The sequence below is a fragment of the Bifidobacterium sp. ESL0745 genome, from assembly GCF_029433335.1.
In the GTDB taxonomy this organism is placed as follows: domain Bacteria; phylum Actinomycetota; class Actinomycetes; order Actinomycetales; family Bifidobacteriaceae; genus Bifidobacterium.
Genome location: NZ_JAQTHX010000001.1, coordinates 403699 through 461369 on the forward strand (window position 1 = coordinate 403699; position 57671 = coordinate 461369).

The window sequence follows — 57671 nt, forward strand, 5'->3', positions numbered from 1 at the left end:
CAAGGTCATCTATTCCGAACGTCAGGCTGTGTTGCGTGGTGTTGACATCCACAACGACATCCTGCGCTTCATCGATGAGACGATCGAAAGCTATATCAAGGGTGCCAACAACGGCAGCGACAAGCCCGACGAGTGGGATTGGGACGGCCTGTTCAGCGCGCTGAAGACGGTCTATCCGATTTCGGTCGAAGAGGATGACGCCAAGAAGAAGGCGGAAGGTTTCAAGGGCGAAAAGGCAGTTGATGCCGTCAAGGACTTCATCGTCGCCGATGCCAAGGAGCAGTACGACGGCTACGAGGACAAGATTGGCGCGGACGGGCTGCGTGAACTCGAACGTCGCGTCGTGCTCGCTGTGCTCGACAAGAAGTGGCGTGAACACCTCTACGAGATGGACTACCTCAAAGACGGCATCGGCCTGCGTGGCATGGGTCAGCGTGATCCTCTGGTCGAGTACCAGCGTGAAGGCTTCCAGATGTACAACCAGATGATCGATGCCATCAAGGAGGAAAGCATCCAGCTGCTCTTCCACGTCGACATTCAGCAGGTTGCCAAGACCGAGGATGTCGAGACTGACACCGAGCGTGCCGAAGAAGCCGAATCCTCCGCTGAGAATGAGGCAGTTGATAAGGCTGCTGAGGCCATCGGCGTGGATTCCGTGGACGATGGTGAAGCTGCTGAATCAAAGGCCACGGTCGCTTCAGCCCCCGCCGACCCGGATACCACCGATGAGGATGCTGAAGAAGCCGACATCGCCGAAACCGAGGAAAGCGAAGAAGGCAATTCTGAGCCGAGCATCGTCGGCCCGGAGCCGATGAGCCACGCTGAAGGCAAGGTTCCGGCCAACAAGCGTCCAAAGGCCGAAGAACTCAAGAGCCCATGGGCCGATGGCAGGACGTTCCCAGGTACCAAGAAGAACGATCCGTGCCCCTGCGGTTCGGGTCGCAAGTACAAGATGTGCCACGGGCAGAATGAGAAGAAGTGAGGCTCGTGATGGATATTCGCTAGTCTGAGGCTCGCGAATACAGCAAAACGGTGACCGGCATGCAATGTGCCGGCCACCGTTTGTTTTCTGTTCCCATTCGTAGTGTTGGACGTATGAAAGGAACCCGTCAAACGAAAAGACAGATATAGCCGTGTCCTTTAGCACGATGATTTCATCAATGTCCGATCATGCATCGATTGCCAATAGAACTGTAAAACTCTGCCGATGAAATCATATCGACCGATAAATAATATTCTTTTTCGATATTCTCAGACCCGCGACCCGTCGTCGTAATAATCGGTCTGTGTCGGTGCATGCCCGCGATGCATGCCTAGGAGCCCGACCCCGCCGATAAGGGCGCAAAGCCCGAAAACGAGGCCCATGATGGCTGCAAATCTGGGGAAGAACACTGCTGCGATCAATCCTGCGATGCCGATGATCAGCAACGCCCAGAAGACGACTTTCACCGGATCGAGATGGCCGAGATCGGGATTTGGCGGCGTGAAATCGTCAAAACCGTCCATGACGTTGTCAGCGTCAAGCCAGCTGGAACCTTCGAAATCGCGGGGCCCGTGCTGCTTGGACGAAGAAGACGAAAATCCGCCGGCAAAAGAATCGGGCGTGATGTCATCGACGGAAAGCAGGGCCTTTTTCTCCTCGCGTTTTGCGTGTTTCTCGAAGCGTTTGGCGTTGCGGGAATTGCTGATATCGTCGAGATCTTCGGCGTGTTCGGCCTCAAACTGCTTCCACATGTCGTCGACGTCGTCGTCTTTCAACGTGTCGTTGGCGTTTTTTGAGCTTTTTCCGTCCGTATCCATAGCGTTCTTGCCGGATTCCGTGTCGCTGGTACCCAAGGATTTATGCTCGGTGTTCTGCTGATGGTCGCCGGTTCGATCGGCTTTTTCGCTTGCGCCGGAGTCGTGGCCATCGGCGGGCACGGCACCAGAATCGGCGTCGTCTCGCTTGTCGTCACTATTGTTGCTATCCTTGAGGCTAGTCATATCGACCACTCTAACCCAGCGGTCGGCCAATTGCATGGTACAGGCACATGTCGTGAGATGTGCGGAATTTGAGGGAGGAAAGAGCTCGTGCTCTATTGGTTCTTTGTACGTGGCCTCGGACCGCTAGCCCGTTGGCGCATGCATCCGAAGGGTGTCGGAGTCGAGAACATCCCCAAAACTGGCGGTGGCATCATCGCGGCGAATCATCTGGCTGTCATCGATGACGCGCTTATTCCTCTGACCAGTCCGCGCATGGTTCATTTCATGGGCAAGGCCGAGTATTTCGAAGGCAAGGGCATCAAGGGAAAGTTCATCAAGTGGTGGTTCACCTCTGTCGGCGTCTTTCCTGTGGACCGTTCCGGCGGCTCGAAATCGCTCGGTGCGCTTGCCCACGCACGTGAGATCATCGAAGATGGTCATCTTTTTGGCATCCATGTGGAAGGTACCCGTAGCCCCGATGGCAGGCTCTATCGCGGCCATACCGGCGTGGCCAAGTTGGCCTTGGAAACCGGTTGTTGCATCGTTCCCACGGCCGTTGTGGGCAGCAGGCAGGTGCAAATGCCCGGCCAGGTCATTCCCGGCTCCGGGCATACCAAAGTGATTTACGGCAAGCCAATCGCCGTCAAAAAGGTCGACCCCGACACCATCACCCACGAGGAGCTGCGTGAGCTGACGGACCACGTCGTCTCCGAAATCGCGAAATTGAGCGGGCAGGAATATGTCGACGAATACGCGCAAACCGTCAAGGCGAGAATGCAGCAGGCGGAACAGGCGAAGCAGATTACCAAAAAATAACGATTATTCGAATTGAAGGTATTGGCAGCTTCCGATTGACAGCTTCTGCATGCTTAGCGCGCCGGTGAACAATATGCCAGTACGTTAAACGCAGCAAAGGACTCACTCAGAGGCGTATCTTCCGATACATTTTATACGACGGTGAGCGTGACCACGGTGGCATTGCCGTCATCGCCACGAACGCGAACCTGTTGGCCAGGGTCTGGCGATTGCAGACGCACAGTGTGGGTCAGGTCGCCCAGAGGCGCCGAGATCTTGACCTTGAGGCCCAAGGCCTCCAGCGTTTTCTGCGCATCGCTGCTGTTCTTGCCACGCACATCGGGTATGGTCACCGTTTCCGGGCCCTTGGAGACCACAACGTCGACCTGATCGCCCCAGTGCAGCTGCGTGCCGGCCTTGATCGAGGTGGAAATGATGGATCCGGAGGGCACCGAATCGCTGAAATCCTCGCTGTAGTTCGGTTTGAGCTTGGCGTCGTCGAACGCGGTCTGCGCATCGTTCTTTGAGCGTCCAGTCACGTCGGGCATGCTTACCGGCATCGGCCCTTTGGAAAGCACGAGTGTCACCTTGCTATTGTGTGCGACGGTCGCGCCGGGTTTGGGTGAGACCGATTTGGCCGCCCCTACAGGAAGGTCCAATGAATACTCGTCTTTGCCTTCCTCATGGGCGATGTTGGTGAAACCTGCCTGGGAAAGCGCTTCCAGTGGTTTCTTGCCGTCGCTGCTTGATGGGTCGAGGATATCCTTGGGAATGGTGACGTGGCGCACGCCTTTCGAGACGACCACGTTGAGCTTGGCGTCGGTGCGCTTGCTCACCCGGCCTCCGACGCTATCGGGGTTGGTGGAGATGACATTACCCTTGGCCACGTCGTCACTGAACTGTTCCGAGGTGGCGTAGGGGATGCCTGCGACCTTGAGCGTGCTTTCATACGGCTTCCATTTGACGTCGGTGATGCGGCAGACGCTTTTTTGTGTGCAATTCAAGTCTTCGGGCTTGGGCACGTTGTAGTAGCTGCCGGGACCGAGGAAATACCACCATGCCACGCCGCTGGCTCCGGCAACGGCCAGCAGGATCAGAATGATGGTGGTGATGATCACCGGTTTGTGCAGTTTTGAAGGCTTTTTCGGCGTCGGTTGAACGGTGGCATCAGGTGTGGATGTCGAAAGGTCATCCGGGCCGGATCGGGGGGCGTCCATCAGACCGATGGCCATGGTCGTGTTGTTCACGGCGGCTGTCCCGTCGTTGGCCAAGATGCGGCCGTCAAGGGCCTGCGTCGCGGCATTGGAGGGGGATTGTCCCTGAGAATAGACACCTTCCGGCATGTGCGCGGTTGTCTTCGTGGTTGAAGTGGCGGAAGTGGCGGATGCGGCAGGCGGCGCCGGGACTTCGGCCCGGTACGGTGCGTGCTCGCCGGCTTCATCGTTCGTTACAGGAACAAAACCGGGGTTATCCCAAATGTTGGTGGGGTTTTGCCCTGAAACTGCCGACGGTGAGGTGTTGGTGCCGTTTTCCTCGTCGGAAGCCGACGGAACTTCAGAAGCTGGAGAAGGCGGGGTCGCTGCTGCAGGCGGTTGGGCGTCGGCAAGTGGTTTTGCGGCGGCAATGCCTGCAAGCGGAGGATTGGTCTCGTTACCCGTATCCGTGGTGTCGTTGGCTTGCGGAACGAAACGGTACTGCCAGCCTTCAACGCTGATATGTGAACTCAGCGTTTTCAGCTCCTGCAACGCGGCCGCGGCATCGGCCGGTCGGCCCTCGACGGCACGGGCCGTCAAATGGCTTATAAAGGCCGAGACCGAGGGGTCGATGCCGGTGCAGACGGTTTCAAGCGCCGGCACATCCTCGTGGACATGTTTGAAGACCATGGTCACCGGATTGTCCGAAGTAAACGGCACGCGTCCCGCCAGCATTTCCCAGGCCATGATGCCTACAGAATAGAGGTCGCCTTGAGGGGTGGCGATGTTGTTCTCGATCATTTCCGGAGCCAGATACGCCGCCGTGCCCAAAAGCATGCCGGTGGTCGAAAGCGTGGCCTCGCTCATCGCCTTGGCCAGGCCGAAATCGGTGATCTGCACCCGTCCGCGGTCGTTCAGCAGGATGTTCTCGGGCTTGATGTCGCGGTGCACCACTCCGGCTCGGTGGGCGCTTGCCAATCCGTCAAGGGTCTGGGAGATGATACGTACCGTTTCATGCACACTGAAGGTGCCGCGTTCGTTCATTTCGTGGCGCAGATTGACCCCGTGTACGTATTCCATCACCAGGTAGTCGCGTCCGCCGGCCGTCCCGGAATCGTAGACCTGGACGATATGCGGGTTGCTGATGGCCGCCGCGCTGCGGGCCTCGCGGTGGAATCGGGCGACGAACTGGTCGCGGTGCGGCCCCTGCGCCAGCTGCGTGTGCATCACTTTGATGGCCACGACGCGTTCAAGCCGCTCGTCCTTCGCCTTATAGACCGTAGCCATGCCGCCGTCGGCGATCGGACCCAGGACGCGGTAACGTCCGTCGATCAGCCTGCTTTGCGGCTCGTTCTCGGCTTGGCTCATGACTTGACTGCGTTCCTTGGCTATTGATGGGTACGAATGTCTCAATATTACATGTGGCAAGGTACCAGTAGCGTTCCTGTTGTTGGCAAATGGAACCGGATTATCTCAAGTCCGTCGGAATAAATCGTGCACACGCATCCGTGAGTGTCTTTCGGCTTTCCTGGTTCATCTCTGCCTGGTTGATGGCGGATTCCGCTTGGATCCAAAGGTCGTGAATGCGGCGGCGCGAGGTTTCAATGGCTCCGGTTGACTCGAAGAGGGTGAGTGCCAGATGCACATCATCATCATTTCTGGCTTGTTTTTGGTATATGTCAATGAGTGCGCTTCTGTCGGCAACGCTTGCGGCCTGCAACGTATCGGCAAGCAGGACGGTGTGTTTTCCCTCGCGAACGTCGCCGCCGACCGGTTTGCCGCTGTTTGTGCCGGTCACGTCAAGCAGGTCGTCGGCCAGCTGGAAGGCGATGCCCAGCGGCAGACCGATGTTTTTCGCACTTTGCCGGGCCTGGTCAGGCGGCATTCCCACTGCGCAGAATCCAAGATCAAGAGGGGTGATGGTGGTGTAGCTTGCGGTCTTCCATTCGAAGACGTTGAGCGAGGCGGTGATGAGCTCATCCGGTTTGTTGAGGCTGATGGTTTCTGCTGCCAGGTCAAGGCTCTGGCCGATTTCAACGGCTCGTTGCATGTCGAGGAAGGTGTGCAGATTGGCGCTCGCATACTCCAGTGCAGGGCTTTGCAATGCGTTCGCCGCGATGTCGATCGAAGCTGTGGCGAGCATGTTGCCAAGCATCAAAGCCAGTCCGGTCCCGAAGTTGCTGGCCGTGCCCTCTTGTGCCAAGGCGACATGGGCGCTGGGTCGGCCACGGCGTTTCGGTGAGTCATCGATGATGTCGTCGTGGATCAGGGCACTGGTCTGGTAGATTTCGATGGCGCAGGCCAAGTCGAGCATGGCATCCGGGATATCTTCTGCAGCTGTCTGGATTCCAGCGGAATCGTGGTTATTATACGATTTTGAAGCTTTGCAGGAAGTGTAAGCAGCCAAAGCGAGCAGGGCACGCAACCGTTTGCCGCCACGGTTGGCCGTCAGTCCTTCGTCAATGACCTTGTTCAGTGTCGGGCGCAGATTTTCCGCCACGTCGGCGAGGTTATCGCTCATCCATGTCTTCGTCAGTTCGGCGATGCGTTGGTCGATGACGCGGTTATCCACATTTGCTTGCATACCGCCCAAGATTATCCACAGTTGCCTACTTGCCCGTCCACATTGCGGCCGAGATGCTCAGAATGGCGTATTGGCAGGGATAAGAGGCATCCGACCACAGTGGCCGGAAATCACACGGAAAACAGACGAAGTATGCCATAGTGAATCGAACAATGATATTCCATCCCGTCTTTCGCACAATCCGAAGGAACTTGGGAACACCTGAAAGGAGCAACGATGAGCAAGCGAACATCGGTACGACCTAGCGGAAAAGCAAGAAAGAACCTGCTGGGTGGACAGAAGAGATGCTCAGAGAGCGAGCTGAAGGCATTGGCGCTCAGATTACAGAAGTGCAAAATGGAGGAAGGCATTGCCAAAGCCAACCGTGATTGGCTTGACGCACCATTTGGTGAGTGGTGTGACAATCTGTGCAATCATGTGCACATCATGTCGAAAGACCATGCCATGCAAATCTGCGTGGCAATGGCCGATATGCTTTCGGCTCGAGACGCCTTGATCATGTCGCTGGTGGCAGCGTACCAAGCGAATGTCGGGACCAAGGCGATGCTTGATCTGGCCGCCGAGCCCCACGACCCGGCCAACGTCATACATCTTTATCGGCTTTTGGACAGGGCCTTCAACGACGGCGATTGTTCGCCTGATTTCACACGTTGCGCCTGCGGAATCGACATGCTTGTCGGTATGGCGAAGCTTGTGTCGGGGCGTTTCGAAGTACAGCCTCTCACCGCTGCGGCCTATGGGTCATGGTGGATGGGCAGCGACGATGCGATTGATTACGCCCAACGGGCTTTGTCTTTGGATGAGCAGTGTACGCTCGCACGCATTATCTGCTCTGCGATAAATCAGGACTTGCAACCTGCCTGGCGGATAGAAAGGCCATAAAAGGCGCTTCCAGGCCGTCAACAATGACCGCAACAAGACAACGGATCGGTAAAATGGTCATTCCGGTATTTTTTGACAAATCCATTTGCTGTCAATGGGAATAATCGTCCTTGTTTGATGGTTGACTTTTATAGTCGCAAAATTCATAATGTGCTGGTTTCGTGCCCTCTGGTAGGCACGAGGATAATCATTATTCATTTGAGGAGGATACGTTTGGCCAAGAAGGAACAGGCAACAACCGTAGAGGCTGAGCAGAGCGAGGACGCTAAGATCACTCGTAAGTCGAAGGCCACCCGTTCGTCTTCTTCATCCGTATCGCGAAAGACGACGGCCAAGGCCAAGAAGACCACTGCTGCCAAAAAGACGGCAAAACCCTCAAAAAAGACAACGAAAAAGGAAGACCCGATCGAGCAGAAGCCCAAGGACGCCGATATTGAGGAGGATTCCGAAGACATTTCTGAGGATGACGAACTTCAGGACGATGATCTCGAAGACGTTGGTGATGTCGACGAAAATGAGGATTTCGACGATTTAGAGGATGATTCCTCTACATTGCCCGACGATGATGAAGACGAAAACGAGGATTCCGAACCTGAGGATGAAGATGAAGACGAAGACGACGATGACGGCGCCACTTCCCATCGTAAGGCCGCCGAGCTGCCGAAGGCCAAAGGTGCCTTCGTTGTCAGCAACAATGACGACGATGATGACAATCTGACGCCTTCCGGCAATCCGAAGCGTCGTGTGGTTGCCGCAGGCGCGACAGCCGATCCCGTCAAGGATTACCTGAAGCAGATTGGCCGAGTGAGCCTTCTGAATGCCGAGCAGGAAGTCGACCTCTCCGAGCGTATCGAGGCCGGGCTTTATGCCCAGCACTTGCTCGATACCCAGAGCGAAGGCATGGACTTCAAACGCAAGCGCGAGCTCAAGTGGGCCGCGAACGATGGCAAGAAGGCCAAGGACCATCTGCTGGAGGCCAACCTTCGTCTGGTCGTCTCGCTGGCCAAGCGCTACACAGGCCGTGGCATGCTCTTCCTCGATTTGATTCAGGAAGGCAACTTGGGCCTGATTCGCGCGGTCGAGAAGTTCGACTGGAAGAAGGGCTTTAAGTTCTCCACGTATGCCACTTGGTGGATTCGTCAGGCGATCACCCGTGCCATGGCCGACCAGGCCCGTACCATTCGCGTGCCTGTCCACATGGTGGAGGTCATCAACAAGCTTTCCCGCGTGCAGCGCCAGATGTTGCAGGATCTGGGCCGCGAACCCACGCCCGACGAGCTGGCCCGCGAGCTTGACATGCCCGTCGAGAAGGTGCAGGAGGTGCAGAAGTATGGTCGTGAGCCGATTTCGCTGCACACCCCGCTTGGTGAGGACGGCGATTCCGAGTTCGGTGACCTCATCGAAGATACTGACGCGATTGCGCCTTCCGAGGCTGTAGCTTTCTCCCTTTTGCAGGAGCAGTTCAAGCAGGTTTTGGAGACGCTTTCACCACGTGAGGCCGGCGTCATCAAAATGCGTTACGGTCTTGAGGACGGCCAGCCCAAGACCTTGGATGACATTGGCCGTGTCTATGGGGTCACCCGTGAACGCATCCGCCAGATTGAGTCCAAGACCATGTCGAAGCTGCGCCACCCGTCGCGTTCGCAGACGTTGCGAGATTTTCTCGACCAGTGATTTTTCAATGGATGCCGCCGTTTTAAACGGCGGTTTTCCATATCTGGCCTGTGCAAGGGACATTGGATGGTTTGGTATTCTGATGCCGTGTTTCGTATGCCGGGTTTGTATGATTTGGCGAATGAACCAACGGATAGGACTGATGTTGCTCCGCTCTCTTTTCCGGGGTAACGATGCGGTGTTGGCGAGGCTGTTGGGTATTGTGATAAACCGTGGCTTTTAGCCAATGGTCTTTTTAAGGTAGGTAGAAAAGCGAATGGTTGAGGAATACAGTGCCAAGAACCTGTCTGTGCTGGAAGGGCTCGATGCCGTGCGCAAGCGCCCCGGCATGTATATCGGCACCACCGATAGCCAAGGGCTTATGCACTGCCTGTGGGAGATCATCGACAACTCCGTCGACGAGGCGCTCGCCGGCGCCTGCGACAAGATCGTGGTCACCCTGCACACCGACGGTTCCATCGAAGTGGCCGACAACGGGCGTGGCATCCCGGTGGACGTCGAAAAGAAGACCAAACTCACCGGCGTTGAGGTTGTCCTGACCAAGCTGCATGCCGGCGCGAAATTCGGCAATTCCTCATACGGCGCTTCCGGCGGTCTGCACGGTGTCGGTTCTTCGGTGGTCAACGCGCTGAGCTCCCGCCTCGATGTCGAGGTCGACCGCAACGGCAAGACCTACCATATGGCGTTCCACCAAGGGCATCCCGGCATTTATGACGATTCGGACGCCCAACACCGTTCGCCTGACAACAAATTCAAAAAGACACGAAAAGGCAAACCAACCGAGCTTGAGATCATCGGCAAGGTGAGTCCCAAGACCACTGGTACCCGCATCCGCTATTGGGCCGACCCTGAAATCTTCAACGACACCGCACGTTTCAACTATGATCAACTCATCGATCGCGTGCGTCAGACCAGCTTCCTGGTGCCGGGGCTGAAAATTGTGGTTATCGACGAGAACATTCCCGAAACCGGCGATGCCGCCGTCGATGACATGTTCGAAGTCGATGCACCGCGGCCTGAGGAATCTTCCGCCGGTAACGGTTCAGGCGTGGAGGCCGCTGAGACTTCTGAGACCCCTACGTTGGCTTCTGCCTTCGATGATGACGATGATTCTGAGGTTCCATTTGATGATTCCGCGGTTTCGTTCGATGATTCCGAAAATGATGGAGCCGATGATAACGAGAGATTATCGGAAGATAATGATGACGAAGCCGGCGCGGCTGACGATGACCCTGAAACCGCAGAAAATGATGATGATCATTCATCAAACGAAATTCAAGGCACCTTTGGCGGCGAAAACGGTAGGGGAACCAATGCTTCCCTGAACGTCGAAACCGACGGCCAACCCGAGCGTCCACACAAGCGCGTCGAGGAATTCCTTCATACCGGCGGCGTCAAGGACTTCGTCGATTTTCTCTCCCATGGCGAGCCCGTCTCGAGCGTTTGGAGCATTGCCGGCGACGCCACCTATACCGAGGAAACGCAGGCTGTGGACGCCAACGGAGACCTGCACGCCGAGAAGATCAAGCGCGACTGCTCGGTCAACATCGCCCTGCGCTGGGTCAACGGCTATGACACCACCATTCGCAGCTTCGTCAATGTAGTGGAGACCCCCGGCGGCGGCATGCACGTCGACGGTTTCCTGCAAAGTATCACCAAACAGGTTCGCAAGGCCGTCGAAGCCAACGCCCGCAAGCTCAAGGTCAACCTTAAGGACTCCAAGAACAAGGTCGAACGTGACGATATCCTCGCCGGCCTCGTCGCTGTGGTCACCGTGCGCATCGCCGAACCGCAGTTCCAAGGCCAGACCAAGGATGTGCTCGGCACGGCCCCGGTGCGTCCGATCGTCGCCAGAATGACCGATAAGCAATTTGGTGAGATGATCAACGGCACGCGGCGCGGCTTCAAGGAACAGTCCGGACGGGTGCTCGAAAAGATCGTCGGAGAAATGCACGCCCGTATCCAGGCTCGCAAGACCAAAGAGGTCACTCGCCGCAAGAACGCGCTCGAATCCGCCTCCATGCCCGCCAAACTCTCCGACTGCCAGCCGGGCAACGACGACGTGGCCGAACTGTTCATCGTCGAGGGCGATTCCGCACTCGGCACCGCCAAGGCCGCTCGCAACTCTGGCTTCCAGGCGCTCCTGCCGATCCGTGGCAAGATTTTGAATGTGCAAAAAGCAAGCATGACCCAGATCCTCGCCAACAAGGAATGCTCGGCGATTATCCAGGTCATCGGCGCAGGAAGCGGCGCGAACTTCGATGTCACCCAGACCCGCTACGACAAGGTCATCATGATGACCGATGCCGACGTCGACGGCGCCCACATCCGCATCCTCCTGCTGACCCTGTTCTACCGGTTCATGCGCCCGCTCATCTCGCACGGCCACGTCTACGCCGCCGTGCCGCCGCTGCACCGCATCGCGCTGGCTGGCAAGCACAAGGGCGAGTTCATCTACACCTATTCCGATGACGAACTGGCCGGCAAGCTCGCCGACCTCGACAAGAAAGGCATCGCCTACAACCCGGACGTCCAGCGCTACAAGGGCTTGGGCGAGATGGACGCCGACCAGCTGGCCGATACCACCATGGACCCGCGCACGCGAATGCTTCGCCGCATCTCGATGGAGGAGGCCGAGGACGCCAGCGGCATCTTCACCCTGCTCATGGGCGACGAGGTGCCCCCGCGCCGACAGTTCATCGTCGACAACGCCGACGATTTCGACCGTACCAAGATTGATACCTGATCATATTCGTTGGTTGCGTGGACGGCTTTTTGGCGATTCTATGACTAACCAGCTACAGATTGAGATCACCGGTTTATATAGTGCGCGGTTCGCGTGATTATTGATTTTCTTGGTTCTGCAGACGTTCCATACCATAGGGTAACCGTGTTTCGCTTCTTGGTTTTCGTCCCTACCGTTATGAGAGAATGACAACGTTGTCTTCGATTTGGGCGGTGGGGTTGTCGTTGTCTGGATCGTTGTCATGATCCAAAGGAGCTATCGTGACCAATCTGTTATTGGCCGTCATTTATCTGGCGTTTATTTCGCTGGGTCTGCCCGATTCGTTGCTTGGCGCCGCATGGCCGAGCATGCGTCCGCAGATGGGCGTGCCGCTTTCCTGGGTCGGCGGCATCTCGATGATCATTTCGGCGGGCACCATCGTCTCGTCCCTGCTTTCCGACCGCATGACATTGCGTTTCGGCACCGGGAAATTGACCGCCGCTTCAGTGGGACTCACCGCGGTGGCACTTTTCGGCTTCTCCGTGGCTCCCAATTACTGGGTGCTTGCCCTGATCGCGATTCCCTACGGCCTGGGGGCCGGTGGCGTGGACGCAGCACTCAACAACTATGTCGCCATCCACTATGCCAGCCGTCATATGAGCTGGCTGCACTGCATGTGGGGCATCGGCGCCTCCGTCGGCCCCTACATCATGGGCTTCGCACTTTCCAACGGGCAGGGTTGGCCGTGGGGTTATCGCTACATTTCCATCATCCAAGTCGTGCTCACTGTGGTCATAGTGCTGTCTTTGCCGTTATGGAAGGAACGCAAGTTGACGGGCGCAGGCGCAGCCAAAACGGATGACGATACCGTCGTTGCCAATGTCGCCGGATCTTCTGATGCGACTAAGGGCGGCGCGGCAGCCACTGCGGAAGGCCAGGATAGCGGCATTGCCGACGCACAGGTTTCCACGGGCAAATCCGAACCGACTCCCGCCAAGCCCAAGCCTTTAGGACTTCGCGGCGTTCTCGCCATCCACGGCGCCAAAGAGATACTGCTGATGTTTTTCTGTTATTCCGCTATAGAGACCACCTCCGGGCTGTGGGCTTCGAGCTATATGGTCGACCACAATGGCCTGAGCAAAGTTGTCGCGGCATCCCTGGCCAGCCTCTTCTATCTCGGCATCACCATAGGACGTGGGTTGAGCGGGTTCCTGACGATTCGCTTCGACGACCCGACGATGATTCGCATCGGCCAGTCCGTGCTGTTGCTCGGCATTGTCGTCATGGTGCTGCCATTGCCCGGCTATGTCACCACTGTAGTGGGATTGGTGCTCATCGGACTGGGTTGCGCGCCGATTTATCCTTGTGTCATCCATTCCACCCCCGATTATTTCGGTGTTGAGCGTTCGCAGGCGATTGTCGGGGTGCAGATGGCCTGTGCCTACACTGGTTCCATGCTGATGCCGCCATTGTTCGGGCTGATTGCCCAGCATATTTCCATCGTGCTTTACCCATGGTATTTGCTGGTGTTTCTGGTTGTCATGATTGTCATGCATGAAACATTGCGTCACAAGGTGCGTCAGGCGAGGGTATGACGGTTGTGCAACGTCTTGAGGCGTTGCGATAATCGAACATATGTACGAATGTCTGGATTTGTTCTCGTCGCCCACCGCGGCGTGGTTCAGTCATGCGTTCTCCGCCCCCACGGATGCCCAGCAGGAGGCCTGGCCGCATATCAAGTCCGGGGAAAACGTCTTGGTGGTCGCGCCCACCGGTTCCGGCAAGACCTTGGCCGCGTTTCTTTCCGCCATCGACGGGTTGATCGGGGAGCCATCGACTCAACGTGATGAATCTACGGCTAAATCGAAAAAAGTCGGCAAGGCAGACAAATCTCATAAACTCGGTGTCAAGGTGCTCTATATTTCGCCGTTGAAGGCGCTGGGAGCCGACGTCGAACGCAACCTGAGGGTTCCGCTGGAAGGTATAGCGGCCGAGTGCGTTACGCAAGGTTTGAGGCCGCCAGATATCGACGTGGCAATTCGTTCCGGGGACACCACAGCCAAGGAACGTCGCCGCATCGCCGCGCATCCGCCGGACATTTTGATTACCACTCCCGAGTCGCTGTATCTGCTCCTGACATCGAAAGCCCGACGCATCCTCAAAGGCGTCGAAACCGTAATCGTCGACGAGGTTCATGCGCTCGCCGCCACCAAACGCGGGGCGCATCTGGCATTGAGTCTGGAACGGCTTGATTTGCTCACCGGCCGAAAGGTACAGCGTATCGGGCTTTCGGCCACGGTCAATCCGCCCAAGGAAGCGGCGTTCTTCCTGGGTGGTGACCAGCCGGTCACCATTGTCGACGCCACCGATCCGGTGCACATGGACTTGAAAATCGTGGAGCCCGTCGCGGACATGGGTGCGCTGGGCACGGCGTCCGATGACGAAGGTGGTTTCCATATTGGTGGAACCGGCGCGGGAAAAGGGAAACCGGGACGCAACGCCGAACGCCACGATTCCCGCCATATCAGCGGCGTCAGTCCCGTCATGCGCGCCTTGGCCGAGGCCCGTAAAAATTCGGCAAGTGGTGATTCGAGGACGCAACTAGGCCAACATCACGATGCGGGAACGTATGCCGAGGTTTCCGGCAATTTCGGTAGATTCGACCAGAGCGTGAATTCGAAGCCTGTTTCAGGTCTGGGCCTCGATACGTCAAATGCTGAAGATCCGGAGAGATTGGGACAATTCGAGACGTTGAAACCCGTTTCAGGGTCGGGATCTGCTGCTTTGGATAGTGGCACCAGAATCGGTAATACCGATACGCTATCGTCCAGGCACGGCGACTATTCCTCATCCACTTCCTCCGCCTCGCACTCCATCTGGCCGGCGGTCGAACGCAGCATTCTCGACGAGATTTTGAGCCATCACAGCACGCTGGTGTTCGTCAATTCACGCGGACTGGCCGAAAGATTGACCGCTCGTATCAACGACCTGTACGCCGAAACCGAATGTGGTGTCGAAGTTAATAACCGTTCCTATGGCGACGGCAAACATTACGATTCCGTCGTCGGTTCCTCCACGTCCCTGGTCGGCTCGCATCCGAAAAACGAGACTATCGCCATGGCCCACCACGGGTCCGTCTCCAAGGAACGGCGCAAGGTCATCGAGGACGACCTGAAACACGGCCGTCTGCGCTGCGTGGTCGCCACCAGCAGCCTCGAGCTCGGAATCGATATGGGTTCGGTCGACATGGTCATCCAGGTCGCGCCTCCGTTGTCCGTTTCGTCCGGCCTGCAACGCGTCGGCAGGGCCGACCATCGCGTCGGCGGTATCTCGCATGCGCTGTTCTATCCGCTGACCCGTCAGGAACTGATTACCTCCACTGCGACCGTGGAAAGCATGAGACGCAGCGAAATTGAGCCTTTGGCCGTTCGCCATAACCCGCTGGATATTCTCGCCCAGCAGACGGTCGCCGCGGTGGCGATGGACGACCTCAAAACCGATGATTGGTATGCGGCCGTGCGTCGCACCGCGCCGTTCGCCACGCTTTCGCGAGACATGTTCGACAACGTCATCGGCATGCTTACCGGTGCCTACAATTCTGAGGAATTCTCGGCTTTCCGTCCACCGCTGCAACTCAATACCGAGCAAGGTATCATCTCCGCCCGTCCCGGAGCACAGCGTTTGGCCGTCACCAGCGGCGGCACCATTCCCGACCGCGGCACCTACACCGTCGTCCTGCCCGAAGCCGATGCCGGTTCAGGCCGAAAGAAAGTGGGGGAGCTGGACGAGGAGATGGTCTACGAGTCCCGCGTCGGCGATGTCATCACGCTTGGCACTTCGACGTGGCAGATTGACGAGATCACCAACGATCGCGTGGTGGTCACCCCGGCTCCTGGCCGTACTGCGCGGCTGCCGTTCTGGCACGGGGAAGGGCCCGGACGCGATGCGGGATTCGGAGCGTTGCTGGGTGCGTTCGTTCGTGAGATCAGCAACGGCCTGATACCGGCTTCAATTCCGGCTGTGGTTATATCACAATCCGATAATAACAATGCCGAGCCATTTTCTACTGATGTTTCGTCAGATGTCGCTAGCTCGCCGGATTCCCACGATTCAAAGCGTGCTGACAAAGCTCACTGGAACGGCACTGCTGGTCCGCATTTCGATGCTGTTATTGAAAAGCGCTTGCGCGACAACGGTTTGGACGGCAACGGACGCAGTAATTTGGCGCGATTGCTTGCCGAACAGAAGGCTGCTACAGGCGCATTGCCCACCGACAAGACCATCGTCATCGAACGCTGTCAGGACGAGGAAGGCGACTGGAGAATCATTCTGCATTCCCCGTATGGCCGGCGTGTCCACGAACCGTGGGCGCTCGCCGTCACTAACCGGCTCAAGCGCAAGTACGGTTTCGACGGTCAGACGTATGCCACCGACGACGGTATCGTGGTGCGCCTTCCCGAACAGGACAGTCACGTGAGTGCCGCCGAACTTTTCCAGTTCGATGCCGACGAATTGTTGCGGGATGTGGAGGAGGAGATCGGCGACTCGGTGCTCTTCGCCACCAGGTTCCGCGAATGCGCGGCGCGCTCGCTCTACATGCCGAGAATGAATCCCGGCAAGCGCGTGCCGTTGTGGCAGCAGCGTCTGCGGGCTTCGGAACTCTTGGCTGCGGCCAAGACCCAGCATAATTTCCCGCTGGTCTTGGAAACCGCTCGCGAATGTCTGCAGGATGTCTACGATCTGCCCGCGTTGAAGCGGCTCATGACCGATATCGATGATGGCACAATCGATGTCAAAGATGTCGAGACGCAAAGTTCGTCACCGTTCGCGCAAAACCTGCTTTTTGGCTTCGTAGGCTCGGTGATGTACGAATATGATTCGCCGCAGGCCGAGCGTCGCGCCTCGCTTCTGGCAATGGATCCGGAAGTCCTGGAAGAGCTTCTTGGCAGTGGCCATATCGCCGATGTGCTTGATCCGAAGGCCATCAAGCAGGTCGAGGAAGAGCTGAGCCATCGGCAGTTCTGGAATGAGCTGGAGCCTGATGACGTCAGCGGCAGAATGGTGCGATTCGCCAAAACGCATGGGCCGTTCACAGCGGATCAGGCCGTGAAGGAACTCGGCTTGGACGCCGCCACCGTGGTGCATGAGCTCGATGACTTGAAAGCCCGCGGCGTGCTGATGACCGGCGAGTTCATCAAGAATCTGCCCAGCCCGCAATACCTCCACCGCGAAGTGTTCCGTCGCATCCGTTCGCGCTCGCAGACGCTGACGCGCAAATCCCTGAAACCTGTAAGTTCCGAAACATATCAGTCATGGTTGATGGTGCGGCAGGGAATCGGCGCGAAAGCCAGCAGCAGTGCTTTTTCGCATGCACCGGGCGATCGTCGCTATCTAGCTGGTGATGATGATTCGATGGAAAATGATTCAATCGGAGAAGTTTCAGAAGGTTCTCGAGTTACTTGGCCACGATTTGTCGGAGCGGATGGTCTGTTGCGTGTCATCGAGCAGTTGGAAGGCATGCCGTTACCGGCCGCGATGTGGGAATCGTCGGTATTCCCGGCCCGAGTGCCGGATTTCACCCCATCGTTGCTTGACGAACTGCTTTCGTCTGGCGAGGTCGTTTGGGTGGGTTCCAAAGATGCCGCTTCTGATAGCGAAAATCTGAGCGCATCGTTGAAACCGGGCAAAATAGCGTTCTGTCTTTCGGATTCGCCATTGCTCGCAGGTGTCGGCGATCCTGATTCAGTCTCTGAGCAATCAGGTTCGCAGACAATTGCACAGTCGGTGGCGGCGGGAATGGATGATGAACGGAGTGGCAATAGCCAACTGGCAGAAAATCGATATCCGGAAATTCCTGCGACTGGTGTTCAATCTGGTAATCGACCCGCTCAATTCAGTACATTTGCGAAAAGAGAAGACGGTTCGGCCGAAAATGGCATGATGTCGCTGCTGTCTCTGGGTGGTTTCTATCGTGGCGAGCAGCTTGAGGAGCGTTGGCGTGCCAATGGAGGCTCGAAACCGCAAGAGGTCGTGGATCCGTTGACCGGCGAGGTCCGTATGTCTTCGCTCGGCGATTCGGGCTTCGAACGGGAACTTTGGTCGTTGGTGTGGCAGGGCAAGGTGACCAATTCGTCGTTCACGCCGGTTCGCGCCCTGCTGCAGAACGGGAATAGTGCACGATCCGCCAGTCGTTCGTATACAAGAACATCGTTGAGCCGTCATCGTCTTTATGGTCGCGCGCGAGTCGAACGTCGGCCGCAATTGCCGGGGACATTGGCTGGCCTGTGGTCGGCGGTCCGGAAGTCTCAGGGCGTGCTGCCGGAACAACGTGCCATCGCGCAGGTCGAAACGCTTATCGACCGCTATGGTGTTATCGCGCCTCCATTGATGGATATGGATCCCGAACCTTTAAGTTTTTCTGATATCTATCCGGTTTTGAAACAGATGGAAGCCACCGGCACGTTGGTTCGTGGCATATTTGTGAAAGGCTTGTCGGCGGTCCAATTCGCCGAACGTACCACCATCGACCGATTGCGTCAGTGGCGAGTGCAGAACGCCTCGCTGGCGGTGGCGTTGGATGCCGCGGATCCATCCAGTCTTGCCGGTGGTGCCGTCGCATGGCCGTCATTAAACACGCCCGACGGTTTAGCTGGTATCGCCCAAAACGGCAGCGCCGAAACCGATCAGGAGAACGATTCGACTGCTGTCAAATCTGCCGACATTGACACTGCTGAAGCGATGAGAAATTCACCAGAAAACGAAGGGAAACGCGATTTAGGCAAGGCGTCGGTTTCGTCGAACGATAGTCTGCTCGCCGATACCAGTGTCGGGACCATGCATAAGCGCAGAAAACCCGTGCAACCCATGCGCAAGGTCGGTTCCCTCGTCATCTTCATCGAGGGCAAGCCGATACTCTACGCCATTCCTTCCAGCCATCATCTGCTATGTTTTAAGGCCACTGATTTCGAGCTGCAACGAGCCGTCACCCAGCTAGCCGACACCTTGCACTCGCAGTACGAGTCAGGCCGGCGAACCGGAAACAAACGTGGCAGTGTCACCTTCCGCGATGTCAATGGCGAACCGTTAACCGCTTTGAATCACTACACGCAGCTATTGCGCACCGCCGGCTTCACCCCGTCCCCGCAGGGAATGAAGCTCTATCGGTAATCATAAATGGATAACGACAGGCAAGATAAAATAGGCAGAATTGAATATTTATTGAGTCTGTGATAATGTCATTGACATCATTCTGGTACATGCAACTGGTGGTGTATGTACTGTAAACGGCACCGTAATACTATTGAAGAAGATGGTTAAGGTGTCGGTAATTCTGCCTTCTATCAAAATCATGTCCTGTTTGGGCAAGTTAACTAATGCTGCTGCAAGCAATCCTCGTTTGGAAGTATTGGCAAAGAATCCAGACATTGGAACTTACCGCTTGCGAGTAGAAAATTCATTTGCATGTGGCCCCAATGTCGCTCTGGCGCACAATAGGGTAATTTCGGTTGCCCAAACAGTCGGGGTTGATACTGATGACGAGTGAGGATCGCGGTTATTCGCTGCTGCTTGTCGTCGTGGTCACCGGAATGACGACCTATATGCTTTATCCATTGCTGACCGTCCAGTTGTTGAAACAGGGATTCGATGCCGCCAATGCCGGCCTTATCCTTGGTGTGCTGTCCGGGGTCGGCCCGTTGTGTTCGTCGGCCTGCGGACAGGTCATGTCGAGAACCGGTGCAAAGCCCATAGCGGTCGCCGGTCTTGCATTGCGTGCCTGCGGGTTGGCCGTGTTCGCCACCGACGCCACGTTGCCTGTTTATCTGGTATGTTCCGCGGCGGCATCGTTGGGAAGCAGTAGTGCCAGTCTGGCGGTCAAGACGGAACTGATGCGCCGCGCCACATCGCGTAGGATGGTGACCTTGCGGTCGATGGCCGTGAACTCTGGCGCATTGGTGGGCCCAGCGGTCGGCGCGGGTCTCTTTGCGCTGTTGGGATTCAGACGTCTGGTACTGATATCGATTGCACTGTATGCCGTTCTTGCACTGCTGATGACCTTGCTGAGATTCAGTCCGCCGGAGGAGGAATCGCGTACGGCATCCAAGGGTTCAACAGTTGCGCAAGACCTGCGTGAGCAGGGCCGGAAGCTGTTCGGCCGCGATAGTGCCTTCCCGATTCTGCTGGTGTTGACTTTTATCTACTGGACCGTCTATGCGCAGTGGTCGCTGGTAGTGCCCATCGGTTCCTACGCGGGGTTCCATACGCAGACCGCCTCCAATGCGGTGTATATGGGCAATGCGGTCTTCATCCTTCTTTTGCAATATCCCTTGCTTGTCCATGCGCTCGGCAAAGTCAAGGACACGACGATTCTGTTTTTGGGATTCGCTAGCTTTGTGTGTGCATTCGGTGTCCTGCTGGTTCCGATCGGTGCGTTGCAGGTCGTGGTTTTCGCCTTGTCGTTCAGCCTTTCGGAGCTGTTGATCAGTCCGACACTTGACCTGTTGACGGGGAAGATCCGTGCGGCGAGTTCTATGTTGGGGCGTGCATATGGATGGACCGGCACTTTTTCCGGCATCGCGTCGTTGGTGGGTTCATGGGTTGGTGGATGGCTTATCAAGGTGTGTCACGGGATTTTCGGAGTGCCGCTTCTCTGCCTGCCTCTCGTGGCCTGTTCGTTGTTGCTGATTGTGTTGTTCAAAAAGAAGGAGCCTTCATTATGAGGATTTTCCCTGTTCGAATATAAGTGTAATGCAATAGTTGTATGACGTAAGTGCTTAGATAAAACAATATGACCGCAATCTGAATGTGGATTACAGATTGCGGCCATATGAATAATTAGTCCATCTTTATGCCACGTACTCGATCGGCGCAGGGAGATCGACGCCGGAGGCGTCGCGGCGCATGTCCGGCTTGGGCAGCTCGACGGGCGCTCCGCCAGATGTGCTGGCGTAGAGCGGATAGGTGCCGATGGCAGCTCTGGTCAGGGTGTTCTGGCCTTTGAGGAAGCGCTGCGAACGCACGCCGCCGGTGCCGCGTCCCTTGGTCGGGTACATTTCCAATGGGGTTACCTTGGCCGCTCCGGTCTCGGTGCCGGGCAGTGCTGCGTCATCGCCGGCAACGGTGAGCACGACGGCTCCTGAGGCCGAATACAGGCCGTTTTCGCCTTCGTCGTAGGTCCAGGCGATTTTGCCGGCCGGCACCACATTGAAGGCCACGACATGCTGTCCTTCGGCAAGCCTGATGCCGTTCATACCACCCGCGGTGCGGCCTTGCGGGCGCACCACATTGGCTTCGAAGGTCAGCAATGAGGAATCGGAGGAAATGAAGACGATACGGTCGTCGTCGGCCGCGGGTGCGGCGAATATGACGGCATCCCCGTCCTTCAGGTCAATGACCGGCCAGGAATCCATGGTGCTGGGCGATTCGCGGTTCCAGCGCTTGACGATGCCGTTGCGGGTGCCGATGGCCAGCGGGGTAGTGGTGCTGTCGGTGCTAGAAGTATTACTGTCTCCCGAGTCGGCGGATTCGGTCTTTCCGGAACCATCGCCCATGGCAATCGCCGCCACAACGTGTTCGCTAGGGACCGAATCGGTGCTGGTGGTCATGCCGAGCAGTTCGTCGGCGCTGACGCCACCGGAAACGCTGAGGCTCTCGCTGGCCTGCAGCGATGGCAGATCAGCAATATGGGCCAAGACCAAGCGTCCGGCAGAAGTAATCAGACCATAGCTGGAAAGCGTCGTGCTGGCGAAAATGGAGACGATCTGGTCGTCGTGCGCACGCTTGCCATTTGCCTCGCGCGTCTGCCAAAGATCGACCGCGCTCGGCGAAGTGCGCGCGATGAGTCCGGTGGCGCTCAGCATCACGGCACAAGGCTCGTCATCGAGCCGCAGTGCCGCTGTTGCTTCCTCGACATTGCCGGCCTTCTTTGCCTTTTTTGCGGCTTCGACGTCCTGTGCCGCCTGCGAAACGGTGTTTTCCACGCGGATGGCGGCCAAGGCGGAGGAATCCGGATTGGCATTGTCAGCAGCAGAATCGGACGAAGCCAGCGAACGCACCGGTGTCAGGCTGCCGTCCTCATGGCGTTCAAGCAGCACCGTGCGGCGCGGGTCGCCCCATTTTTCCACCGCCTCGTTCATTTCGGAGATGATCACTTCGTCAAGCCGCTCACCGGAAGCGAGGATTTCGTTGAGCTCGTCGATCTGCCGTTTCAGGTCGTCCTGTTCGGCTTCGAGCTCGATACGGCTCATTTTGGTGAGTCTGCGCAGCCGCAGGTCGAGAATGTATTGCGCCTGGATATCGTCCAGATCGAAGACGGCAATCAACCGCGTCTTCGCAGCGTCAGCGTTGTCGGAGGTGCGAATGACTTGGATAACCTCGTCGATGTCGACCATCGCAAGCAGCATGCCCTCGACTAGGTGCAGCCGTTCCTGTGCCTTGTGCAGCCGGTATTCGCTGCGACGGTGGATCACGTTGCGCCGGTGCTCCACCCACACCTCGAGCATTTCCTTTAAGCCCATGGTGTGCGGCCGTCCGTGGACGAGCGCCACGTTGTTCATGGTGAAGTTGTCTTCCAGCGGTGTGTTCTTGAAGAGCTGGGCAAGCACGGCATTGGGGTCGAAACCGGTTTTGATCTCGATGACGATGCGCGTGCCGTTGTGCCGATCCGTCAAGTCGATCGCGCCCGAAACGCCTTCGATATGATGATTTTTCACACCTTCGGATATGCGTTCGAGCACACGCTCGGGGCCGACCATGAACGGCAGTTCGGTGACGACGATGGCCTTCTTGCGTGCGGTCACGTTTTCGATATGGGTGGCGGAACGGGTGGTCAGCGTGCCTCGTCCGGTTTCGTAAGCTTCGCGGATACCGTCACGCCCGATGATAATGCCGCCGCCCGGCCAATCCGGCCCTGGCACGTAGTCCATCAGTTCGTCAAGCGTGGCGTCAGGATGCTTCATCAGGTATTTCGCGGCGGCGACCACCTCGCCGAGGTTGTGTGTGGCCATGTTGGTGGCCATGCCCACCGCGATGCCGGAGGCGCCGTTGACGAGCAAATTCGGGATCGCGGCCGGCAGCACATCCGGTTCCTTCAGTTTGTTGTCGTAGTTGGGGGAGAAGTCGACGGTATCCTCGTCGATATTCGCATTCATCCCCAGTGCCGCTGGCGCAAGCCGTGCTTCGGTATAACGCGAGGCCGCTGGTCCGTCGTCAAGCGAGCCGAAATTGCCGTGCCCGTCCACCAGCGGCAGGCGCATCGCGAACGGCTGGGCAAGGCGCACCATGGCCTCGTAGATGGAGGAGTCGCCGTGCGGGTGCAGCTTGCCCATCACCTCACCGACGGCGCGGGCGGACTTCATATAGGGCTTGTCGGGGGTCAGGTTCATCTGGCCCATCTGATAGATGATGCGTCGCTGCACCGGTTTGAGACCATCTCGCGCGTCCGGCAGGGCTCGCGCGTAAATCACTGAATAGGCGTACTCAAGGAATGATTTGCTCATTTCCTCATCGAGTGGCGTTTCGATGATATTCTCCTTGACCGTGTGCGGGTCATAGGCTGGTTTGGCCGTTTTGCGACGTTGAGCCATACTGAAAAGCACCTCTATCTGCTAAAAGACAATCCGCTTCATCATACCGGTTCCCCACGTCGAGGACTTGAATTGCGTGGCAGACTCACATTTTTTTAAAGAGGTAAAACTTTGTGAGTCTGAAAAGTGTCGTATTATTTTAGAATCGTTGGCATCATCGGTGTTTCCCGTTATTAGGGATGTGAAGTTTTGTTTGTTTGGCTCACAAAATTTTGATGAGGCAAAATTTTGCGAGTCTGGTTTTTCGGCGTGCGGTGATTGAATGGAGGCATGAGTGTTGAAGTCGAGCCGATGGATGAACTGCTGAAATTTCGCCAAATCGATGCGTACGGCAGCAGCCGTCATATTTCCGCGGTTCTTCCGGCGTTGAGTGCCGCCATCGGTCAGCCGATGCCAACGTCCGTTCATCCCGATCCGGAGGGCGCGAGGGTCGCGTTGGGCTTTCCGAAGACCGATTCGGCGGTTATTGTTCTGGTGGACGGCTTGGGCTTCTGGAATCTGGCCATGCGTGCCGGTCACGCTCCGTATCTGCGTGGCCTGATGAATCAGGAACGGAATGCAAAACCAATCGCAACCTGCATCCCCAGCACCACGCCGATCGTCATGGGCGCTTTCGGCACCGGCACCTGCCCCGGCATGACAGGCATGACCGGGTTCACCCAGCGCAACGAGGAAACGGGAGAATTGGCTCAGCTTATCAGCTTTGCCGGTGCCCCTGAACCTGAGGACCTTCAGCGGCAGCCTACGGTTTTCGAGCGTCTTGTCGATAACGGTGTGCGGGTCACCAGCGTTGGTTTGCCGAAATTTGCCCATTCGTCCCTTACCCGCGCCGCTTTGCGAGGCCCGGAATACCAAGGTTCGCAGCATAGGCAGTTGCGTGTGCGCGCAGCCATCAAGGCAGCCGGCAAGCCCGGAATCACGTATTACTATGTGGATGATGTCGACAAAGCCGGGCATCACTATGGGCCGATGAGCGAGGAGTGGGCCACGGCTCTGGAAAACACGGATGAACAGTTGCGGATGTTGAGAAGGGGGCTCAAACCAGGCACGTTGATGGTCGTCGTCGCCGACCACGGCATGGTCGAGGTTGATTTCGGCAACCAGATTGACATCGCCGCTAACGAGAATCTGACACGGGACGTCGCGTTGGTCGCCGGTGAACCTCGTATGACAATGCTTTATACGCAACCTGGTGCCGATGTCGATGTCATGGCGGTGCGTTGGCGGGAAGAGCTGGCTGATCGTGCGGAGATTTTCACCCGTGACGAGGCGATCAAACGCGGTCTTTACGGTAGTGTCGAAGCGCGTGTCAGGCCATTGATCGGTGATGTCATCGTTTGTGCCAAAGGCAACGCCACGATTGTCGATTCCCGTACGCACAGCGAGGGAGCCATGGGCCTGCTTGGTGTTCACGGTTCATTGACGCGTCTGGAGCGTGAGATTCCCTGCCTGATCGATGTAGCCTGATCGGGGTTGTTTCATTTGCATGAGCATCCGTTTGCGCCCGTGCTGGTAACGTTTGACGCAGCTGCAGCGGATAAGACGATTAAAGCTGAAATAAAAAGAAACCGTTGTCTGCTATCAAAGTAGGCAACGGCACCAAGCCTGGTTTAACGCTCACTCGCCGAACAGGATTTCATCCCAGCTGGGTACCGCGGAACGACCTGATTTGCGTTTGCCCCGTTTGTGATCTTCCCCGTCGTGTTCCTTTTCGTCGCCCTTGGCAGCGTTCTGTTGCTTATCGGTCGAGGGGGCGTCGGAACCGTCGTTTTCCGAGTGTTGGTCGGAGGTGTCGTTGAATGGAGTGAACATTTGCGACTGAGCAGAGGACGTCCGGTTTGCCAACGGCAGTGATAGGGCGTCCACCGGCACGTTCGCTGTCTGCGAGGGTGCCGAAGACGAGGCATCGGCTGCAGCGGCCTCATCTGTTGTTATTGGAGCAGGATACGGCAGTGAGATGGATTCGCCGTCGTTGGAACTTGCAGGCTCCCCCTTTTGGGATGACTGATCGGCTTGAGTGTTTGCGTCGCGTGTTGCCGTGGCGTTATCGCTTTGCTCTCGCATCGAGGCCACTGTGGTGGCGATACGTGCCGAACGCACTGAATTGCCGGGCAACGGAAGGTTCGCTTCAAATGACGAGTCTTCGGTGTCCTGATTGTCATTGCTTGATGATGATTGCCTTGAAGCAATAGCGTTTTGATTGGCGTTTTCTTTGGCCCCGACCGAATCGGCGTTCTGTTTGGTGATGGTTTGCTGAGCGTTGCCGGACTGATTGGGATGTTGGCCTGTTTCCCTTTCACCCAACAGTATCTGTGCCACGGTGTTCTGGCATTCCACGGTGTTGTCGTGCATGTTCCATGTCCACTCGGCGCGCACAAGATTGCGCTGCGTGCGGAATGTCGCTGTGATCAGCCATGGTTCGCGTCCCCGGCGTGTCGCACTCCACTTGACCGATTCCATCCCGATTCTGGCGGCCGCCAGCGTGCGCGCGATGAGCTCCTCGACGGAGTGGACCTTGCTTCCTTTCGGCGCCGAAACCGCAAGGAACTGCTCGATGGCATACTGCTTTTCGGTCTCGACGGGAGCCGAAAAGCGCCGGACCAAGGCTTGGCTCAGCCCATATTTTTCAGCCACTTTTTCAGGCTGCGCACCGGCACGAATAAGTGCCTGAATGCTTGAAATCGGTAGGGTTTGCGCCAATCCGGGATTACTCGCCTCATCGGTCTCGCTTTTGATCTGGCGTGCCTCGAGAATGGCATGCTCCAGCGTGTCGTCGACGGGTACACGGAATTTCAATCCCCTCGAAACGAACACCAGTTCGCCGTCCTCGTCGACATGGTCGAACCGGGCTTGTGCAACTGAACTCACTGGCATGCAAGCACCACTTTCCTCAAACAATAAAACCTCGAGAATCTCACTTTATTCCATTATGTCCCTCGTGTCGTACTTTACGAATTTGCTAAATCGTGTATCCTTTTGCCCGTAAAACACATTTTTGACGTGGACGCCATCGGTAGGGCATACCGTGAATCAACAAGAAAGGACCATGAGATGGCTCAGGATTATGATTCCCCCCGCAACAAGGACGAGGATGAAGAATCGCTTCAGGCATTGAGCAAAAGCAATAGGGATTCCGCCGAGGACATCGATGACGACGAGAACGCCATTGCCGAGGATTATGAGCTGCCCGGCGCGGATTTGAGCAACGAGGATTCGTCGGTGACCGTTATCCCTATGCAGGGTGACGAGTTCATCTGCTCGGAATGCTTCCTCGTCAAGCACCGCAGCCAGCTTGACCACATGGGCCCGAACGGTCCGGTGTGCAAGGAGTGTGCCGCCTGATGGCCTACGCCGAAAGCTACAACGAACCCGAAAACGTCGAGGTGCTGCTCAAGGCGGACTCCGACGGCAATGTGCCGGCTTTGCGCTACGCCCATGCCGGCGATGCCGGTGCCGATCTGACATCAACCATTGATATCGAGCTCAGGCCGTTTGAACGTGCTTTGGTGCCGACAGGCGTTTCCATCGCCTTGCCCAATGGCTACGTTGGCTTGGTGCACCCGCGTTCCGGATTGGCTGTGAAGATGGGGCTGACGGTGCTCAATGCGCCGGGCACCATCGATGCGGGCTATCGTGGCGAGATCAAGGTGCCGCTGATCAATCTCGATTCGCAGCATACGGCGGTTTTGCACGCCGGAGACCGCATTGCGCAACTGGTCATCCAACGTTATGTGGAGGCGCGGTTCGTGCCGGCTACGACTTTGCCGGGCAGCGATCGGGCGGAAAGTGGATTCGGTTCCACGGGAATCGCTGGAAAATAGCAGCAGGCCGTCCTTCAATCAGATAGAATGTACACATAAGGTGATGGGAGCGGGCATGGGCGATACGGTTTCGGACAACAATTCGGCAAGGATGCTGGGCTGTGAGATCAGCACCGATCCGCTTGACCCGCTGCAGCCCATCGTTCGTGTCTGTCGTGCGCACCATCCCGATGCTGACCTGAGCATCCTTGAGCGTGCCTATCGCAGGGCTGTTTGGCAACATCGCAACCAGCGTCGTCGTTCCGGCGAACCATACATCATCCATCCTTTGGCCGTGGCCCAGATTCTGGCCGATCTTGGTATGGGATCATTGGTGGTCGCTGCCGGTCTTTTGCACGATACGGTAGAAGACACCGATTACACACTTGATGATTGCCGTGCGGAATTCGGCGACACCGTCACTGGCCTGGTTGACGGGGTCACCAAGCTTACCAACATGGAGGTCGGCGATTCGGCGCAGGCCGAGACCATCCGCAAGATGGTGGTCGCCATGAGCCGCGACGTGCGTGTACTCGTCGTCAAACTGGCCGACCGCCTCCATAACGCGCGTACCTGGCGCTATGTCAAGCCATCCAACGCCCAACGCAAGGCCCGCGAGACCCTCGATGTCTACGCGCCCTTGGCCAACAGGCTCGGCATGAACGCCATCAAAACCGAGCTCGAGGAACTGAGCTTCAAGGTCCTTTATCCCAAGATCTACAACGAAATCGTCGTGCTCGTCAACCGTCGTGCCGGCCAGCGCGACGTCTACTTGAAGCAGATTGTCAGCGAGATCAACGAGGACCTCGCCGATCAGCACATCAAGGCCACTGTCACCGGCCGTCCGAAGGACTACTTCTCGATCTATCAGAAGATGATCGTGCGCGGCCACGATTTCTCCAACATCTACGATCTGGTCGGTGTGCGCATCATCGTCGACACCATCCAGGACTGCTATGCGGCGCTTGGTGCCGTCCACGCCCGATGGAGCCCGATTCCCGGCAGGTTCAAGGACTACATCGCCATGCCGAAGATGAACATGTACCAGAGCCTGCACACCACGGTGGTCGGCCCCGGTGGCAAGCCCGTCGAGATTCAGATCCGCACCTGGGACATGCACCGACGCAGCGAATTCGGCATCGCCGCCCACTGGAAATACAAGGAAAACGGGCAGGCCGGGCGCAAGCTGAGCGAACCGGACAAGGGCGACCGCAAGCGCGAAAGCGAAGAGAACCAGGACCTGAGCGAGGCCGACAACCTCAAATGGATCCAACAGCTGGCCGACTGGACCAGCGAGACGCCGGATTCCAACGAATTCCTCGGCTCTCTCAAGGAAGATCTTGGCAGTGCCGAAGTCTACGTCTTCACGCCGAAAGGCAAGATCATCTCGTTGCCGGCCAACGCCACGCCGGTCGATTTCGCCTACGCGGTGCATACCGAAGTCGGCCACCGCACCATGGGTGCGCGCGTCAACGGCCGTCTCGTTCCGCTCGACACCGTTCTGGAAAGCGGCGATACTGTCGAGGTTCTGACCTCCAAATCCGAAACCGCAGGGCCTTCACGCGACTGGCTGAGCTTCGTCAAAAGCCCGAAGGCACGCAACAAGATTCGTCAGTGGTTCAGCAAGGAACGCCGCAGCGAGGCTATCGACGAAGGCCGGGACGAGCTCACGCGCGCCATGCGCAAGCGCAATCTTCCAGTCGCTACACTCCTCACCCCGCAGGCGTTGGTCGGTATCGCCGACGAGCTCAACTTCGACAACGCAGACGCCGTATTTGCCGCCATCGGTGACGGGCAGGTCTCCACACAGAACGTCATCTCGCGTCTGGTCAAGGACGCCGGCCGGGACGAGGTCGAAGAGGATGTCGAGCAGGAGGCGCTGCCGCTTAAGCACGTCGAACGCCGCCGCGACACCAACAAACTCGGGATCTCGGTCAAAGGCGTGGAAGGCGTATGGGTCAAGCTGGCCCGTTGCTGCACGCCTGTTCCCGGTGACAAGATCGTTGGCTTCATCACCAAGAACGAGGGCGTTTCGGTGCACCGCACCGATTGTCAGAACATGCTGAACCTTGAAAAGCAGCAGCCCGACCGCGTGGTTGAGGTGGCCTGGACCAGTGCCAAGGGTCTGTTCATGGTCAAGATCCAGGTGGAGGCGCTCGACCGGCCGCACCTCTTGACCGATGTGACCCAAGTGCTTTCCGACCATGGCGTCAACATCATCAACGCTACTGTCGCCACCGGCTCCGACCGTGTGGCCACCAGCCAGTTCTCCTTCGAGATGGCCGACCCTCAGCACATGGCCACGCTTTTGAGCGCCGTGCGCAAGATCGACGGTGTGTTCGATGTCTACCGCCTGACCGGTGCCAAGGATTCCGCGGTTCCGCACATGCGCAAGATGTAGCGTCATGCACGCTGAGGTGGAATACTGAAGATGCGACGAAAAGCACGAAAAGGTGTGCTTTTCGTCGCATTGGTTTGTAAACGCGACCAAAAGCATAATAAAGCGCGATTTTGTGTGCTTTTCGTCGCATCTTTGACTTTTAGGTGGTTCTGCCGGGGCCAAAACTTCTGCGCGTATACGAAAGCCCCTCGCCATTGAAACTCGAATGGCGAGGGGCCTTTATAGCGTTTGCTTTGAAAACGGTTGCTGCCTACTTCACAACCTCAACGGAGGTGATGACGGGCGGTTTCAACGGCATGTCGTTGCTGTCGGTGGGCAGGTTCTGCAGGCGGTCGACCACGGACTTGCCCGCGTCATCAGCGACCTCGCCGAAGATGGTGTGATGGCCGTTGAGCCACGGGGTCGGCACGGTGGTGATGAAGAACTGCGAGCCGTTGGTGCCATGGATCTGGCCATCACTTCCGCGGCGTAGTCCGGCGTTGGCCATGGCGAGCCTATAGGGCTGGTCGAATTTGAGGTCTTCGACAATCTCGTCGTCGAATGGGTCGACGGGGTTGCCGGTACCGTTGCCCAGTGGGCACCCTCCCTGGATCATGAAGTCCTTGATGATGCGGTGGAAGGTCAGGCCGTTATAGAAGGGCTTGTGCGACTTCTCGCCGGTCTTGAGATCGGTCCACTCCTTTTCGCCGGTGGCGAGTCCAAGGAAATTCTTGACGGTTTCCTGCGTCTTGTCGTCGAAGAGGTTCAGGGCGATGTCGCCCTCGGTGGTATGCATGATTACTTTTCTCATAAGGTTCATTTTCCCACCGTGTTAGGACGAGCGGCATATCCGCAATTGCATACAACACGTTGAAAAACGTTGTATTTCCGCCCGTTAATGCGCTGGTTATAACGAATGTCAATAGGTCTTTCCGGCTTTTGCGTTGTGTCGAAAGCGTAAGGGCAGGTATGGTAGCCACTACACATCAAACGAAATAAGGGGAAGACATGGCAGAAGCCAACGATCAGCACAACGCTGGCGATACCAGTGGGAAAGCACCTTTGCCGGTCGACGGGTTCCAAGGTCCGCAGGAACCGGTCAGGGTCAACCACACCGTGCGCAACGTCATCATCGCGGCCGTGGTCGTGGTGCTTGTCGTCGTCCTCGCTTTCTTCGGCTACCGTGGGTTTGCCGGCAAAAAGTCGGCTGCCGCCAAAGGAAGCGAATCCAATCCCGTCAAGATCGGCGTGGTCGGTGTCACCAGTCCCGAGTGGCCGATTTTCAAGGAAGAAGCACAAAAGCAGGGCATTTACGTCAAACTCGTGGACTTCCAGGACTACACTTCCGAAAATCCGGCGCTCGACTCCGGAGACCTTGACTTGAACGAGTTCCAGCATATTCTTTACCTCGCCGATTACAACGTCAAGAACCACAAGGATTTGCAGCCCATCGGTGGCGTCGCCGTCTATCCACTTGGAATATATTCCAGCAAATACAAGGACGTCAAAGACATCCCGGCCGGTACCACCGTTCCCGTTCCCAATGACGAAACCAACCAGGCCCGCGCATTGGGTGTGCTCAAATCCGCGGGTTTGATCAAGCTCAACCACCCGTGGACCGCGTTCACCACTCCCGCCGACATCGACACCGCCGCATCGAAGGTGAAGGTCCTTCCGCTCAAGGCCGAGCAGGTCGCCAATTCACTGAAAGATCCGCAGGTCTCGGCCGGCGTAATCAACAACGACTATGTCAAAGACGCCGGGCTCAAGGCCAGTGACGCCATTTACCACGACAGCGCGGAAAGTAAAGAAGCCAGGCCCTACATCAACATTTTCGTCGCCCGCAAGGCCGATGCTGACAATCCCACGTATCTGAAGCTGGTGAAGATCTTCCACTCCAAGAAGGTCGCGGCGGGCATCATGAAGAAATCGGATAACAGCGCGTCTTTGGCCGACGAATACAGCGCCGAAATGCTGCAGGGCTTCCTGCGTGATGTCGAAAAGGACGCCAAAGCGAAGGATTAATATCGTTTCATAGTATTTCCGACCGATTGGCGGCTTGTGTCCGTGGCCAATCGGTTCGGTACATATTCGGGCAGAAACTACAGGAAAAGCGAGGAATATGAGCGAGGCAATCATCGAACTCGACCATGTGGTCAAGGAATTCAAGTCAAAAGACAAAAAGAAACCGATGCGTGCCGTCGACGATGTGTCGTTGAGCATCAACAAAGGTGACGTTTTCGGCATCATCGGGTACTCCGGCGCCGGCAAATCGACGCTCGTACGCATGATCAATGCACTGGAACGCCCTACCTCCGGATCGGTGCGCGTCCTGGGGCAGGACATCACCGCCCTTAACGAATCCGGGCTACGCCCGCTGCGACGAAAGATCGGCATGATCTTCCAGCAGTTCAACCTTTTCTCCACCAAAACAGTCGCGCAGAACATCGCCTATCCGCTGGTGCTCGACCATTGGCGCAAGGACTATCAGGAACGTCGCGTCAACCAGTTGCTCAAATTCGTCGGGCTTGAGGAGCATGCGAACCAATACCCCTCGCAGCTTTCCGGTGGCCAAAAACAGCGCGTCGGCATCGCCCGTGCCTTGGCCACGAACCCCGAAATCCTTCTGGCAGACGAGGCGACCAGCGCACTCGACCCCGAGACCACGGGGGAGGTGCTCGACCTGTTGCGACAGATCAACCAGCAGTTGGGGGTGACCATCGTCCTGATCACCCATCAGATGAATGTTGTGCAGAAAATCGCAAACCGGATTGCCGTGATGAGCAATGGCCGTGTGGTCGAGCGCGGAGACGCCTACAGCGTCTTCGCCGCGCCGAAGCAGGAGATCACCAAGCGTTTCATAGCCACGGCGATTTCCGGTATTCCCGACCCCGAACGTGTCGTCGACATGCACCGTCAATGGCCCGGCCGCATTGTCACTGTGCTTATCCGCCAAAAAGACGCGCAAAACGAGTTGGACAATTCAATCGTGCCGTCCTCAGGCCAGAACATTTCGGGGCTTATCGCCGAATACGGGGTATCCACCAACCTGATTTACGGCGGCATCGATACCGTGACCGGCTATGCGATCGGTGCCATGACCTACGAGTTGGCGGGGGAGGCATCGCTCATCGATGGGTTCCTCCAGGAGTTGTCCCGCGACAGTGATGTGTTCGATTTTGGCAGCGCGCAGGCTCCGATTGATTATGACATGGCGGTTTCGACACCGCTTGCCGGGCCAAAGACGCGCACGACAGCGGTTGGCGGTGCTGGTGGCTCCGGAAGCGCGGCAGATGTTGGCAGCGATATTCTCGATGACGCCGATGAATCGGATGATGCGGTCGGGTCCACGAATGCGAATGGAAACGGGAAAGGGGAACAGGCCTGATGAATACCTTTAATCTCACCGGTTCATTTGGGGCAAAAGTCACGGGAACCATTACGTTGGCAGCGGACCAGGATTGGTCGATCCTCAAACCCATGCTCTTGCAATCCATCGCCCAAACGCTGGAAATGGTGTTTATTACTCTCGTCGTAGGCGGCATTCTGGGCCTGATTCTCGGTGTCGTTCTTTACGGCACCAGACCCGGCAATCTCTTCGAGAATTCCGTGATCTACCATATCCTTGACATCATCGTCAACATCGTGCGGCCCATCCCGTTCATCATCTTCCTGGCGGCGATCCAGCCGTTGACCATGAAGGTCGTCGGCACCTCAATCGGTACTGCGGCGGCGATTTTCCCGATGATCATCATGGCCACGTTTGCCACGTCAAGGCTTGTCGAACAGAATCTGGTGCCGGTTGACAGGGGAGTGATCGAGGCGGCGCGCTCCATGGGCGCCTCCACGTTCACCATCATCCGCACAGTCCTCATTCCTGAGGCTTTGGGCCCGCTTATCCTGGCCTACGCGTTCCTCTTCATCTCGATTCTCGACATGTCGGCCATGGCCGGCTACATCGGCGGTGGCGGCCTCGGTAATTTCGCGATTTCCTACGGCTACCAGAAGTTCGATCCAGTTGTCACGTGGACGGCTGTCGTCATCATGATTGTGCTGGTGCAGGTCGTACAGGCCATCGCCAACATGCTGGCCAAGCGCATCCTCAAGCGTCAGAAGTAGTGTAGTGATTCTTTACGGCGGTTCGCCAAAACTTCTTCAGTGAGGAAACCAAAGGTCATGACGCCTGATTCCTGCTTTCAACAGCAGGAATCAGGCGTTTTTCTATTTTTTGGCCTGCTGATCCGAGCAATTGCCTAAACGGCGAGGTTCTTCTACGCGTCATAACGAATACGGATAGTTGTTTTTGATTTTTCAATATTTTCAGGCCTTTTGGCCGTGTATTCTTGCCCTCAAGACACAAGCGCATATCAGACAATCACCAAACCAATAAGGGAACATTATGTCATCAACAAATCCGAATACGCAACCCGGCCCCGATCTCAGTCCGCTGTCGGCCGGTGGCCTCGGTCCAGAAGAACCGGTTCGCGTCAATCACACGAAACGGAATATCGTCATCGCTGTGGTTGTCGTTGTTCTGCTCGCCGCCCTCGCTTTCTTCGGTTACCGCGGTTTCGCCGCCAAAAAGGCAAGCGCGGCGAAAGGTACGCCTGCCAATCCAGTGAAGATCGGCGTGGTGGGAGTGACCAACCCCGATTGGGTGGTTTTCAAGCAGCAGGCGCAAAAGCTTGGCATTTCAGTCCAGCTGGTCGATTTCCAGGATTACACCTCCGAGGATCCTGCAGTGGATTCCGGCAGTCTTGACATGAACGAATCGCAGCACATCCTGTTGCTTGCCAATTACAACGTGAAGAACCACAAGGACCTGCAGCCCATCGGAGCCACCGGCGTCTTCCCGCTGGGGATGTATTCGACCAAATACAAGGACGTTTCACAGATTCCCGCCGGATCCAGCATTCCTGTTCCCAACGACGAGACGAATCTTTCGCGTGCTCTGGGTGTGCTTGACCAAGCCAAACTCATCAAGCTGAAGCACCCGTGGACCCCATTCACCTCGCAGGCTGACCTTGACGAGTCCGCCTCCAAAGTGAAAGTCGTGCCGGTCAAAGGCGCCCAGGTTCCCAAGTCGCTCAACGATCCGGATGTTGCCGCCGGCATCATGAACAACGATTTTGTCGCCGACGCCGGGCTCAAACCCTCCGAATCGATTTTCCGCGACGATCCGCATAGCAACCATGCCCGCCCCTACATCAACATCTTCATCGTCAAGAAAGCGGATATCAACAATCCGCTCTATCTCAAGCTCGCAGGCATAGCCCATACCAAGGAGTTCAAGGCCGCTCTGCAGCAGAAGTCCAAAGGCACCTGCGTCTTCGCCGACCAATATAGCGGTTCCCAGCTCCGCGGATTCCTGGGCGACGTCGAAAGCGACATGCGCAAGTCGCAAGAGGCGTGAGGCTTGGAATACGTAAATGAAAAGGCCGGTAAGGTTTTCTAATCCCGGCGGGTTCCCTTGCCAAAGTCACCACAAGCCCTTCAACTTCCGCTTTTGACGGTCGTGGTTCTCGTCCGAGTTTCAGGCAATCGGTTGGTATCCTTAAATGAGGAACAGAAAAGAAAAGAGTATTACATTATGGTGGAACATGTGGAGATTTCCGATGATTTGATCGCCGTCAGGCATCATCTCCATCAGTATCCCGAGCTCAGTTTCAAAGAATATGGAACGACCAAATTCCTGCGTGACCAGCTGACGTCGCACGGCATTGAAATCCTGGACACGCCGCTTGAGACCGGATTGGTGGCGCAGATCAAGGGAGAGAAGCCCGGACCGCGGGTCGTGCTTCGTGCGGATATCGACGGCCTGCCCATCCATGAGCATTCCGGTCTGCCGTTCACCTCCAAGAACCCCGGCGTGATGCATGGTTGCGGCCACGACATCCACATGACCGGTCTGCTTGCCGCCGCCTACTGGCTGGCCGAGCATCGCGACCGTATTGCCGGCACCGCCGTCATTCTTTTCCAGCCTGCCGAAGAGACCGGAAGAGGATCGCGGTACGTCATCAAGACCGGCGCTCTGGGCAAGGTCGATGCCCTTATCGGCACTCACAACACCCCCGACCACAAGCCCGGCGAAATCGCGGTGAGCAAGGATCCGATGATGGCCGGTTGCGTCAGCTTCGCCGTCACGTTCCATGCCGATGGCACCCATGCCGGCAAGCCGCACTGCGGCACCGGTCCCATCGAGGCGCTCGCATCCACGGTCCTTTCGCTGCAGACCGTCGTCAGCCGCAACATCAATCCGTTCAGGCCTGTGGTGCTTTCCATCACGGAGGTTCACGGCGGCGACGTGTGGAATGTGATTCCCGACACCGCCGGATTCTTCGGAACTGTCCGCTACTTCTATAAGGATGACCATGATCTGGTCACCAGGCGTTTCCGTCAGATCGTCGAATCCACGGCCGCAGCTTACGGCATCACCGTGGATATCAAATGGGATGAGCTTGCCGTTCCGCTGGTCAGCGACGAAACGCTGATAGGTCCGGTGGCGCAAGATGTGCCGAGCTATGCAACTTCCGTACCGGTCATCACGTCGATGGGCGGCGAGGATTTCGCGGACTTCCAGCAACTGGGCCCGCTGGTGTTTGGTTCAATCGGTTCCAATGGCCAGCCGGGGCACCATGGTATCCACAATCCCGAATTCGTGGCCTTGGACGAAGCCATCAAACCCACGGCGGAATTCCTGGTCAACGCGCTGCTGCGGGTCGAAAGCGAACTTGCCTGATTCCCCGTCTTTCGTCGGCTGATTTGCGTTCATAGCCGCTCCTGCCTTTGTTAAGGTGGAGCGGTTTTTTATGCGCGGCGTATAGCGAAAAGACACGGTATTGTCCGTTCTCTTTATTGGCATCGGGTGAAAGTGACATCGAAGCGGATATGATGAAGGCATGACTCAACTTCGTTTTGCTTTGGCCCAGATCGACACCTGTGTGGGAGACCTCGACGGCAACGCCGCCACTGTCCTGCAATTCACACGTATGGCCGCGCTGCACCACGCTCAAATCGTCGTTTTCCCCGAAATGACGCTGACCGGCTATCCGATCGAGGATCTGGCTTTTCGTGCCACATTCCGCAAAGCGGCGGCGAACAAGGCCGACGAACTTGCGAAGACGCTGGAAAAAGAAGGGTTGGGCGGGCTTTACGTGGTTGTCGGAACCGTGGGAACCTCCTCGGCCACTGACGTCGATGGCAAACCGACCAACCGTTTGGTGGTGCTGCATTCGGGCTCGGTATGGTCGATGTATGACAAACACTTCCTGCCGAATTACGGGGTGTTCGACGAATTCCGTATTTTCGAATCCGGCCAGCGGTCCGTCATTCTCGACATCGATGGCGTGAAGGTCGGTGTGGCCATCTGTGAGGATATCTGGCAGGACGGCGGACCAGTGGCGGATCTGGCCGGCCAGGGTATCGACGTTTTGCTTACGATCAACGGGTCCCCGTACGAGGAAGGCAAGACCCACACCCGTTTGGATCTGGCCAAGCGCCGCGCCGGCGAGGTCGATGCACCTCTGATCTATCTCAACCAGGTCGGCGGCCAGGACGATCTGATTTTCGACGGCGGCAGTTTCGTGGTCGATGCCGACGGCACACTTATCGAGCGTTCGCCGATGTTCGTTGAGAATCTGAGTTATTTCGATTTCGATTCATCCGCTACCCATCAGAAAGTCGGCACTCTTGCGGAGCCGCGTGACCCGGACGAAGAGGTGTACACCGCTTGTGTCCTGGGCCTTAAGGATTACATGGCCAAGAACCATTTCGGCGCAGTGGTGCTGGGCCTTTCCGGCGGCATTGATTCCGCGTTGGTGGCGGCGATGGCGGCGGATGCCGTGGGTGGTGCAAACGTGCAGGGCGTATCCATGCCGAGCATGTATTCCTCCGACGGTTCCAAGGACGATGCCGCCGATTTGGCGCACAACATCGGAGCCCATTACGATATCCAGCCCATCGAGCCGCTGTTCAAGGCCTTCCAAACCCAGCTTGATCTTACAGGGGTAGCGGCCGAGAACCTGCAGGCGCGCATCCGTGGCGTCATCGTCATGGCCTATTCCAATTCGAAGAACCTGCTGGCGCTCGCCACCGGCAACAAGTCCGAGCTCGCCTGCGGCTATTCCACCATCTACGGCGACGCGGTGGGTGGCTATGCGCCGATCAAGGACCTCTTGAAAACCCGCGTTTGGGAACTTTCCCGGTGGCGCAACCGTGCGGCAGCGGCCGGCGTTGGTGTCGGCGGCCTGAAAATCGTCGGCAATGAGAACGGGGGAGCGGGCGTACCGCTTAAAGACGGTGTGATGATTCCCGTTGCCAGCATCGAAAAGGCGCCGAGCGCCGAGCTGCGTCCTGGTCAGAAGGATTCCGATTCGCTGCCCGAATATGCCCTGCTCGATAAAGTCCTTGCGGCTTATATCGAAAAGGCTCACGGTCGCGCCGACCTGTTGAAGGACGGCTTCGACGAGAAGACGGTGGACACGGTGATGCGCCTGGTCGACCGCGCTGAATGGAAGCGCCGCCAGTACCCGCTCGGCCCGAAGGTGACTTCGCTGGCGTTCGGCCGCGACCGTCGTCTGCCGGTGACCAGCGCCTTCCGAGAGTAGCGGAAGCGTACGCTTTGGGAAGAGAGAAAAAGAACGGCACCGATTTGGGTTACAGTTGAAGGGCCGATATCCATGAAGAGGGGAATTGCGATGGCAAAGGGTACGCTGAACACGAACGACAATGATGGAAACGAATGGTATTTCAACATCGTGACCAAGAAGCCCGAGCTGGGCAAGCTTTCCCCGATAAACCAGCGTCTTGGCCCTTATAAGACACGTAAGGACGCCGAAGACGCCGGGGAGATCGCCAAGAAGCGCAATCTCAAGTGGAAAGAGCAGAACCGGGAATGGAATGCCTGGGATAAGGCCGGCAAAGATAATGACGACGAGGACGACGAGGACGAATAGGCCTGTTCGTCGGGTTCCGGAACGTTTCTAAACATGAGGGCTGATGGGCAAGCGGTTTCCATCAGCCTGTTTATTTTGCGGATAAATGAAAAATGTGATCTACGTCACTTTCTTTTTATGAAGAAAGCACGTCTTTACGGAAAAACGAATAATTGCCTAAATCGTTCTTGAGCAAGGGTTTACAACATTAGACCAATTTTCTTGAGAATGGGAAAAGGCATCAAAAACAAAAAAGTGATGTAGCTCACACTAATTTGGTCGACTTGTGACGCAGACCACTCTACAATAGTAAATGAACGCAACGTGAAGATGCGTTGCTCCATTAACAAGGAGTGTTATATGACCGCAGTAGATCAGACTGCTCTCTCTGAGGAAGAGCTTCAGGCAAAGGCCTGGAATGGCTTCGTCGGAGGAAATTGGCAGAAGGAAATCGATGTTCGCGATTTCATTCAGAAGAACTACACGCCGTACGATGGCGATGAGTCCTTCCTTGCCAAGGCAACCCCGAAGACCAAGGAAATGTGGGACTATCTCGATCACAACCAGCTTGCCATTGAGCGCAAGCAGCGTGTATATGACGTTGATACCCACACCCCGGCCGGCATTGACAACTTCGGCCCCGGCTACATCATGGACAAGGAACACGACAACGTGATCGTCGGCCTGCAGACCGATGAGCCTTGCAAGCGTGCCATGATGCCGAACGGCGGCTGGCGTATGGTCGAGCAGGCCATCATCGAGGCAGGCAAAAAGCCCGACCCCAATATCAAGACGATTTTCACCAAGTATCGCAAGACCCACAACGACGGCGTCTTCGGCGTCTATACCAAGCAGATCAAGCTTGCCCGCCATAACAAGATTCTGACCGGCCTGCCTGACGCCTACGGCCGTGGCCGCATCATCGGCGACTATCGCCGTGTCGCCCTTTATGGCGTCAACTATCTGATCGCCCAGAAGAAGATCGACAAGGACTCGATTCCATATCGCAACGATTTTACTGAGGCCGAAATCGAGCATTGGATTCGCTTCCGCGAGGAGCATTCTGACCAGATCAAGGCTCTGAAGGAACTCATCGCTCTCGGCAATGAGTATGGCCTCGACCTCTCCCGTCCGGCGCAGACCGCTCAGGAAGCCGTGCAGTGGACCTACATGGGCTATCTTGCTTCCGTCAAGAGCCAGGACGGCGCGGCCATGAGCTTCGGCCGTGTCTCTGCCTTCTTCGATTGCTACTTCGAGCGCGACTTGAAGAGTGGCAAGATCACTGAGACCGATGCTCAGGAGATCATCGACCAGCTCGTCATGAAGCTGCGTATCGTCCGCTTCCTGCGTACGAAGGACTATGACAGCATCTTCTCCGGCGATCCGTATTGGGCCACCTGGTCCGATGCAGGCTTCGGCGATGATGGACGTCATATGGTCACCAAGACCTCGTTCCGTCTGCTCGCCACCCTGACCATGGATCATCTTGGACCAGGACCGGAGCCAAACATCACGATCTTCTGGGATTCCAAGCTGCCTGATGGCTACAAGCGCTTCTGCGCCCGTACCTCCATCAACACCTCGGCCATCCAGTATGAGTCCGATCGTGACATCCGCAACCACTGGGGCGACGATGCAGCCATCGCTTGCTGCGTCTCCCCGATGCGTGTCGGCAAGCAGATGCAGTTCTTCGGCGCTCGTGTGAACTCCGCTAAGGCTCTGCTGTACGCGATCAACGGCGGCCGTGACGAGATGACCGGTATGCAGGTCATTGATAAGGGCGTCATCGATCCGATCAAGCCCGAAGCCGACGGAACCCTTGACTATCAGAAGGTCAAGGACAACTACGAGAAGGCCCTTGAGTGGCTCTCCGAGACCTATGTCGAAGCGTTGAACATCATTCATTATATGCATGACAAGTATGCGTATGAGGCCATTGAGATGGCTCTGCACGACAAGGAAGTCTACCGCACCCTGGGTTGCGGCATGTCCGGCCTGTCGATTGCCGCCGATTCGCTTTCCGCCCTGAAATATGCGAAGGTCTATCCTATCTACAACAAGGATGCGAAGAACCTCGAAGGCCACGAAAATGAGTATGTCGAAGGTGCGGATGACGACCTGGTGGTCGGTTATCGCACGGTCGGCGATTTCCCGATCTACGGCAACGACGATGATCGCGCCGATGACCTCGCCAAGTGGACCGTCTCCACGGTTATGGATCAGATCAAGGCCCTGCCGGTCTACCGCAACGCGGTTCCGACACAGTCCATCCTGACCATTACCTCGAACGTGGTCTACGGCAAGGCGACCGGTTCCTTCCCGAGCGGACACAAGAAGGGCACCCCGTATGCTCCTGGTGCCAACCCGGAGAACGGCATGGATTCGCACGGCATGCTGCCGTCCATGTTCTCGGTCGGCAAGATCGACTACAACGACGCGCTGGACGGCATTTCGCTGACCAACACGATCACCCCTGACGGCCTTGGCCGTGACGAGGAAGAGCGCATCACCAACCTGGTCGGCATCCTTGATTCCGGCAATGGCCATGGCCTCTACCACGCCAACATCAACGTGCTGCGCAAGGAGCAGCTTGAGGACGCCGTCGCGCATCCTGAGAAGTATCCGCACCTCACCGTGCGTGTCTCGGGCTACGCTGTGAACTTCGTCAAGCTCACCCGCGAGCAGCAGCTCGATATCATTTCCCGTACGTTCCATCAGGGTGCTGTCACTGAGTGACAAAATACCTGAAGTAACGTGGTGAATGTTTGATTGAAGGGGCGGGGCTCTAGTTCCGTCCCTTCATCATGTTTCATGGCCGTGGAAACCGCTTTGGAATAACGGTAATGGGTTTTCAGCTATGGAATATTTCCTGCATCACATTGTGCTTCAGGCACACCGAACGACTGGGATTTTAACCTTAAAACCATTAGTATGGAATGAAGGATTTGACAAGGAGGGCAACGATGTCCGCAACCACTCAATTTAGAACGACGACGCAGCACATGCTCAAGGAGTCGAAAGTATATGCCAAGCACACGTTGATGGGCGGTCTTTCCGGCTTCCAGTCTCCTATAGGTCTGGATCGCCACGACCGTATCGATGCGCTGCGCACCGGCGATATCGGCTTCGTCCATTCATGGGATATCAACACATCCGTCGATGGACCGGGGACCAGGATGACCGTGTTCATGAGCGGATGCCCGTTGCGCTGCCAGTTCTGCCAGAACCCTGACACTTGGAAGATGCGCGACGGCCAGCCGGTCTATCTTGATGATATGATCGAACGCGTCACCCGCTACAAGGACGTCTTCCAAAGCACCGGCGGGGGAGTCACATTCTCTGGTGGCGAGTCCATGATGCAGGGCAAATTCGTCTCACGCGTCTTCCACGCGGTGCGTCAGGAAGGCATCCACACCTGCCTCGATACCTCCGGATTCCTCAACAAGGACTGGACCGACGAGATGATCGACGACATCGACCTGTGTCTGCTCGATGTCAAGTCCGGCGATGAAAAGACCTATCATGAGGTGACTGGCAGCCAGCTGGCACCGACCATCGAATTCGGCCAGCGCTTGAACAAGGCCGGCAAGAAGATCTGGGTGCGTTTCGTCCTCGTTCCCGGCCTTACCGACAGCGTCGAGAACGTCGAAAACGTGGCCAAGATCGTCGAGACCTTCGGCGACGCCGTCGAACATATCGACGTGCTTCCGTTCCACCAGCTCGGTCGTCCGAAGTGGCACGAACTTGGCATTCCTTACCCCCTGGAAACCAAGGAAGGCCCGTCCAAGGAACTGAAAAAGCGCGTTCACGACCAGTTCAAGGCTCACGGTTTCGAGGTCTACTAAAAAGAGGCCAATCGCTTTCGTCGGCAAAGGCTCTGTTCAAAGGTACGTTGTTCGTATCCGACCTTTGGACAGAGCCTTTCTGCATTTCAGCGATCTTGGCTTTGACTCAATTACCCTGATCCACCTACAGGAATTTGCGTAAATCACGAAAATGCTTTGTGTGTGGAATTCGGCTTTTCCCAAGTTGTCTTTATCTTATATGATAATAGAGCCTATTGCTATAGACTTAACTGATGCGAAAGGGAATCATAGCAAACTGACGAAATCAGCTGACTGGTTTCTCAAAATCATGTCTTGGCTTCTGAAGTCTTATTGGGGTTAGGTTCTCGCAAGATATGAATCGTACTTCGATATGGCTTGAAACAAGGGGACGCGACGTCGTTCGATGATGCTCCTATGAATTCCGGCCTTTCTACTTAATTAAGGATTGTCATTATGGACGAAGAATCTGAAGCTTTGGCTTATCAGAAGAAACGCAAGCAGAAAATCATCAGGAGAGTAGTGCTTATCGGCGGTGGGGTACTTGTGTTCTTTGTCGCCAATTGGTCTCAACTGATAGCCCTTATCTGATTCGGCTTCTTGGATGAAAGGCCATCGCAGTGTCTGACTACGCCATCAATGCCCGGAACGTGACCGTGAAATACGGTGATTTTTCGGCTTTACGAGACCTGACCTTCCTTGCCGAAACAGGAAAGATCATCGGTTTGCTGGGTCCCAACGGAGCCGGTAAATCCACATTCGTCGATGCCGTCATCGGTGCCAGAAAGGTTGCGGGCGGCAGCATCCGCACCCTCGGGGTCGACCCGATAGGCGATGCCGCCAAGTTGCGGCCGGATGTCGGTATCGTCCTGCAAAGCGCCGGCTTCCCGACCGGGATGAAGGTCAAGGACATCCTTTTCAGTTGGAGGCGCTATGTGCCTGGAATGACGAAAAAGGACGTTCTGGACATCGCCGAACGTGTAAACCTCAAGTATTTGCTGGACCGGCCCTTGAGCTCATTGTCAGGTGGGGAGCGGCGAAGAGTCGATATCGCCATTGCGTTGTATGGTAACCCGAAACTTATTGTGCTCGATGAGCCGACGACCGGCCTCGATCCCATCTCGCGCGAGAATGTCTGGGACATCATCCGCAGCCAGCGTGACCTTGGAGCCACCGTTTTGCTGACCACCCATTATCTTGATGAGGTGGAGGCGCTTTCCGATTCCGTCAGCGTCATCAAAGAGGGCCATATCACCGCCTCGGGAACGGTCGAGGAACTTGCGGCATCTGTGCCTTCTCCCAGGGCCAGTTCAGTGGCGGCGAGTTCGGAGGTTTTGGATGGTCTGGCAAATCTTTTGCCACAAAATGGCGATGGTTCCAGCCGAAAGGATGATCGTCTGGAATGGCAATCACATGATCCGGCACGCGATTTGGAGACCATCTATCGAACCTGTGCGGATCGCGGATGGCAGATCACCGATGTGCGCGTGGAGAAGCCTTCGCTGCGTGCGGCCTATGCGGCATTGGTCGGCGCGACTGATTCAGAAGACAACATTCCTATAACGAAGGACGACAAACGATGAACGACACCATTCTTCCCCAGTTTCATCTGCAGACACTGAGTTTCCTTCGCAACGGCAAATCGGTGTTCTTCACACTCGCCTTTCCTGTCGCGTTGGCACTTCTGTTCGGTTTGGCATACAAAGGTGACAATCTCCCTCTCGGCGGTGGAGCGCAGGTCTCAGCTGCAAGCTGGTCAGCTTTAGGGCTGACTGCGTATGTGGTTCTGATGGGTGGGTTCGTCAAGGTGGCCGGCGATATCGTTTCTCAAAGGGACTCCGGCCTGCTCAAACGTATCAGATTGAGGGGTCGCTCCGACGGTTCCGTGCTTTTCGGCTATGCGCTTTCCGGTTTCGTTGTTGCCTTGATATGCCAGGCCGTTCTGCTTCTGTCCGCCATGCTGTTTCTCGGTCTCAAGGCTCCCGCGAATATTCCCGGCACCATCCTCGTTGCGCTTTTGGGCGCGGTGCTCTGCACCGTTATCGGCGTCGCGTATTCCGCGTTGATTCCTTCTGCTGATTCTTCGCAGATGATGCTCTTGGTTCCCACGCTGATCCTCATGTTCCTTTCCGGCGTGTTTACGCCGTCCTGGATCATCCCTTCATCACTGCGTACGCTGAGTGCGTTCTTCCCGGTCGGCTACCTGGCCGAGTCGATGCGATCCATGTGGCTTGGACAGGATTTCGTCCACGCTACAGTACAAAACGGCGGTCTGATTTTGGGCAGCCACACAGGATTGGCGATGTTGGTTTCGCCAGGTCTGGCGGTCTGCATCGTATGGCTGATTGCGTCGGTCGTCGTCTCCCTCAAATTCTTCAAGTGGGACGTAAGAAGCGGCCGTTAGTGATTGGTGTATTGTGAAAATCAACTCCGCAGGAATTTGTCCGCAGAGTGAATTGGGGAGGACTTTTTCTAGAGGTCGTTGATAATATATGCTTTGATAAGCGGTGATCCGTTATCGGCGGGGAGCTTTTGGAAGAACGGCTGTTCACTTGAGGTGGATGGCTTATTAGAACCGACGGGTGGGCCCGACATAGCCTGTACTTCAAGCGGTTGCGTTGCGTGGTACGTTCAAGTACCTGCAGCTCAACAAGCGAGGTGGTACCGCGGTCGCGAACGCGTAAAGCATTACGTTTCGCAATCGTCCTCGTGGTAGTCATGACATCTGCCAAGCGAGGAGACAGCGGTGAGCGAAACCACCAATTCCCATGTGTATCCCAAGGCGTCCGTAGGCGAGCAAAGCGCGCACGTCGCGCCAAACCCGAGCTTCCCCAAAATGGAAGAATCGGTGCTCGACTATTGGGACAAGGACGACACCTTTGAAAAATCCGTCGAACGCAACCCTAGCGGCGACCACAGCGACAACGAATTCGTCTTCTTCGACGGTCCGCCGTTTGCCAACGGCCTGCCGCACTACGGCCACCTCTTAACCGGCTATGCCAAGGACGTCATTCCGCGCTACCAGACCATGAAGGGCCGCAAGGTCAACCGCGTCTTCGGCTGGGACACGCACGGTCTGCCTGCCGAACTCGAGGCCCAGAAGGAACTCGGTATCGAATCGGTCGACCAGATCGAAGAAATGGGCATCGAGAAGTTCAACGACGCCTGCCGCAAGTCCGTCCTCAAATACACCAACGAGTGGAAGGACTACGTCCACCGTCAGGCCCGCTGGGTCGATTTCGAGCACGGCTACAAGACGCTGAACACCACCTACATGGAATCGGTGATGTGGGCGTTCAAGACCCTTTACGACAAGGGCCTGGCCTACAAGGGCTACCGCGTGCTGCCGTACTGCCCGAAGGACCGTACTCCGCTTTCCGCGCACGAGCTGCGTATGGACGCCGACGTCTATCAGGACCGTCAGGACATCACCCTCTCCGTCGCCGTTAAGATGCGTGATGAGGACGACGCCTACGCCGTCTTTTGGACGACTACGCCTTGGACCGTGCCGACCAACTTCCTTATTGTCGTTGGTGAGGATATCGATTATGTCGAGGTCAAGCCTACTGAAGGCAAGTTCGCTGGGAAGAAGTTCTACCTTGGAAAGCCGCTGCTCGGCTCGTATACCAAGGAACTTGGCGAGAACTATGAGGTTGTTCGTGAACTTAAAGGCAAGGAGCTGGTCGGCCGTCGCTACTGGCCGGTTTTCCCATATTTCGCAGGTGAAGAAGCCGAGTCTGAAGGCCATGTCCCTGGGCCGAACGCCTACCAGATTCTCGCCGCCGACTACGTCGACACCGTCGAAGGTACCGGCATGGTCCATCAGGCTGTCTATGGCGAAGACGATATGAACACGCTGAACGCAGCCGGCGTCAATTGCATCGACGTGCTCGACGCTAGCTGCACCTTCACCGCCGATTGCCCGGATTACGAAGGCATGTACGTCTTCGATGCCAACCTGCCGATTCTGCGCAACCTGCGCAACGGTGATGGCCCGCTGGCCCGTATCCCCGAAGATCATCGTGCGCTGCTCTTCCAGGAGAAGAGCTACGTGCACTCCTACCCGCATTGCTGGCGCTGCGGCACCCCACTGATCTACAAGCCGGTCTCCTCATGGTTCGTTTCCGTGACCAAGATCAAGGACCGCCTGCTCGCCAACAACCAGCTGATTAACTGGATTCCCGAGAACGTCAAGGACGGCCAGTTCGGCAAGTGGCTGCAGAACGCCCGCGACTGGTCGATTTCCCGCAACCGCTTCTGGGGTTCGCCGATTCCCGTCTGGGTTTCCGACGACCCGAAGTACCCACGCGTCGACGTCTACGGCTCGCTCGACCAGCTCAAGGCCGATTTCGGTGACTATCCTCGCGACGGCGAGGGCAATGTCAACATGCACCGGCCCTATATTGACAACCTGACACGTGTCAACCCCGACGACCCGACCGGAAAGTCGCACATGCACCGCATCACCGACGTGCTTGACTGCTGGTTCGAGTCCGGTTCCATGCCGTTCGCCCAGTTCCATTACCCCTTCGAGAACAAGGAGTATTTCGAACAGCACTTCCCGGCCGACTACGTGGTCGAATACATCGGCCAGACCCGCGGTTGGTTCTACGTGCTGCACGTCATGGCCACGGCCCTGTTCGACAAGCCCGCCTTCAAGAACGTCATCTGCCACGGCATCGTGCTCGGCGACGACGGCCAGAAGATGAGCAAGCATTTGCGCAACTACCCGGACGTCAACGGTGTGTTCAACGACTACGGCTCCGACGCGATGCGCTGGTTCCTCATGTCCTCGCCGATCCTGCGCGGCGGCAATTTGATTGTTACTGCTGATGGCATTCGCGACACCGTGCGCCAGGTGCTGCTGCCGGTCTGGAGCTCGTATTACTTTTTCACACTGTATGCCAACGCGGCCAACGGCGGCAAGGGGTACGACGCTCGCGCGCTGAAGCCTGAGGAAGTCGCCGGCCTGCCGCAGATGGACCGCTACCTGCTGGCCCGCACCCGCAGGCTCGTGGTCTCGGTCGAGCATGCACTCGACACCTTCGCCATTTCCGACGCCTGCGCTGCGGTGCAGGACTTCATCGACATGCTCACCAACTGGTACATCCGCAACAACCGCGAACGCTTCTGGAACGAGGATGAGAACGCCTTCAACACGCTTTACACCGTGCTCGAAGTGCTCATGCGTGTCATGGCACCGCTCGCCCCGATGGAGTCCGAGTCAATCTGGCGCGGCCTGACCGGCGGGGAATCGGTGCACCTGGCGCAATGGCCGTTCGTCACCGTGCAGGACGAGCAGTCCCACGATGTCGGCGCGACCGCGGAATCGACCGGTGAGCTCAACCAAGGCAAGGAAACCGAACTGGGTCGCGTTCTGGTGGACGAGCCCAAGTTGGTCGACGCCATGGAGCAGGTGCGCGAGGTCGTCTCCGGTACGCTTTCGCTGCGCAAGTCCTGCCAGATTCGTGTGCGCCAGCCGCTCGCCAAGCTCACCGTTCTGGTCGATGACCCCGATGCCGTTGCCGCGTACGACGACATTCTGAAGACCGAGCTCAACGTCAAGGACGTGGAATTCTCCACGCTCGCCGACGCAGGCAAGCATGGCTTGAAGATCGTCCACGATTTGAAGGTCAACGCGCGTGCGGCCGGCCCGAGGCTCGGACGCCAGGTCCAGTTCGCCATCAAGGGCTCCAAGTCCGGCAACTGGCACGTCGACGCATCCGGCGCACCGGTGGTCGAGACGCCGAACGGTGATCTCAAGCTCGAAGAAGGCGAATACACGCTGATCAATCAGGTCGAGGAAGTCGGGGCGGAAGATCGTGCCAACGATGTTTCCGCGGCGCTTCCTGGCGGTGGATTCGTTATTCTCGATACGGCTCTCAATGATGACCTCATCGCCGAAGGCTATGCCCGCGACGTCATCCGCGCCGTGCAGGACGCTCGTAAGGATGCTAATCTCGACATTGCCGACCGTATCAGCCTGAAGCTCGATGTGCCGGCCGCCGACGCGCCGAAGGCCGAGCAGTTCCGTGACCTGATCGCCCGCGAGACGCTCGCCACGTCGCTCGATATCAACGCCGATGCGTCTGCCGATGAGCTCAAAGTGAGCGTGTCGAAGCAGTAAATCACAGATACCATGCCACAACAGGCAGGAAAGGTTTGGCGGGTGACCGAATATGGTTGCCCGCCAAACCCTTTTATATGGTGATGCTAGAAAGCAATGCGCTATTGAATATCGAACAAGAGCAATTGCAGAAAATAGTTTGAAGTCAGACGGTAAAATGCCAGAACTTACCGTTCTTACACCACCACCTCAATTGATGACGTGCGTCTAAACGTTCGGTTTGGCTACTTGCAAGGATCCTACTGAGGGATCCCCCCCAATTGAGGGCATAATGGCGGGATTGCCGGCATCCAACGGCGTGAGCCCAAGGTTGCCGGTAAACCGTACGACTATCTTCCCGTCGTTGTCGGAAGTGTTCAGCTCGGAAATCTTTCCGTTGATACGGATCGTCGGAGGGAAGAATCCTTTGTTGCCGTTCATCTCGGTAAAGAGTTCTTTTCGCATTGTGTCATACAGTGTTGCCTTGCTGATAAAGTCGGCATACGGCGCCTTCACCGCGTTTTCGGCGACTTTATTGTTGACACCGGCCTTGATGGCCTGTTTGACGATATCTTTGTCACTCACGTCCTTGTAATGGATGGCGTCCGGTTGGAAGCCCTTGTCAAACAGTGCACCGACAAGCGCCGTCACATGATCCGGGTCGTGTTCGGAAACATAGGCGACCGCATTTGCCGCTCTGGTGGAGTAACGGTCTGTGGAAGGCGTGTCATAGACGTTGACGGTGTGGAATTCAAGGTTGATTTGTTTGGCGTTCTGGAGTTTTTCGAGTGTCGGAATAAGAGCACGCGTGACGTCTCCGCAGTATGGGCATAGAAAGTCCGTATATACTTCGACCGTTGGCGCTTTGGGATTTCGTTGATTCTTCTTGTAGGCGAGAAAACCGGCGTCGTCGGTCGCGTTGGTCGGTTTGTTGGAGACTTTTCGTAAAGCGGCCTCCGCCTCAGACCGCGTCTGTGGAAGTGGCGCGGATTTGGTCTCCTTTTCCTGATTGGCACCGATGCCGATGCCGATGGCGATGCCGGTAACCAGAATCAGCACCATGACGATCAGCACTGCAATACCGCCGATGATCAGCTGGCTATGGTGAATGGAGCTGGTCTTGCGTTTCGAATGGCGTTTGCTTCTCGATACGGTCGCATGCGTTGGGGCTTTAGGATTGTGATTGCTCCTTGAGACGGTTGTGAATGTTGGGGTCTTAGGATTGTGTTTGCTTTTCGGTACCGTTGTGAATGTCGGAATTTGAGAGCGGCGTTTGTTCTTCGGTACCGTTGTGAATGTCGGAATTTTAGAGTTGCGTTTGTTTTTTGAGACGGTTGTGAATGTTGGGGTTTTAGGATTGCGCTTGCCCTTCAAAACCGTTGTGAATGTCGGGGTTTGGGGATTGCGTTTGCTTTTTGATACCGTTGTGAATGTTGGGACTTGGGATGGCTTCTGGAGCTTCGAAGTGTGCGATAGAGAATGTTTTCCGACCTTGCCCATTCCTATTCACCCGATTCCCTTTCCGACACCATACTTACATTACAATTCACTTTTGATTTTATCGCCTTGTTCAGATAAACGTACGACTGCCGATGATGCGTACATCAGGAAATCCTTTGTAGGTCAAACGAATGTGGCTGCACGGCGTACATAAAGCGCTTATGACGTATCCGGTTTTTATGTGTTGGTCTGAAAGCGACTTGTCATTTCCAAACAGATACTGAATACCCAAATGCTTGAAGCGATTGTCAGGGGCAAGCAGACGATATTCATGTCTTGGTATTAGACCTTCCTGGGCTTCTCGTTTGCTCCGATGGAAGGTAAAACCTTGCCTTTGCCTACATCTTTCGATTTGATGCCAAGGCTGTGTTCGAAGTGTGCGACAAGGTCGTCGTAATTGATGCCGCTTAATGACCAGACGGATCCGTTGACGCGAATCAGTGGGGTGCTGAAGGTATTACCTTCAGGATGGGTGACGGTATCGCAGAGTTCCGGGCGATGAAGGGTTGTGTATGTGCTTGCTTTGCCCATGTATTCGATATATGTGCCTTGCATCGCCTTGGTAGCCGTCGTCTTGTTCACACCGGCCTTGACGGCTTGACAGATGATCTGGTCGTCGCTGACCGGCTTGTAGGACGTTTCGCTGGGCTGGAAATCTTTGGCGAACAGTTGGGAGACGAAACCCATCAGGTGATCGGGGTCGTTGTCGGCGATGTAGGCGGCTGCGCTCGCTGTTCTCAATGAGTAATGGTCGTTTGAGTTGCCATCAAGGAATGTGACCGGGTGCACTTCGATGTTGATTTGGCGCGCCTTGTTCATCCTCTCCAGTGTGGAATCCAGCGTGCGGTTGAGTTCTCCGCAGGAGGGGCACAGGAAGTCCAGATAGATTTCCACGGTGGGTGCTTTGGCGTTGAGCTTGGCTTTCTTGCAGGCGTATAACCCGGCCTTGTCTGTGGCGTTGACGGGCTTCTGCGCCACTTCCTGGAGTTCTTGGTAGGCTGCGGAAGCGGTCTGGTTCTTGATACGCACGGATTTGACGTGTTGGTTCCACCCGGTCACGCCGATCACCGATATCAATGCCACGATGACCAGCATTACGATGGCACCGATCAGTGTCTGTTGGCGCCGTTCCCGGGCTGCGATTGTGGCGGCTTCGGCCTCGGCCGCCGCCTTGGTTGCTCGGGCATCGTGCCTTTGTTTGGCTTGGGTATCGTAGGCCGATTTATGAGGCGTCTGCATTGACGTTGCCTGTGCTTTATGATGTCTGCGTGTCATCGTCGTCTTGCCTCACTTACCTCGTTGCAGGCATTTCCTATCTCAACAAATGATTGTGTTATATCAAAATTATAGAACCTGCCGCGACTCGAATTCTCTTGGTTGTCTAAAGACAATTGACACAATCGGCTAAAATTGAATTATGTAAGGTTATTGTTTGTTCTTTTATGATAATTCGGTTTGGGAAATTGGTTATTATCGCTCTGCGTTCCGACGTTTTTGCCCGTTGCGCTGCCAGCTGTTCCGCTCTGGGGACAGCCATGTGTTTGCTTTTGCTAACGTGCAGTTCTGTGCCTATCAGCCGATAGACACGGAATCGATTTTTACGGATAAGAGGTAGAAAATGAGCAGGCCTGCATTGCTGGTTATTGATGCACAGAATGATTATTTGCCCGGTGGCATGTTCCCCTTGGCAAACATGGACAAAAAGGTGGAACGTATGCTTGCTGGCATCGAAAAGGCGAAAAAACAAGGCGCACCCGTCATCTTGGTTCAGCATATCGCTGACCCGAGCGTCGGCATGGCCCCGTTTTTCAACGAAGGTACCGAAGGTGCAAAGATCATCCCGGAAATCCGTGCCGCGGCGCCGGACGCCCCGGTCGTCATCAAACATTATGCCGACGCTTTTGAGGGGACTGATCTGCTGGGGGTCCTGCAAGGCCTTGATGTCAATGAGCTGATCATTGAAGGCATGATGACCCAGAATTGCGTCACGTTCACGGCTCTGGCACGTCCGGCCGACGATTTCGACAAAGTGACCGTCCTGACCGACGCCTCCACCACCGCTACGGAGATTCTGCATAAAATCGCCATCATGGCGCTTTCGACCAGAGTCGATCTCGGTACGGTTGACGAGATTATGGGCGAGTAACGGTCATTGACATCTTCTCGAATTGGGCCTTCGGTAAATTGCAAGGTCATTGAAAAGCCAATGCGCCAAAAGAAGATGGCAGACAGCAGGTAGCCATAGGATGATGCGTCCGGCTATCTGCTGTTTGCATATTCGTCTTGTGAGTTGATATGTTCTGGTTTGTTTTTTGCATATTTTTGATGTTTTTCTGAGGATGCGATGGATGTGAGGCAATCCAAGACGAGACAGTCCCTACGGCAGTGGTTCACGGTGTGAATGCGATTATGGCCATGCTTGGTTACGTCTGAAGGCCGATTCTGATACCTAAAAACTAGACATTCACCGATAATATTTCATCCTAAAGAACGATGGCAGGGCGTCTATAAATCCGTATTCTTGGATACTTGTAAGGGCTATGAATCCGTCGAACCAGATGCTGCCATCGGCTTCGGGAATCGTGGCAGGTTTCATGGCCCATAAAGCAAGACAAGAACCATTGATATCCGTAACTGACAACCACAAGGGGAATGGCTGATTGAAAGAGAATATCAACGTCATGAACGTAAACACCGCGAACCGATCCGGCCGGTCCGGTACGATGACATCTTCCGGCTTGTGGAGCAAGATTCGCTCCCATCGCCTGGGGCTTTCGACTTTCGATATCAAGATGATCGGCGTGGTGCTGATGGTGGTGGACCACATCCATCAGATGTTCGCCACGCAGGGCGCACCGAACTGGCTCGACTGGTTCGGCAGACCCGTAGCCACGCTGTTCTTCTTCGTCAGCGTCGTCGGCTTCTCGCACACGCATAGCAAAAAGGCCTATATGGTACGGCTTTACGTGTGCATGGTCGTGATGGCCGTGCTTGATGTGGTGTTGCAGCAGGTGGTCAATTATGACGGTGCGCAGCTGGTCAACAACATCTTCCGAGACCTGTTCATCGGCACGATTTTCATGGCCGCTGTCGATTGTTTCGAGGCGGCGTTCAAGAAGCAGGGGAACAAGGCCGCTTCTGGATTCGGCGCGGGTGTACGTGGCGGTGACGAGCGCACTGGTTCGGCACATGGTGTCATGGGCCGCAACGCTGTTGCCGCCAGTGTCGATGGCGCTTCTGTTTCCGTACAGGCTGCAATGCCCGCAAGCAGGCATGCCGGAAGTGTAACCCGTGGTTTCCGTGTCAAAAAGACTGTCGAGGGCGTACTTCTGCTTGCGTTGCCGTTCCTGCTTTCGCTGGTGCTGCTGCCATTCATGGCTCAGGGTGATGGAGCGCAAACCCCGGTGATGATTTGGGTTCTGCGCGTGCTCACTGCCGTCGATCCGGCGATTCTGCTCGCCGAAAACACCGTCATGGTGCTGCTTATCCCGGTGATGTATGCCTTACGTAACGTCAAGCACAGCTTGGTCTGGCAGAGTGTGGCCATTGCGGTGGTCGCGGTGTGCTACGCGTTCGCCGGGCAGACCCAGTGGATGATGATTTTCGCTGTCATTCCGATCCTGCTTTACAACGGTGCGAAGGGCCGTGGCGACAAGTACTTCTTCTATATCTTCTATCCCGCGCATATCGCTGTGCTGTATGTGCTGGCGAGCCTGATCTAGTCGGTTGTGCGCCTAATCCCTATCGATGCCGCTCGATGTGAATGAATCCAAGCCGGGATTTTTGATGAGGATGACTGTTGGCCAATTTCTAGAAGCCGGCCGAAGAATCGCCACCGATTGTTGGCATGACCTTTGGGTTTCCGATATCCGATGGTTTAATGCCAAGCTTATTGGTGAATTGCGCAACTATATTCTCGTCGTTGTCCGAGGTGGCGATTGGGTCGATCTTGCCGTTGATGCGGATTGTCGGTGGGAAAAGCCCCTTGCTGCCGTTCATATCGACAAAAAGCTCTTTACGCATGGTGTCATATAATGTTGCCTTGCTGATGTAGTTGGCGTAGGGAGCCTTTACCGCTTCCTCGGCGACCTTCTCATCGACGCCGGCCTTGATTGCCTGCTGGGCGATATCGTCGTCACTGACGTCTTTGAAATGAATGGCATCTGGTTGGAAATCCTTCTCGAACATTGTTCCGACGAAGGCTGTCACATGGCTTGGGTCGTGTTCGGAGACGTATGCGACAGCGTTCGCGGCTCTGACGGAATAACGATCCGTGGATGGCGTGTCGTAAAGATTGAGCGGGTGGATTTCAAGATTGATCTGCCGCGCTTCCTGAAGTTTTTCAAGAGTTGGAACCAACGCCCGTGCGACGTTTCCGCAGTAGGGGCAAAGGAAATCCGTATAGAACTCGACGGTCGGTGCATCCGTGTTGCGTTCATCTTTTGCGAAGGCGGGGAAACCGGCGTTGTTGGTCGAGTTCCTCGGTTTGTCGGGCACCTTTTCCATCGCGGAATACGCCTCGGCCCGCGTTGTCGGTAGTTTGGGGGTACTGGACTTCGGTGCCCGCTTGACACCGATTCCGATGCCGACGTTAATGCCGATAACCAGAGCCAGCACTACGGCTACCACAGCTGCGATGATGGTAATGATGATTGGTTTGCGGGAAACGGTGCTGGCTTTGTATGGTGAGTCAGGTCCGCTGTTCGAAATGCTTTCGGTCGATGGAAGTACGGGCGGCTCCTGACTTTCACCGGTGTCTGACGGGAAACGTTTTTCGAGCTTGTCCATTCCTGCTCACCCAATTCCTCTCTGAGGTTTTCAAAGTCTTTCAAAACACAACACTGTTAATAATTTTATCGTATTGTTTAGATAATTAGACGATTTACAAATAAAATGTGAAAAGTCGTATAAACAAATATCGTTTTGTTGATTTCGTAAGCGATCTATGCTCTATCTTTTTTACTCATTGGAGACTCATAGCATTGCGTCTGCCAAATGATTTTTGAATTCCTGAGCCAGGGGCAACTTGGCAGTCCTGGTTCAGGATTTTTCTTCAGGTTCCAGATTGTTCTGGGTTTCCGGTTTGTGTCACGGCCTCGTTGCTGCAGCACAAATTTCCCTTATGATTTTATGTTTGGTCTACATAGTGATGGGATATCACAGCTTCGTGATGGCGTAGCGGCATGGTACAGCAAGGGCGACAATAGGGGAAGAGGCGAACAGAATCGGCGGTTTGCAATATCAGATAGCCACGCGATTGCAAACCGCCTCTACATTCAAATTACAAGTACTTCTGCTGTATCGGAATTGCTTCACCGTCTGGGCCTATGGCCGGTGTGACCTTGGGGTTGCCGACCTGCTCGCGGTGGAGTCCTATCGAGTTGATCAGGGTCGGCGTGACATCGTCAAGCGTGTGGAGCTGGCGGTACTGCCACATCTTTCCATTGATGCAGATGGTGGGAGTGGAGAAGCGGAACTGGTCCTGCATGGTTACGTACAGTTCCTTGCGGCTTGATGTGTACTTCGTGGCCTTTTTGACGTAGTCGTTGTAGGTGCCCTTTGTCGAGTTTTCGGCGATGCTTTCTTTCACCCCGGCTTTGACGGCCTGGTCGATGATTTCCTGGTCGCTGACGTCCCGGTTGTGATCTTTGCTCGGTTGATAGGTTTTGTCGTATAAAGCCGTGGAGAAATCGAACAGTCGCTCAGGCTGATGTGAGGCGACATAGGCTACGGCACTTGCCGCACGGGTGGAATAGTGGTTTTTCGTCTTGTTGTCCAGGAAGTTGACGGGATGGATATAAAGGTTGACCTGCCTGGCTGCAAGCATGTCTTTCATGGGTCTGAAGAATCCTTGTTCGACCGTCGCACAGCCGGGGCAGAAGTAATCGACATAAAGATCGATGCTGGGGGCTTTCGGATTGTAATCGCTGGCTTTGAATGCGGGAAGTCCGCCGGTTTTACTCATGCCTTTGGGCTTCTGTGCAAGTTCCTGGAGCTGCTGGTAGTTGTACTCCTCGCCATGCCGGCTCTGCCAGAAAGCGTAGGTACCTGCGATGATGATAACGACTACAAGAATCGCCGAAAGGATTGCCCAGACGACGATGACGCGACGCTTCTGTATCTTCTCATGAAGTTCGAGAGCCTTTTCCTTCACTTGCGTTGCAGAGGCCTTGACGTTGTCGTTCATCTGTGAGATGTTGCTGTTCATTCGTGCCAGGCGTGACGGGGAATCTGGAACTTCGTGGGTCTGTGGGGATTCGGTTTTGCTGTCTGCGTTGGTCTGCGTGGAGTCGGATTCGTTGTTTTCGTCATTGATGCCTGCGGTATCCACGTCTGTCGTTTCGGGTTCCTGACCGTCATTTGTATGACCGTTGCCTGTTGCCATGACGTTTCTCCCTTTAATTCTCTTCGCGCTGTGACGAAAATCTCGTATTGTATCCCTTTGATACTGTACTAGTTTTCCTGCCCAAATACCAATGCTATCAACGTCGGAGTTGATATATAAAACTTGCTGTGATGAATTATATTGAAAAATATCAAACGTTTAATTTATCCGAAAATGGAGTAATGCGGATTGGCTCGTATATCTTTTGAAGTCGAAGTTGTTGTCCTGAAGCTTTCCTTAGCTCTTATGCATCAATACAGACTTACGTAAAAGTATCCAGAATGAAAAATGAGGTGTTTTGAGAGTTGATTCTCTATGATGAAGTGGTGAAGCGGCTAAAAATGGCAATGTTGCTAGTTTGCTCGAAATGGAGTTTTTGCAGCAGAATCTAAAGTCATGATAGTTATGATCAGTTCTCAACTTGCTAATTATCAAATCATTTTAAAGAAAAAAAATACCCTCAGTTGTAAAATGATGGTTATTGTTGTCGAGAGCTAGGATTGCTATGACTACCGTAGATGAGATTTTCGAACATATAGTTGCAGATTCTGCTGATAAGCGTGAACAGGGAACTCGATTCGAATATGCAGTTAAGTATTTTCTTGAGCATGATCCTGCTTGGTCCGAAGAAATAAGGCAAGTCTGGATGTGGGATGAAGCTCCAACAAACGTACCCCGGCGCCAGGATACGGGTATCGACTTAGTTGCCTTGGACCAAGATGGTTCTTATTGGGCGATTCAAGCGAAATGCTATTCAAAGAAAACCAAACTTTCCAATGCGGATGTATCTACATTCTTTATGGCAGCACAGGCAGATGAGAGATACCACCACTATATGATTGCCGACACCGCGGAATCATATACTTCAAACTTGGAGAATTTCTTCTTGCTTAATCCAAAGCTTGGTGTGGTGAGGCTTGATTTGGACACTATGCGCCAGTCAAATGTAGACTGGGACGCATTTCAAAACGGTACTTCTGCTAAAGAACGCACGATTTTTGAACTGCGGCCACACCAGCGCGAAGCAGTAGATGCAGTCAAGGAAGAATTAAGTAAAGCTGACCGTTGCTCGATGATCATGGCTTGCGGAACAGGCAAGACCCTGACCTCTTTGAGATTGAGCGAAGAACTGCTCGGTAATGGTCATACGGTTCTCTTCCTCGCACCTTCGATTTCGCTGGTTTCCCAGTCGATGCGTGATTGGGTAAATCAGGTTCGTGACCGAATCAATGTTTATGTTGTTTGTTCGGATGGTAAGGCCAGCAAGCTCAAAGATGAGTCATATGGCCAGATAACCGATATCCCGTTCCCGGCAACAACCAATGCTCATACCGTCGCCGAACGTT

Annotated in this window: 39 protein-coding genes and 1 pseudogene (2 of these 40 only partly in view); 30 read left to right on the forward strand and 10 right to left on the reverse strand. The window is 55.8% G+C overall.

The annotated features are described in order from the left end of the window. Positions 1 to 982 carry the 3' end of a preprotein translocase subunit SecA gene (gene secA / locus PT275_RS01470; protein ID WP_277151666.1) on the forward strand. Its footprint begins 1955 nt before the window's first position, so 982 of the gene's 2937 nt are visible here — the last part of the coding sequence; its start codon lies beyond the left edge, outside the window; it ends in the stop codon at positions 980 to 982. Between the two features lie 269 nt (positions 983 to 1251). On the opposite strand, the gene PT275_RS01475 is transcribed toward secA, so the two are convergent. Further along, on the reverse strand, positions 1252 to 1983 hold the full coding sequence (locus tag PT275_RS01475) for a DUF308 domain-containing protein (RefSeq protein WP_277151668.1): 732 nt from the start codon (positions 1981 to 1983) through the stop codon (positions 1252 to 1254). A gap of 87 nt (positions 1984 to 2070) precedes the next feature. On the opposite strand from PT275_RS01475, the gene PT275_RS01480 reads away from it, so the two are divergent. Further along, entirely contained in the window at positions 2071 to 2778 is a 708-nt protein-coding gene (locus tag PT275_RS01480) for a lysophospholipid acyltransferase family protein (RefSeq protein ID WP_277151670.1), read from the forward strand. A 131-nt stretch (positions 2779 to 2909) separates the two neighbouring features. On the opposite strand, the gene PT275_RS01485 is transcribed toward PT275_RS01480, so the two are convergent. Further along, entirely contained in the window at positions 2910 to 5318 is a 2409-nt protein-coding gene (locus tag PT275_RS01485) for a Stk1 family PASTA domain-containing Ser/Thr kinase (RefSeq protein WP_277151672.1), read from the reverse strand. A gap of 100 nt (positions 5319 to 5418) precedes the next feature. Beyond that, positions 5419 to 6534 carry a polyprenyl synthetase family protein gene (locus tag PT275_RS01490; protein ID WP_277151674.1) on the reverse strand — a complete coding sequence of 372 codons (1116 nt, stop codon included), beginning with the start codon at positions 6532 to 6534 and terminating at the stop codon, positions 5419 to 5421. Positions 6535 to 6750: 216 nt separating this feature from the next. Here PT275_RS01490 and PT275_RS01495 point away from each other — a divergent pair, with 216 nt between their 5' ends. The 7 genes and pseudogenes from PT275_RS01495 to PT275_RS01525 all read left to right on the forward strand — a co-directional run bounded on the left by PT275_RS01495 (position 6751) and on the right by PT275_RS01525 (position 20532). Then, positions 6751 to 7416 (forward strand): hypothetical protein, encoded by a 666-nt coding sequence (locus PT275_RS01495; protein WP_277151677.1) that lies wholly within the window; start codon positions 6751 to 6753, stop codon positions 7414 to 7416. Positions 7417 to 7629: 213 nt separating this feature from the next. Next, positions 7630 to 9090, forward strand: coding sequence for an RNA polymerase sigma factor (locus tag PT275_RS01500; RefSeq protein WP_277151680.1), 1461 nt, complete (start codon positions 7630 to 7632; stop codon positions 9088 to 9090). Between the two features lie 256 nt (positions 9091 to 9346). Then, positions 9347 to 11836: a DNA topoisomerase IV subunit B gene (locus PT275_RS01505; protein WP_277151683.1), complete on the forward strand. Its 2490-nt coding sequence runs from the start codon at positions 9347 to 9349 to the stop codon at positions 11834 to 11836. 260 nt (positions 11837 to 12096) lie between these two features. Continuing rightward, on the forward strand, positions 12097 to 13410 hold the full coding sequence (locus PT275_RS01510; protein WP_277151686.1) for an MFS transporter: 1314 nt from the start codon (positions 12097 to 12099) through the stop codon (positions 13408 to 13410). Between the two features lie 40 nt (positions 13411 to 13450). Continuing rightward, a pseudogene (locus tag PT275_RS01515) lies at positions 13451 to 17155 on the forward strand (DEAD/DEAH box helicase); the annotation flags it as partial. Positions 17156 to 19124: 1969 nt separating this feature from the next. Continuing rightward, positions 19125 to 19358, forward strand: coding sequence for a hypothetical protein (locus PT275_RS01520; protein WP_277151689.1), 234 nt, complete (start codon positions 19125 to 19127; stop codon positions 19356 to 19358). Continuing rightward, complete coding sequence (locus tag PT275_RS01525; RefSeq protein ID WP_277151693.1) at positions 19348 to 20532, forward strand: MFS transporter; 1185 nt, start codon at positions 19348 to 19350, stop codon at positions 20530 to 20532. The genes PT275_RS01520 and PT275_RS01525 overlap by 11 nt, the downstream gene beginning before the upstream one ends. A gap of 126 nt (positions 20533 to 20658) precedes the next feature. Here PT275_RS01525 and PT275_RS01530 read toward each other — a convergent pair whose 3' ends face one another. After that, complete coding sequence (locus tag PT275_RS01530) at positions 20659 to 23397, reverse strand: DNA topoisomerase IV subunit A (RefSeq protein WP_277151695.1); 2739 nt, start codon at positions 23395 to 23397, stop codon at positions 20659 to 20661. A gap of 270 nt (positions 23398 to 23667) precedes the next feature. On the opposite strand from PT275_RS01530, the gene PT275_RS01535 reads away from it, so the two are divergent. Further along, a complete protein-coding gene (locus tag PT275_RS01535; RefSeq protein ID WP_277151697.1) occupies positions 23668 to 24864 on the forward strand; it encodes a nucleotide pyrophosphatase/phosphodiesterase family protein in 1197 nt (398 codons plus the stop codon). A gap of 150 nt (positions 24865 to 25014) precedes the next feature. On the opposite strand, the gene sepH is transcribed toward PT275_RS01535, so the two are convergent. Next, positions 25015 to 26271: a septation protein SepH gene (gene sepH / locus PT275_RS01540; RefSeq protein WP_277151699.1), complete on the reverse strand. Its 1257-nt coding sequence runs from the start codon at positions 26269 to 26271 to the stop codon at positions 25015 to 25017. 177 nt (positions 26272 to 26448) lie between these two features. Between sepH and PT275_RS01545 the strand changes: the two genes are divergently transcribed. From PT275_RS01545 to PT275_RS01555, 3 genes are read left to right on the forward strand one after another with little or no spacing between them, the layout of a single operon-like run. Continuing rightward, positions 26449 to 26739 carry a DUF4193 domain-containing protein gene (locus PT275_RS01545; RefSeq protein ID WP_277151701.1) on the forward strand — a complete coding sequence of 97 codons (291 nt, stop codon included), beginning with the start codon at positions 26449 to 26451 and terminating at the stop codon, positions 26737 to 26739. Continuing rightward, positions 26739 to 27218 (forward strand): dUTP diphosphatase, encoded by a 480-nt coding sequence (gene dut / locus PT275_RS01550; protein ID WP_277151703.1) that lies wholly within the window; start codon positions 26739 to 26741, stop codon positions 27216 to 27218. The genes PT275_RS01545 and dut overlap by 1 nt, the downstream gene beginning before the upstream one ends. A gap of 55 nt (positions 27219 to 27273) precedes the next feature. Further along, entirely contained in the window at positions 27274 to 29598 is a 2325-nt protein-coding gene (locus tag PT275_RS01555) for a bifunctional (p)ppGpp synthetase/guanosine-3',5'-bis(diphosphate) 3'-pyrophosphohydrolase (RefSeq protein WP_277153615.1), read from the forward strand. A gap of 250 nt (positions 29599 to 29848) precedes the next feature. Here the strand turns inward: PT275_RS01555 and PT275_RS01560 are convergent, their stop codons facing one another. Beyond that, positions 29849 to 30388 carry a peptidylprolyl isomerase gene (locus PT275_RS01560; protein WP_277151705.1) on the reverse strand — a complete coding sequence of 180 codons (540 nt, stop codon included), beginning with the start codon at positions 30386 to 30388 and terminating at the stop codon, positions 29849 to 29851. 197 nt (positions 30389 to 30585) lie between these two features. On the opposite strand from PT275_RS01560, the gene PT275_RS01565 reads away from it, so the two are divergent. The 13 genes from PT275_RS01565 to ileS all read left to right on the forward strand — a co-directional run bounded on the left by PT275_RS01565 (position 30586) and on the right by ileS (position 48461). Next, positions 30586 to 31602, forward strand: a complete 1017-nt coding sequence (locus PT275_RS01565; RefSeq protein ID WP_277151707.1) for a MetQ/NlpA family ABC transporter substrate-binding protein — start codon at positions 30586 to 30588, stop codon at positions 31600 to 31602. A 97-nt stretch (positions 31603 to 31699) separates the two neighbouring features. Continuing rightward, on the forward strand, positions 31700 to 32965 hold the full coding sequence (locus PT275_RS01570) for a methionine ABC transporter ATP-binding protein (protein WP_277151709.1): 1266 nt from the start codon (positions 31700 to 31702) through the stop codon (positions 32963 to 32965). A 92-nt stretch (positions 32966 to 33057) separates the two neighbouring features. Next, complete coding sequence (locus tag PT275_RS01575) at positions 33058 to 33696, forward strand: methionine ABC transporter permease (protein ID WP_277153616.1); 639 nt, start codon at positions 33058 to 33060, stop codon at positions 33694 to 33696. A gap of 280 nt (positions 33697 to 33976) precedes the next feature. After that, a complete protein-coding gene (locus tag PT275_RS01580) occupies positions 33977 to 34990 on the forward strand; it encodes a MetQ/NlpA family ABC transporter substrate-binding protein (RefSeq protein WP_277151711.1) in 1014 nt (337 codons plus the stop codon). A 177-nt stretch (positions 34991 to 35167) separates the two neighbouring features. Further along, entirely contained in the window at positions 35168 to 36316 is a 1149-nt protein-coding gene (locus tag PT275_RS01585; protein ID WP_277151713.1) for an amidohydrolase, read from the forward strand. A 160-nt stretch (positions 36317 to 36476) separates the two neighbouring features. After that, positions 36477 to 38183 carry an NAD+ synthase gene (locus PT275_RS01590; protein ID WP_277151715.1) on the forward strand — a complete coding sequence of 569 codons (1707 nt, stop codon included), beginning with the start codon at positions 36477 to 36479 and terminating at the stop codon, positions 38181 to 38183. A gap of 90 nt (positions 38184 to 38273) precedes the next feature. Further along, positions 38274 to 38531 carry a hypothetical protein gene (locus PT275_RS01595; RefSeq protein WP_277151717.1) on the forward strand — a complete coding sequence of 86 codons (258 nt, stop codon included), beginning with the start codon at positions 38274 to 38276 and terminating at the stop codon, positions 38529 to 38531. Positions 38532 to 38870: 339 nt separating this feature from the next. Then, the gene (gene pflB / locus PT275_RS01600; protein ID WP_277151719.1) at positions 38871 to 41246 is read left to right on the forward strand and encodes a formate C-acetyltransferase; all 2376 of its coding nucleotides are present in this window, start codon (positions 38871 to 38873) and stop codon (positions 41244 to 41246) included. 227 nt (positions 41247 to 41473) lie between these two features. Further along, positions 41474 to 42355: a pyruvate formate-lyase-activating protein gene (gene pflA, locus PT275_RS01605; protein WP_277151721.1), complete on the forward strand. Its 882-nt coding sequence runs from the start codon at positions 41474 to 41476 to the stop codon at positions 42353 to 42355. Positions 42356 to 42790: 435 nt separating this feature from the next. Beyond that, positions 42791 to 42925 carry a hypothetical protein gene (locus PT275_RS01610; protein ID WP_277151723.1) on the forward strand — a complete coding sequence of 45 codons (135 nt, stop codon included), beginning with the start codon at positions 42791 to 42793 and terminating at the stop codon, positions 42923 to 42925. 29 nt (positions 42926 to 42954) lie between these two features. Then, positions 42955 to 43917: an ABC transporter ATP-binding protein gene (locus tag PT275_RS01615; protein WP_277151725.1), complete on the forward strand. Its 963-nt coding sequence runs from the start codon at positions 42955 to 42957 to the stop codon at positions 43915 to 43917. Beyond that, positions 43914 to 44738, forward strand: coding sequence for an ABC transporter permease (locus tag PT275_RS01620; protein ID WP_277151727.1), 825 nt, complete (start codon positions 43914 to 43916; stop codon positions 44736 to 44738). Before PT275_RS01615 ends, PT275_RS01620 begins: the two co-directional genes overlap by 4 nt. Positions 44739 to 45080: 342 nt before the next feature. Further along, a complete protein-coding gene (gene ileS / locus PT275_RS01625) occupies positions 45081 to 48461 on the forward strand; it encodes a mupirocin-resistant isoleucine--tRNA ligase (RefSeq protein ID WP_277151730.1) in 3381 nt (1126 codons plus the stop codon). Positions 48462 to 48668: 207 nt separating this feature from the next. Here ileS and PT275_RS01630 read toward each other — a convergent pair whose 3' ends face one another. Further along, a complete protein-coding gene (locus PT275_RS01630) occupies positions 48669 to 49514 on the reverse strand; it encodes a thioredoxin domain-containing protein (RefSeq protein ID WP_277151732.1) in 846 nt (281 codons plus the stop codon). Between the two features lie 199 nt (positions 49515 to 49713). On the opposite strand from PT275_RS01630, the gene PT275_RS01635 reads away from it, so the two are divergent. Further along, complete coding sequence (locus PT275_RS01635; protein ID WP_277151734.1) at positions 49714 to 50094, forward strand: hypothetical protein; 381 nt, start codon at positions 49714 to 49716, stop codon at positions 50092 to 50094. A 128-nt stretch (positions 50095 to 50222) separates the two neighbouring features. Here PT275_RS01635 and PT275_RS01640 read toward each other — a convergent pair whose 3' ends face one another. Then, positions 50223 to 51179, reverse strand: a complete 957-nt coding sequence (locus PT275_RS01640; protein WP_277151736.1) for a thioredoxin domain-containing protein — start codon at positions 51177 to 51179, stop codon at positions 50223 to 50225. A gap of 379 nt (positions 51180 to 51558) precedes the next feature. On the opposite strand from PT275_RS01640, the gene PT275_RS01645 reads away from it, so the two are divergent. Together PT275_RS01645 and PT275_RS01650 are read left to right on the forward strand one after the other, a co-directional pair. Next, the gene (locus PT275_RS01645; RefSeq protein ID WP_277151738.1) at positions 51559 to 52086 is read left to right on the forward strand and encodes an isochorismatase family protein; all 528 of its coding nucleotides are present in this window, start codon (positions 51559 to 51561) and stop codon (positions 52084 to 52086) included. Positions 52087 to 52600: 514 nt separating this feature from the next. Continuing rightward, positions 52601 to 53662, forward strand: a complete 1062-nt coding sequence (locus PT275_RS01650; RefSeq protein ID WP_277151740.1) for a TraX family protein — start codon at positions 52601 to 52603, stop codon at positions 53660 to 53662. A gap of 88 nt (positions 53663 to 53750) precedes the next feature. Here PT275_RS01650 and PT275_RS01655 read toward each other — a convergent pair whose 3' ends face one another. Together PT275_RS01655 and PT275_RS01660 are read right to left on the reverse strand one after the other, a co-directional pair. Beyond that, on the reverse strand, positions 53751 to 54728 hold the full coding sequence (locus PT275_RS01655) for a DsbA family protein (protein WP_277151742.1): 978 nt from the start codon (positions 54726 to 54728) through the stop codon (positions 53751 to 53753). 493 nt (positions 54729 to 55221) lie between these two features. Then, complete coding sequence (locus PT275_RS01660; RefSeq protein ID WP_277151744.1) at positions 55222 to 56325, reverse strand: thioredoxin domain-containing protein; 1104 nt, start codon at positions 56323 to 56325, stop codon at positions 55222 to 55224. A 505-nt stretch (positions 56326 to 56830) separates the two neighbouring features. Here PT275_RS01660 and PT275_RS01665 point away from each other — a divergent pair. After that, positions 56831 to 57671, forward strand: partial view of a type ISP restriction/modification enzyme gene (locus PT275_RS01665; protein ID WP_277151746.1) — the 5' portion only. It continues 4085 nt past the right edge of the window; 841 of the gene's 4926 nt are visible here — the first part of the coding sequence; its start codon is at positions 56831 to 56833; its stop codon lies beyond the right edge, outside the window.

Bases quoted from the DNA above. Each gene is read 5' to 3' on its own strand.
- PT275_RS01505 (WP_277151683.1), top strand. From the start codon at position 9,347: ATGGTTGAGGAATACAGTGCCAAGAACCTGTCTGTGCTGGAAGGGCTC.
- PT275_RS01590 (WP_277151715.1), top strand. From the start codon at position 36,477: ATGACTCAACTTCGTTTTGCTTTGGCCCAGATCGACACCTGTGTGGGA.
- PT275_RS01475 (WP_277151668.1), bottom strand. From the start codon at position 1,983: ATGACTAGCCTCAAGGATAGCAACAATAGTGACGACAAGCGAGACGAC.
- PT275_RS01525 (WP_277151693.1), top strand. From the start codon at position 19,348: ATGACGAGTGAGGATCGCGGTTATTCGCTGCTGCTTGTCGTCGTGGTC.
- PT275_RS01535 (WP_277151697.1), top strand. From the start codon at position 23,668: ATGAGTGTTGAAGTCGAGCCGATGGATGAACTGCTGAAATTTCGCCAA.
- PT275_RS01595 (WP_277151717.1), top strand. From the start codon at position 38,274: ATGGCAAAGGGTACGCTGAACACGAACGACAATGATGGAAACGAATGG.
- PT275_RS01580 (WP_277151711.1), top strand. From the start codon at position 33,977: ATGTCATCAACAAATCCGAATACGCAACCCGGCCCCGATCTCAGTCCG.
- PT275_RS01495 (WP_277151677.1), top strand. From the start codon at position 6,751: ATGAGCAAGCGAACATCGGTACGACCTAGCGGAAAAGCAAGAAAGAAC.
- PT275_RS01485 (WP_277151672.1), bottom strand. From the start codon at position 5,318: ATGAGCCAAGCCGAGAACGAGCCGCAAAGCAGGCTGATCGACGGACGT.
- PT275_RS01520 (WP_277151689.1), top strand. From the start codon at position 19,125: ATGGTTAAGGTGTCGGTAATTCTGCCTTCTATCAAAATCATGTCCTGT.
- sepH (WP_277151699.1), bottom strand. From the start codon at position 26,271: ATGCCAGTGAGTTCAGTTGCACAAGCCCGGTTCGACCATGTCGACGAG.
- PT275_RS01620 (WP_277151727.1), top strand. From the start codon at position 43,914: ATGAACGACACCATTCTTCCCCAGTTTCATCTGCAGACACTGAGTTTC.
- pflB (WP_277151719.1), top strand. From the start codon at position 38,871: ATGACCGCAGTAGATCAGACTGCTCTCTCTGAGGAAGAGCTTCAGGCA.
- PT275_RS01585 (WP_277151713.1), top strand. From the start codon at position 35,168: ATGGTGGAACATGTGGAGATTTCCGATGATTTGATCGCCGTCAGGCAT.
- PT275_RS01545 (WP_277151701.1), top strand. From the start codon at position 26,449: ATGGCTCAGGATTATGATTCCCCCCGCAACAAGGACGAGGATGAAGAA.
- PT275_RS01560 (WP_277151705.1), bottom strand. From the start codon at position 30,388: ATGAGAAAAGTAATCATGCATACCACCGAGGGCGACATCGCCCTGAAC.
- PT275_RS01565 (WP_277151707.1), top strand. From the start codon at position 30,586: ATGGCAGAAGCCAACGATCAGCACAACGCTGGCGATACCAGTGGGAAA.
- PT275_RS01490 (WP_277151674.1), bottom strand. From the start codon at position 6,534: ATGCAAGCAAATGTGGATAACCGCGTCATCGACCAACGCATCGCCGAA.
- PT275_RS01655 (WP_277151742.1), bottom strand. From the start codon at position 54,728: ATGGACAAGCTCGAAAAACGTTTCCCGTCAGACACCGGTGAAAGTCAG.
- PT275_RS01570 (WP_277151709.1), top strand. From the start codon at position 31,700: ATGAGCGAGGCAATCATCGAACTCGACCATGTGGTCAAGGAATTCAAG.
- PT275_RS01575 (WP_277153616.1), top strand. From the start codon at position 33,058: ATGCTCTTGCAATCCATCGCCCAAACGCTGGAAATGGTGTTTATTACT.
- pflA (WP_277151721.1), top strand. From the start codon at position 41,474: ATGTCCGCAACCACTCAATTTAGAACGACGACGCAGCACATGCTCAAG.
- PT275_RS01660 (WP_277151744.1), bottom strand. From the start codon at position 56,325: ATGGCAACAGGCAACGGTCATACAAATGACGGTCAGGAACCCGAAACG.
- PT275_RS01610 (WP_277151723.1), top strand. From the start codon at position 42,791: ATGGACGAAGAATCTGAAGCTTTGGCTTATCAGAAGAAACGCAAGCAG.
- PT275_RS01645 (WP_277151738.1), top strand. From the start codon at position 51,559: ATGAGCAGGCCTGCATTGCTGGTTATTGATGCACAGAATGATTATTTG.
- PT275_RS01640 (WP_277151736.1), bottom strand. From the start codon at position 51,179: ATGCAGACGCCTCATAAATCGGCCTACGATACCCAAGCCAAACAAAGG.
- dut (WP_277151703.1), top strand. From the start codon at position 26,739: ATGGCCTACGCCGAAAGCTACAACGAACCCGAAAACGTCGAGGTGCTG.
- PT275_RS01555 (WP_277153615.1), top strand. From the start codon at position 27,274: ATGGGCGATACGGTTTCGGACAACAATTCGGCAAGGATGCTGGGCTGT.
- PT275_RS01530 (WP_277151695.1), bottom strand. From the start codon at position 23,397: ATGGCTCAACGTCGCAAAACGGCCAAACCAGCCTATGACCCGCACACG.